The 54,609-nt window shown below is 66.7% G+C and carries 60 protein-coding genes and 1 tRNA gene (2 of these 61 running past the window's edge); 33 read left to right on the top strand and 28 right to left on the bottom strand.

Annotated elements, in window-relative coordinates:
- The 3 genes from AC13CR_RS05300 to AC13CR_RS05290 all read left to right on the top strand — a co-directional run.
- Positions 1–226, top strand: the 3' portion of a protein-coding gene (locus AC13CR_RS05300) for a CidA/LrgA family protein (RefSeq protein WP_292957683.1). Its footprint begins 149 nt before the window's first position; the window shows 226 of its 375 coding nt (coding positions 150–375); its start codon lies off the left edge, out of view; the stop codon is at positions 224–226.
- Positions 219–938 (top strand): LrgB family protein, encoded by a 720-nt coding sequence (locus AC13CR_RS05295; RefSeq protein ID WP_292957686.1) that lies wholly within the window; start codon positions 219–221, stop codon positions 936–938. The genes AC13CR_RS05300 and AC13CR_RS05295 overlap by 8 nt, the downstream gene beginning before the upstream one ends.
- Positions 939–1,195: 257 nt before the next feature.
- Complete coding sequence (locus AC13CR_RS05290) at positions 1,196–1,594, top strand: hypothetical protein (protein WP_292957689.1); 399 nt, start codon at positions 1,196–1,198, stop codon at positions 1,592–1,594.
- 143 nt (positions 1,595–1,737) lie between these two features.
- On the opposite strand, the gene mog is transcribed toward AC13CR_RS05290, so the two are convergent.
- From mog to AC13CR_RS05275, 3 genes are all read right to left on the bottom strand, one after another.
- Positions 1,738–2,301 (bottom strand): molybdopterin adenylyltransferase, encoded by a 564-nt coding sequence (mog, locus tag AC13CR_RS05285; protein ID WP_292957692.1) that lies wholly within the window; start codon positions 2,299–2,301, stop codon positions 1,738–1,740.
- Positions 2,302–2,368: 67 nt separating this feature from the next.
- Positions 2,369–2,878, bottom strand: a complete 510-nt coding sequence (locus tag AC13CR_RS05280) for a DinB family protein (RefSeq protein WP_292957695.1) — start codon at positions 2,876–2,878, stop codon at positions 2,369–2,371.
- 36 nt (positions 2,879–2,914) lie between these two features.
- A complete protein-coding gene (locus tag AC13CR_RS05275) occupies positions 2,915–4,141 on the bottom strand; it encodes an argininosuccinate synthase (protein ID WP_292957698.1) in 1,227 nt (408 codons plus the stop codon).
- A gap of 114 nt (positions 4,142–4,255) precedes the next feature.
- Here AC13CR_RS05275 and ilvA point away from each other — a divergent pair, with 114 nt between their 5' ends.
- On the top strand, positions 4,256–5,503 hold the full coding sequence (gene ilvA / locus AC13CR_RS05270; RefSeq protein WP_292957701.1) for a threonine ammonia-lyase IlvA: 1,248 nt from the start codon (positions 4,256–4,258) through the stop codon (positions 5,501–5,503).
- Positions 5,504–5,596: 93 nt separating this feature from the next.
- Positions 5,597–6,892: a PP2C family protein-serine/threonine phosphatase gene (locus AC13CR_RS05265; protein ID WP_292957704.1), complete on the top strand. Its 1,296-nt coding sequence runs from the start codon at positions 5,597–5,599 to the stop codon at positions 6,890–6,892.
- Between the two features lie 7 nt (positions 6,893–6,899).
- On the opposite strand, the gene AC13CR_RS05260 is transcribed toward AC13CR_RS05265, so the two are convergent.
- Positions 6,900–7,358, bottom strand: a complete 459-nt coding sequence (locus AC13CR_RS05260; protein WP_292957969.1) for an NUDIX hydrolase — start codon at positions 7,356–7,358, stop codon at positions 6,900–6,902.
- Between the two features lie 158 nt (positions 7,359–7,516).
- Between AC13CR_RS05260 and hslO the strand changes: the two genes are divergently transcribed.
- The 6 genes from hslO (at position 7,517) to AC13CR_RS05230 (ending at position 13,933) form a co-directional block, all read left to right on the top strand.
- A complete protein-coding gene (gene hslO, locus AC13CR_RS05255; RefSeq protein ID WP_446232369.1) occupies positions 7,517–8,551 on the top strand; it encodes an Hsp33 family molecular chaperone HslO in 1,035 nt (344 codons plus the stop codon).
- The gene (locus AC13CR_RS05250) at positions 8,548–9,138 is read left to right on the top strand and encodes an NUDIX hydrolase (protein WP_292957710.1); all 591 of its coding nucleotides are present in this window, start codon (positions 8,548–8,550) and stop codon (positions 9,136–9,138) included. Before hslO ends, AC13CR_RS05250 begins: the two co-directional genes overlap by 4 nt.
- Positions 9,135–10,295 carry a CCA tRNA nucleotidyltransferase gene (locus AC13CR_RS05245; protein WP_292957713.1) on the top strand — a complete coding sequence of 387 codons (1,161 nt, stop codon included), beginning with the start codon at positions 9,135–9,137 and terminating at the stop codon, positions 10,293–10,295. The genes AC13CR_RS05250 and AC13CR_RS05245 overlap by 4 nt, the downstream gene beginning before the upstream one ends.
- The gene (locus tag AC13CR_RS05240; protein WP_292978240.1) at positions 10,292–12,136 is read left to right on the top strand and encodes an ABC transporter ATP-binding protein; all 1,845 of its coding nucleotides are present in this window, start codon (positions 10,292–10,294) and stop codon (positions 12,134–12,136) included. Before AC13CR_RS05245 ends, AC13CR_RS05240 begins: the two co-directional genes overlap by 4 nt.
- Positions 12,133–13,356 carry a class I SAM-dependent RNA methyltransferase gene (locus AC13CR_RS05235; RefSeq protein ID WP_292957719.1) on the top strand — a complete coding sequence of 408 codons (1,224 nt, stop codon included), beginning with the start codon at positions 12,133–12,135 and terminating at the stop codon, positions 13,354–13,356. Before AC13CR_RS05240 ends, AC13CR_RS05235 begins: the two co-directional genes overlap by 4 nt.
- 61 nt (positions 13,357–13,417) lie before the next feature.
- The gene (locus AC13CR_RS05230; RefSeq protein WP_292957721.1) at positions 13,418–13,933 is read left to right on the top strand and encodes a L,D-transpeptidase family protein; all 516 of its coding nucleotides are present in this window, start codon (positions 13,418–13,420) and stop codon (positions 13,931–13,933) included.
- Between the two features lie 37 nt (positions 13,934–13,970).
- Here AC13CR_RS05230 and dalA read toward each other — a convergent pair whose 3' ends face one another.
- The 3 genes from dalA to AC13CR_RS05215 all read right to left on the bottom strand — a co-directional run bounded on the left by dalA (position 13,971) and on the right by AC13CR_RS05215 (position 16,623).
- On the bottom strand, positions 13,971–14,486 hold the full coding sequence (gene dalA, locus AC13CR_RS05225) for a divisome-associated lipoprotein DalA (protein WP_292957724.1): 516 nt from the start codon (positions 14,484–14,486) through the stop codon (positions 13,971–13,973).
- Between the two features lie 257 nt (positions 14,487–14,743).
- Positions 14,744–15,784: a ferrochelatase gene (gene hemH / locus AC13CR_RS05220; protein ID WP_482900769.1), complete on the bottom strand. Its 1,041-nt coding sequence runs from the start codon at positions 15,782–15,784 to the stop codon at positions 14,744–14,746.
- Positions 15,781–16,623 (bottom strand): methyltransferase domain-containing protein, encoded by an 843-nt coding sequence (locus AC13CR_RS05215; protein ID WP_292957730.1) that lies wholly within the window; start codon positions 16,621–16,623, stop codon positions 15,781–15,783. Before AC13CR_RS05215 ends, hemH begins: the two co-directional genes overlap by 4 nt.
- Position 16,624: 1 nt before the next feature.
- Here AC13CR_RS05215 and AC13CR_RS05210 point away from each other — a divergent pair, with 1 nt between their 5' ends.
- Genes AC13CR_RS05210 through AC13CR_RS05195 form a run of 4 tightly spaced genes read left to right on the top strand, consistent with a single transcriptional unit; the run spans position 16,625 to position 19,044 of the window.
- Positions 16,625–17,395 (top strand): ComF family protein, encoded by a 771-nt coding sequence (locus AC13CR_RS05210; RefSeq protein ID WP_292957733.1) that lies wholly within the window; start codon positions 16,625–16,627, stop codon positions 17,393–17,395.
- 33 nt (positions 17,396–17,428) lie between these two features.
- Positions 17,429–17,701 (top strand): glutaredoxin 3, encoded by a 273-nt coding sequence (gene grxC, locus AC13CR_RS05205; RefSeq protein ID WP_292957736.1) that lies wholly within the window; start codon positions 17,429–17,431, stop codon positions 17,699–17,701.
- Positions 17,698–18,555, top strand: a complete 858-nt coding sequence (locus AC13CR_RS05200) for a carbon-nitrogen hydrolase family protein (RefSeq protein ID WP_446233636.1) — start codon at positions 17,698–17,700, stop codon at positions 18,553–18,555. Before grxC ends, AC13CR_RS05200 begins: the two co-directional genes overlap by 4 nt.
- Before the next feature lie 3 nt (positions 18,556–18,558).
- Positions 18,559–19,044, top strand: coding sequence for a MarR family winged helix-turn-helix transcriptional regulator (locus AC13CR_RS05195; protein WP_292957742.1), 486 nt, complete (start codon positions 18,559–18,561; stop codon positions 19,042–19,044).
- Between the two features lie 3 nt (positions 19,045–19,047).
- Here AC13CR_RS05195 and queF read toward each other — a convergent pair whose 3' ends face one another.
- From queF to AC13CR_RS05170, 5 genes are all read right to left on the bottom strand, one after another.
- On the bottom strand, positions 19,048–19,509 hold the full coding sequence (queF, locus tag AC13CR_RS05190; RefSeq protein ID WP_292957745.1) for a preQ(1) synthase: 462 nt from the start codon (positions 19,507–19,509) through the stop codon (positions 19,048–19,050).
- 74 nt (positions 19,510–19,583) lie between these two features.
- Positions 19,584–20,222, bottom strand: coding sequence for a trimeric intracellular cation channel family protein (locus AC13CR_RS05185; protein WP_292957748.1), 639 nt, complete (start codon positions 20,220–20,222; stop codon positions 19,584–19,586).
- A complete protein-coding gene (gene rnhA, locus AC13CR_RS05180) occupies positions 20,219–20,668 on the bottom strand; it encodes a ribonuclease HI (protein WP_292957754.1) in 450 nt (149 codons plus the stop codon). The genes AC13CR_RS05185 and rnhA overlap by 4 nt, the downstream gene beginning before the upstream one ends.
- A 236-nt stretch (positions 20,669–20,904) precedes the next feature.
- On the bottom strand, positions 20,905–21,864 hold the full coding sequence (gene ispH, locus AC13CR_RS05175; protein WP_292957756.1) for a 4-hydroxy-3-methylbut-2-enyl diphosphate reductase: 960 nt from the start codon (positions 21,862–21,864) through the stop codon (positions 20,905–20,907).
- A 102-nt stretch (positions 21,865–21,966) separates the two neighbouring features.
- Entirely contained in the window at positions 21,967–23,427 is a 1,461-nt protein-coding gene (locus AC13CR_RS05170) for a cobyric acid synthase (RefSeq protein ID WP_292957759.1), read from the bottom strand.
- Between the two features lie 72 nt (positions 23,428–23,499).
- Between AC13CR_RS05170 and secG the strand changes: the two genes are divergently transcribed.
- The 3 genes from secG to AC13CR_RS05155 all read left to right on the top strand — a co-directional run bounded on the left by secG (position 23,500) and on the right by AC13CR_RS05155 (position 26,949).
- Entirely contained in the window at positions 23,500–24,072 is a 573-nt protein-coding gene (secG, locus tag AC13CR_RS05165) for a preprotein translocase subunit SecG (protein ID WP_292957763.1), read from the top strand.
- Positions 24,073–24,224: 152 nt separating this feature from the next.
- Positions 24,225–25,868, top strand: coding sequence for a CTP synthase (locus AC13CR_RS05160; RefSeq protein ID WP_292957765.1), 1,644 nt, complete (start codon positions 24,225–24,227; stop codon positions 25,866–25,868).
- A gap of 169 nt (positions 25,869–26,037) precedes the next feature.
- A complete protein-coding gene (locus tag AC13CR_RS05155; RefSeq protein WP_482900768.1) occupies positions 26,038–26,949 on the top strand; it encodes a phosphotransferase in 912 nt (303 codons plus the stop codon).
- 33 nt (positions 26,950–26,982) lie between these two features.
- Here the strand turns inward: AC13CR_RS05155 and AC13CR_RS05150 are convergent, their stop codons facing one another.
- Together AC13CR_RS05150 and AC13CR_RS05145 are read right to left on the bottom strand one after the other, a co-directional pair.
- Positions 26,983–28,206, bottom strand: a complete 1,224-nt coding sequence (locus AC13CR_RS05150) for an MFS transporter (protein WP_292957769.1) — start codon at positions 28,204–28,206, stop codon at positions 26,983–26,985.
- Positions 28,207–28,225: 19 nt separating this feature from the next.
- The gene (locus tag AC13CR_RS05145) at positions 28,226–28,774 is read right to left on the bottom strand and encodes a LabA-like NYN domain-containing protein (protein WP_292957772.1); all 549 of its coding nucleotides are present in this window, start codon (positions 28,772–28,774) and stop codon (positions 28,226–28,228) included.
- 107 nt (positions 28,775–28,881) lie between these two features.
- Here AC13CR_RS05145 and folK point away from each other — a divergent pair, with 107 nt between their 5' ends.
- From folK to AC13CR_RS05125, 4 genes are all read left to right on the top strand, one after another.
- The gene (gene folK / locus AC13CR_RS05140) at positions 28,882–29,475 is read left to right on the top strand and encodes a 2-amino-4-hydroxy-6-hydroxymethyldihydropteridine diphosphokinase (RefSeq protein WP_446233427.1); all 594 of its coding nucleotides are present in this window, start codon (positions 28,882–28,884) and stop codon (positions 29,473–29,475) included.
- Positions 29,476–29,542: 67 nt separating this feature from the next.
- Positions 29,543–29,896, top strand: coding sequence for a DNA-directed RNA polymerase subunit omega (rpoZ, locus tag AC13CR_RS05135; RefSeq protein WP_292957777.1), 354 nt, complete (start codon positions 29,543–29,545; stop codon positions 29,894–29,896).
- 30 nt (positions 29,897–29,926) lie between these two features.
- Positions 29,927–32,041 (top strand): RelA/SpoT family protein, encoded by a 2,115-nt coding sequence (locus tag AC13CR_RS05130; RefSeq protein ID WP_292957780.1) that lies wholly within the window; start codon positions 29,927–29,929, stop codon positions 32,039–32,041.
- Positions 32,042–32,105: 64 nt separating this feature from the next.
- Positions 32,106–32,837 carry a DUF2062 domain-containing protein gene (locus tag AC13CR_RS05125; RefSeq protein WP_292957783.1) on the top strand — a complete coding sequence of 244 codons (732 nt, stop codon included), beginning with the start codon at positions 32,106–32,108 and terminating at the stop codon, positions 32,835–32,837.
- 14 nt (positions 32,838–32,851) lie between these two features.
- Here AC13CR_RS05125 and AC13CR_RS05120 read toward each other — a convergent pair whose 3' ends face one another.
- From AC13CR_RS05120 to AC13CR_RS05090, 7 genes are all read right to left on the bottom strand, one after another.
- Positions 32,852–33,760, bottom strand: coding sequence for a 2-hydroxyacid dehydrogenase (locus tag AC13CR_RS05120; protein WP_482900767.1), 909 nt, complete (start codon positions 33,758–33,760; stop codon positions 32,852–32,854).
- Positions 33,761–33,764: 4 nt separating this feature from the next.
- On the bottom strand, positions 33,765–34,904 hold the full coding sequence (gene rodA / locus AC13CR_RS05115; RefSeq protein WP_292957789.1) for a rod shape-determining protein RodA: 1,140 nt from the start codon (positions 34,902–34,904) through the stop codon (positions 33,765–33,767).
- Between the two features lie 15 nt (positions 34,905–34,919).
- Positions 34,920–36,866, bottom strand: coding sequence for a penicillin-binding protein 2 (gene mrdA / locus AC13CR_RS05110; protein ID WP_292957792.1), 1,947 nt, complete (start codon positions 36,864–36,866; stop codon positions 34,920–34,922).
- A complete protein-coding gene (locus AC13CR_RS05105; RefSeq protein WP_292957795.1) occupies positions 36,863–37,402 on the bottom strand; it encodes a rod shape-determining protein MreD in 540 nt (179 codons plus the stop codon). Before AC13CR_RS05105 ends, mrdA begins: the two co-directional genes overlap by 4 nt.
- Positions 37,399–38,352 (bottom strand): rod shape-determining protein MreC, encoded by a 954-nt coding sequence (gene mreC, locus AC13CR_RS05100; RefSeq protein ID WP_293013282.1) that lies wholly within the window; start codon positions 38,350–38,352, stop codon positions 37,399–37,401. Before mreC ends, AC13CR_RS05105 begins: the two co-directional genes overlap by 4 nt.
- 35 nt (positions 38,353–38,387) lie before the next feature.
- Positions 38,388–39,422 (bottom strand): rod shape-determining protein, encoded by a 1,035-nt coding sequence (locus AC13CR_RS05095; protein ID WP_292957801.1) that lies wholly within the window; start codon positions 39,420–39,422, stop codon positions 38,388–38,390.
- Positions 39,423–39,785: 363 nt separating this feature from the next.
- Positions 39,786–41,342, bottom strand: a complete 1,557-nt coding sequence (locus AC13CR_RS05090) for a 2-isopropylmalate synthase (RefSeq protein ID WP_292957804.1) — start codon at positions 41,340–41,342, stop codon at positions 39,786–39,788.
- Positions 41,343–41,741: 399 nt separating this feature from the next.
- Between AC13CR_RS05090 and AC13CR_RS05085 the strand changes: the two genes are divergently transcribed.
- Together AC13CR_RS05085 and AC13CR_RS05080 are read left to right on the top strand one after the other, a co-directional pair.
- Positions 41,742–42,176 (top strand): universal stress protein, encoded by a 435-nt coding sequence (locus AC13CR_RS05085; RefSeq protein ID WP_292957807.1) that lies wholly within the window; start codon positions 41,742–41,744, stop codon positions 42,174–42,176.
- 23 nt (positions 42,177–42,199) lie between these two features.
- Complete coding sequence (locus AC13CR_RS05080; protein WP_292957810.1) at positions 42,200–43,747, top strand: alanine/glycine:cation symporter family protein; 1,548 nt, start codon at positions 42,200–42,202, stop codon at positions 43,745–43,747.
- A 90-nt stretch (positions 43,748–43,837) separates the two neighbouring features.
- On the opposite strand, the gene AC13CR_RS05075 is transcribed toward AC13CR_RS05080, so the two are convergent.
- A complete protein-coding gene (locus tag AC13CR_RS05075; protein WP_292957813.1) occupies positions 43,838–44,536 on the bottom strand; it encodes a CDP-alcohol phosphatidyltransferase family protein in 699 nt (232 codons plus the stop codon).
- A gap of 75 nt (positions 44,537–44,611) precedes the next feature.
- A complete protein-coding gene (locus AC13CR_RS05070) occupies positions 44,612–45,343 on the bottom strand; it encodes an SseB family protein (RefSeq protein ID WP_446233612.1) in 732 nt (243 codons plus the stop codon).
- 96 nt (positions 45,344–45,439) lie between these two features.
- On the opposite strand from AC13CR_RS05070, the gene AC13CR_RS05065 reads away from it, so the two are divergent.
- The gene (locus tag AC13CR_RS05065) at positions 45,440–46,432 is read left to right on the top strand and encodes a serine hydrolase domain-containing protein (RefSeq protein WP_292957819.1); all 993 of its coding nucleotides are present in this window, start codon (positions 45,440–45,442) and stop codon (positions 46,430–46,432) included.
- Between the two features lie 22 nt (positions 46,433–46,454).
- On the opposite strand, the gene AC13CR_RS05060 is transcribed toward AC13CR_RS05065, so the two are convergent.
- Entirely contained in the window at positions 46,455–46,898 is a 444-nt protein-coding gene (locus AC13CR_RS05060; protein ID WP_292957822.1) for an outer membrane protein assembly factor BamE, read from the bottom strand.
- A gap of 143 nt (positions 46,899–47,041) precedes the next feature.
- Between AC13CR_RS05060 and AC13CR_RS05055 the strand changes: the two genes are divergently transcribed.
- The 4 genes from AC13CR_RS05055 (at position 47,042) to AC13CR_RS05040 (ending at position 50,145) form a co-directional block, all read left to right on the top strand.
- Positions 47,042–47,590, top strand: coding sequence for a YceD family protein (locus AC13CR_RS05055; RefSeq protein ID WP_292957825.1), 549 nt, complete (start codon positions 47,042–47,044; stop codon positions 47,588–47,590).
- Between the two features lie 248 nt (positions 47,591–47,838).
- Positions 47,839–48,045: a 50S ribosomal protein L32 gene (gene rpmF, locus AC13CR_RS05050; RefSeq protein WP_090742511.1), complete on the top strand. Its 207-nt coding sequence runs from the start codon at positions 47,839–47,841 to the stop codon at positions 48,043–48,045.
- A gap of 22 nt (positions 48,046–48,067) precedes the next feature.
- Positions 48,068–49,174: a phosphate acyltransferase PlsX gene (plsX, locus tag AC13CR_RS05045; RefSeq protein ID WP_292957834.1), complete on the top strand. Its 1,107-nt coding sequence runs from the start codon at positions 48,068–48,070 to the stop codon at positions 49,172–49,174.
- Complete coding sequence (locus AC13CR_RS05040) at positions 49,171–50,145, top strand: beta-ketoacyl-ACP synthase III (protein WP_292957837.1); 975 nt, start codon at positions 49,171–49,173, stop codon at positions 50,143–50,145. Before plsX ends, AC13CR_RS05040 begins: the two co-directional genes overlap by 4 nt.
- 12 nt (positions 50,146–50,157) lie before the next feature.
- Here AC13CR_RS05040 and AC13CR_RS05035 read toward each other — a convergent pair whose 3' ends face one another.
- A complete protein-coding gene (locus tag AC13CR_RS05035) occupies positions 50,158–50,433 on the bottom strand; it encodes a DksA/TraR family C4-type zinc finger protein (RefSeq protein ID WP_292957840.1) in 276 nt (91 codons plus the stop codon).
- 182 nt (positions 50,434–50,615) lie between these two features.
- Between AC13CR_RS05035 and ihfA the strand changes: the two genes are divergently transcribed.
- The 4 genes from ihfA (at position 50,616) to AC13CR_RS05015 (ending at position 52,833) form a co-directional block, all read left to right on the top strand.
- Positions 50,616–50,918, top strand: a complete 303-nt coding sequence (gene ihfA / locus AC13CR_RS05030) for an integration host factor subunit alpha (RefSeq protein ID WP_292957843.1) — start codon at positions 50,616–50,618, stop codon at positions 50,916–50,918.
- Positions 50,919–50,924: 6 nt separating this feature from the next.
- Positions 50,925–51,548 (top strand): MerR family transcriptional regulator, encoded by a 624-nt coding sequence (locus tag AC13CR_RS05025; protein WP_482900766.1) that lies wholly within the window; start codon positions 50,925–50,927, stop codon positions 51,546–51,548.
- A gap of 70 nt (positions 51,549–51,618) precedes the next feature.
- Positions 51,619–51,696, top strand: a tRNA-Pro gene (locus tag AC13CR_RS05020).
- A gap of 69 nt (positions 51,697–51,765) precedes the next feature.
- Positions 51,766–52,833: a 2'-deoxycytidine 5'-triphosphate deaminase gene (locus AC13CR_RS05015; protein ID WP_482900765.1), complete on the top strand. Its 1,068-nt coding sequence runs from the start codon at positions 51,766–51,768 to the stop codon at positions 52,831–52,833.
- A gap of 17 nt (positions 52,834–52,850) precedes the next feature.
- On the opposite strand, the gene AC13CR_RS05010 is transcribed toward AC13CR_RS05015, so the two are convergent.
- The 3 genes in view from AC13CR_RS05010 to scpB are tightly spaced (at most 39 nt apart) and all read right to left on the bottom strand, a layout consistent with a single transcriptional unit that may run on beyond the window.
- Complete coding sequence (locus AC13CR_RS05010; protein WP_482900764.1) at positions 52,851–53,954, bottom strand: THUMP domain-containing class I SAM-dependent RNA methyltransferase; 1,104 nt, start codon at positions 53,952–53,954, stop codon at positions 52,851–52,853.
- A gap of 39 nt (positions 53,955–53,993) precedes the next feature.
- A complete protein-coding gene (locus tag AC13CR_RS05005; protein ID WP_482900763.1) occupies positions 53,994–54,188 on the bottom strand; it encodes a hypothetical protein in 195 nt (64 codons plus the stop codon).
- Positions 54,189–54,197: 9 nt separating this feature from the next.
- Positions 54,198–54,609, bottom strand: partial view of an SMC-Scp complex subunit ScpB gene (gene scpB / locus AC13CR_RS05000; RefSeq protein WP_446233010.1) — the 3' portion only. Its footprint extends 272 nt past the window's final position; the window shows 412 of its 684 coding nt (coding positions 273–684); its start codon lies off the right edge, out of view — the gene reads right to left on this strand; its stop codon occupies positions 54,198–54,200.

Below are 54,609 nucleotides of genomic sequence, written 5' to 3'. Positions count from 1 at the left end.
CCGGCCCGCCACGCAGGGGTTGCTGCAACATCTGTCGCTGTTCTTCGTTCCGGCAGGCGTCGGGATCGTGGCGCATCTGCAATTGCTGCGCCAGGACGGGCTGGGGCTGGCGCTGGCGCTGGCCGGCTCGACCATTCTGGCGATCGCGGCGGGGGCGCTGGCGTTTTCCTGGACGGCGCGGCTGACAGGCTCGATCGACCCTGCGGCGCTGAAAAGCGATGACTGATCCGCTGCTGATCTGGTCCTACCTGTCGGAAGGCCCGCTGCTGTGGCTGACCGCGACCCTGGCCGCCTATCTGATCGGAGATGCTGTCTTTCGTGCAAGCCGCCGGAAAAGCTGGGCGAATCCGGTTCTGGTGGCAATCATCCTGCTGGCGCTGCTGCTATGGGGGACCGGGACGGATTACGCCACCTATTTCGAAGGCGCGCAATTCGTCCATTTCATGCTGGGGCCGGCGACCGTAGCCTTGGGCCTGCCGCTCTATGACAATCTGCCGCGTGTGCGCAAGGCCGCCTGGCCGATGCTGGCGGGACTGCTGGCGGGGTCCTCGGTCGCGATCGTCTCGGCGTTGGCGATTGCCAAGGGCTTCGGAATCGGGGGACCTGTCCTGGCCTCTCTGGCGCCGAAATCAACCACGGCGCCGGTCGCCATCGGCATCGCCGAACGGATCGGCGGCCAGCCCACGCTGACCGCCGCGCTGGTCCTGATGACCGGCATCTTCGGCGCGATCATCGTCACGCCGTTGCTGAATGCGCTGCGGATCAGGGACTGGCGTGCAAGGGGCTTTTCGGTCGGCGTGGCGGCGCACGGCATCGGCACCGCCCGCGCCTTCCAGGTGAACGAGACGGCGGGTGCCTTTTCCGGTATCGGCATGGGATTGAACGCGGTTCTGACCGCGATCATCGCGCCGCTGGCGCTGCGGCTGTTCGGCGGCTGAGAACTGCCGCATCCGCCGGCCTCTCCGCCGCTGCGAAGGCGCTGCGGCGGAGAGGCCGGCGATGGTCATCAGAAGATTGCGCGCGCTCATATACTCGGCAGCGCAGTTCCTTTATAGAGGTATCAGTCGGGCGGTTCTGCCGCGGCGTCACGGCGCCCGGCCGATCGGCGGCCTCCAGGACCGTGACCATGCGCGCCGGATCATTGACCGGGCGCGAACCGCGGCCCGCAGGCCGCCGGAACAGGACAAGCCTGTCGATGCCGGAGGAAAGCCGGCCGCGGGGCCACGCAGCAGATCGGCGACAGGGCAGCAATCCGATCCGCAGGGACGGACCCGCCGAATCGCGGTCCGCCCAGCCCCAAACGACCGAACCGCCTCTGCCGCCCGATATGAAACGCCACATTGTGAGGAAGATCCGAGTGACACGCAAAGACAAGCCGAGCCCGCTGTTCGGCCAATTTTTCAAGCCGACCGAAACCCTTCAGGACCGCACCACGGCGGCGGCAAAGCTGATCATCGACGAGGACCGCACGCGCCGGGACGAACTGTCCGCCAAGCTGAAGGAAGCACGGTTGAAGCGCGACGAAAAGCGCGCCGCCGAGGCCGCGGCGGCAGCCGCGCCCAAGAAGCGCGCGTCCCGGAAGAAGTCGGGCTGATACCATCCTGCGATGCCCGGCCCGGCAACCCGCGCCGCTCCGCCCGCAAGGCGGTCGCCGGAACCTTTCGCCCTGGCACGAACAGCATCGCATCCTCCCGCCCCCGATTATAGACGATTGTGGCCGAGGTTGCCGGCGGGGCCTCAGGCGGGGTCTGACGCGGCGCTTTTCGCTTGCGGCCTGAACGCATCGATCTTTGCCGGGTCGGTCTCGATCCGTCCCGCGCCCAGCAGGTCAAGGCAATAGGGCACGGCCGCAAAGACCGCATTGAGGCAGGTGGCGATGGCCGACGGCTTGCCGGGAAGCGTGATGATCAGCGTGGCATCGCGGCTGACCGCCGTCTGGCGCGACAGGATCGCGGTCGGAACCTCGCGCAGGCTGGCGCGGCGCATTTCCTCGCCGAAGCCCGGATATTCGCGTTCGGCCACGTCCATCACCGCCTCGGGCGTCTGGTCGCGCGGCGCGGGGCCGGTGCCGCCGGTGACGAGGATCAGGTCCGCCCCGCCTTCGGCCAGTTCGCGCAGCCTGGACGCCACGCCCTCGCGCCCGTCGGGAACGATGTGCCGGGCGATCTCCACCGGCGAGATGATGACATCGCGCAGCCAGTCTTCCGCGCCAGGGCCGCCCTTGTCGGGATATTCACCGGCTGCTGCACGGTCGCTGACGGTCAGGATGGCGATGCGGGCGGTCCGCCGCTGGTCGGTCATGGCAAGGTCCTTTCGGTTGCGGCATGGTGGTTCCCGGAACAGATCGCCGGAAATCCGGGGAAGCGCGTCACGGATCCTCGGCGGGCATGAAGGCGATATCCGTGGCACCGGGCTTTTCTCCGGCGGCGGTCAGCATGGCGTGGATTTGTCCGCGGTGATGGGTCTGGTGGTTGAAAAGCTGCATCACCACAAGCGGTTTGGGCCGGGACATGTTCCGGCCGGCCGCGCCGGAGAACCAGGAAAGTTCGCCGGCGAACCAGTCGGGATCGACCGACGCGGCCCAGGACAGGATCAACTGGTCGGAGGCGGCGCGCGCCTTGCGAAAATCGTCCCAATCGCCCTCGAACGCGGTCGACTCGGCCAGACCGCCCGCGGGCGCGGCCAGATCGGTGAAGCGGCTCATCCAGATGCGGTCGGCCCAGTAGACATGGAAAAACGTCTTCTCGATCGACCCGAAGAAGGCCCCGCGGTCACGCTGCCGCGCGGCTGGTCCGATCCGCGTCGCCGCGCTGACCAGATTGTCGTTCTGCCACAGATTGTATCGCGCCATCGCATGCACATATTCGGCATTGGGCATTCCAGATCTCCTTTCCCAACCGACCGCGGGCCGTCGTCACTTCACCCGCGCGTTGCGATTCGCCACCAGTTTCAGCCGCAGGGCGTTCAGGCGGATGAAGCCCGCCGCGTCCTTCTGGTCATAGGCGCCGGCGTCGTCCTCGAAGGTGACATGGGCTTCGCTGTAAAGCGAGTGATCCGACCAGCGGCCGACGCAATGCACACTGCCCTTGTACAGCTTCAGCCGGACGGTGCCGGTGACGTGCTGCTGCGACTTGTCGATGGCCGCCTGCAACATCTCGCGTTCGGGGCTGAACCAGAAGCCGTTATAGATCAGTTCGGCATAGCGCGGCATCAGGCTGTCCTTCAGATGGCCCGCCCCCGAATCCAGCGTGATCTGTTCGATGCCGCGATGCGCCTCCAGCAGGATGGTGCCGCCGGGGGTCTCGTAGATGCCGCGCGACTTCATGCCGACAAAGCGGTTTTCCACGAAATCCAGCCGGCCGATGCCGTGCCGGCGGCCATATTCGTTGAGATCGGTCAGGATCGTGGCGGGCGACAGCGCCGTGCCGTTGATCGCCACGGCGTCGCCCCGTTCAAAGGTCACTTCGATATATTCGGGCTGGTCGGGCGCGTCCTCGGGGCTGACGGTGCGCTGGTAGACGTGATCCCCGGCCTCCTGGGCCGGATCTTCCAGCGCCTTGCCCTCGCTGCTGGTATGCAGCAGGTTCGCGTCCACGCTGAACGGCGCCTCTCCGCGCTTGTCCCTGGCGATGGGAATCTGGTTCTGTTCGGCGAATTCGATCAGCTTCGTGCGGCTGGTCAGTTCCCATTCCCGCCACGGCGCGATCACCCGGATCGCCGGATCCAGGGCATAGGCCGACAATTCGAACCGCACCTGATCATTGCCCTTGCCGGTCGCGCCGTGGGCCACGGCATCGGCGCCATGCTGATCGGCCAGTTCGACCAGCCGCTTGGAAATCAGCGGCCGCGCGATCGAGGTGCCCAGCAGATACAGCCCCTCATAGACCGCATTGGCGCGGAACATCGGAAAGACGAAATCGCGCACGAATTCCTCGCGCAGGTCCTCGATATGGATGTTTTCCGGCGCGATGCCCAGCATCTCGGCCTTTCGGCGCGCGGGCTCCAGTTCCTCGCCCTGGCCCAGATCGGCGGTGAAGGTGATGACCTCGCAGCCATATTCGGTCTGCAACCATTTCAGGATGATCGAGGTATCGAGGCCCCCGGAATAGGCGAGGACGACTTTCTTCGGCGCGTCGGACATGGCGGACCCCTTTCGAATTGCCGAGGCGGGAATACGGTCAATCGGCGCTGCTCACAAGGGCCGCAGGGGTCATTGCCCTTGCCAAGTCCGCGCTTTCGCGGCATGGGCGGCTGCATGGAAAACTTTGTCGCCTCCGTCAGGGCTGCCGAGACCGCGCTTCGCGACCTGTTCGAGCCCACGCCCCTGCAACGCAACGACCATCTGTCGGCCAAGTTCGGCGCCGACATCTGGCTGAAGCGCGAGGATCTGACACCGGTGCGCAGCTACAAGCTGCGGGGCGCCTTCAATGCCATGCGCAAGCTGGTCAGCGACAAGCCGGGCAGCAGCGCCCATTTCGTCTGCGCCAGCGCCGGCAATCACGCCCAGGGGGTGGCCTTTGCCTGCCGTCACTTCGGCGCCAGAGGCACCATCTTCATGCCGGTCACCACGCCGCAGCAGAAGATCCAGAAAACGCGGATCTTCGGCGGCGACGCGATCGAGATCGTCCTGAACGGCGATTATTTCGACCAGACGCTGGCCGCCGCGCAGGCGTTTTCGTCCCGCAACGGCGCCGCCTTCCTGTCGCCCTTCGACGCGCCCGACGTGATCGAGGGTCAGGCGACGGTCGGGCTGGAAATGCTGGAACAACTGGGCCGCGCGCCCGATCTGGTCGTGTTGCCCGTGGGCGGCGGTGGGCTGTCATCGGGCGTGACGCGCTATTTCGGGACCGAGGCGCCCGAGACGTGCTTTGCCTTTGCAGAACCGTCCGGCGGCGCCAGCCTGCAGGCCGCACTGCAAACCGGCGCACCCGTCGCCCTTCCCGCCGTGGACAGCTTCGTCGATGGCGCCGCGGTCGCCCGGATCGGCGCCCTGCCCTTCGAGATCCTGCGCCGCTTCAGCCCCGCCGATGTCCGCCTGGCCCCCGAGGATCGCATCTGCCGCACCATGCTGGAGATGCTGAACACCGAAGGCGTCGTGCTGGAACCGGCGGGCGCATTGGCCGTCGATGTGCTGCAGGATCTGGACGACATCGCGGGCAAGACGATCGTCTGCGTCTGTTCGGGCGGAAATTTCGACTTCGAGCGGTTGCCCGAGGTCAAGGAACGCGCCCAGCGCTATAGCGGCGTGAAAAAATATTTCGTTCTGCGGATGCCGCAGCGCCCCGGCGCGCTGCGCGACTTTCTGGAAATGCTGGGCCCGGACGATGACATCGCGCGATTCGAATACCTGAAGAAATCGGCGCGCAATTTCGGCTCGGTCCTGATCGGGATCGAGACGAACGAACCCGCGAACCTGACCGCGCTGAAGGCCCGGCTGGACCGGACCGGCTTTGTCTATCGCGACATCACCAATGACGAGATTCTGGCCGAACTGCTGGTATAGACGTCGCAGGCCCTGCATGATCTGCAGCATTTGACGGATTACGCCGGGCGATCTTTACCAATCATTCACGGCGGCGCGCCTAGAAGCTTGGATATGAAAGCCGAGACTCGAAAGCAGCGCAGCGTCAAGACCGCGGAATCGACCGCGGCCGGCAAGGCGCGTCTGGTCCTGCTGGTCATCGGCGATCCGGATCTGCGCCGGATGCTGGCCAGCCAGTTGCGCGATGCCGGCTATGCGGCGGTCGAGAAGACCCCGGGCGACGACATTCTGGGATGGAGCGTCGAGAACCGGCCTGACGTCGTGATCTATGACTGGATCGAGGAGGGGGGCGGAGCGCTGGACTTCTGCCGCAGCTTCCGCGCCGATCCGCGTTGCGCGCACAGCTATCTGGTGATGCTGATCCATGGCGATCCGCGCGATCAGGTCCCGCGCGGATTGCAGGCCGGGGCCAATGATTTCGTGGCCATGCCCGCGCAGGGCGCGAATGTCCTGGCCCGGCTTGCGGTCAGCGAACGGGTGCTGCGGATCGAGGCCGAGTTGCGCGCCAGCAACGATCGCCTGCAAGAGGCGCTGACATCGCTGGAACAGGCGCAGGAGGCAATCGACCGCGATCTGCGCGAGGCGCGCAAGCTGCAACAGGGTCTGGTGCGCGAACGCGGCGGCCGCTTTGGCCCGTTCGAGATGTCGTTGCTGCTGCGACCGGCCGGCCATATCGGCGGCGATCTTGTCGGCTTCTTTCCCATCGGCGAAGACCGCGTCGGAATCTATGCCCTGGACGTGTCGGGTCACGGGGTCACGGCGGCGCTGTTGACAGCGCAGCTTTCGGTGCATCTGTCGGGCTCGTCAGACCAGAATGTGGCGCTGCGGGCGGCGCAGTCGGGCAGCGATTCGGTAAGGCCCGCGGCGCTGGCGCATTTCTTCAACAACATGATGCTGGAGGAGATGTGCACCGACACCTATTTCACCATGATCTATGCCGATCTGAACCACGTCACCGGTCAGCTTCGGATTGTTCAGGCGGGCCATCCGCATCCGGTCCTGCAAAAGGGCGACGGATCGGTCCGGCTGCTGGGCCGGGGCGGGATGCCGGTCGGCGTCTTCGAGGAACCGGTCTTCGACGAGGTGGACGTGATGCTGGATCCCGGCGATCGGCTGCTGATCACCTCGGACGGGATTACCGAGGCGTCGAACCCGGCCGGACGCCTGCTGGGCGATGACGGGCTGGAGGCGATCATGCGCACCAACGCCTTTCTGGGCGGCCATTCCTTCCTCGAGGCCATGGCCTGGTCGGTCTCGCAATATGCGGGCGGCGAAAGGCCCGACGACATGTCGGCGGTGCTGATCGAATATCTGGGACCGGCAAAGCCGTTGAACCTGCCCGCGCGCTGATCCGGCCCTAGCCGTGCGCTTTCAGCCAGCGCGACAGGATTGCGCGCGCGCCGGGATCGGCCAGCAGGTCGGCCGCAACGGCGGGGCGGACCCAATGCGCGCTGTGGCCGGGTTCGGATGGCGGACCCAGGCGCCGGATCGGACGGGCCAGCCAGATTTCGCATAGTTTCTCGGCATGAAGATCATGGTCGGGCATATAGGCGAAACGGCGATAGGCAGACAGGAAACGCGGACCCGCGATGGTCCAGCCGGTCTCTTCGCCGACTTCGCGGTGCAGCGCCCTGACCGGGCTTTCGCCCGGATCGATACCGCCACCCGGCAACTGGAATTCCGGCACCGGCGCCTGCTGATGGGTCAGCAACAGCCACCCGTCCCGGATCAGGATCGCATAGGCCCCGGGCCGCCTGCGCCAGCCGTGGCCGATGCGCGATGCGGGACGGGGCGGCGGGCCGTAGCGCGGGATCATCAAATGCCTCATCTGCTGCGGCTTCTCTCTAGCGCGGCGGGGCGCGCGGCGAAAGCCGATGCGCCCTGGCTCTTGGGATCGGCGGCGAATGGATTATATTGGGCGGCGAAACCGCCTGCGCCGCGCCGCGGGCCAGACTGAATTTTCAGGGACCCGCCATGAGCATGATCAACCAGATCGCCTGGGACGATACAGTCCTGCCCTTCCAGCTTGACCGCTCCTCGATCCGGGGCCGGGTGGCACGGCTGGACGGCGTGCTGGATCACATCCTGTCGCGCCACGACTATCCCGCCCCGGTCAGTGCCCTGGTGGCGGAACTGGCCCTGCTGACCGCGCTGATCGGCCCCACCATCAAGTTGCGCTGGAAGCTGAGCCTGCAGGTCCGAGGCAATGGCGCCGTGCGCACCATCGCCGCCGATTTTTATGCGCCCGCCTCGCAGGACGAACCCGCGCGCATCCGCGCCTGGGCCAGTTTCGATGCCGACAGGCTGGACGCGAGCGAGCCGTTTGCCCAGATCGGCGAGGGTTATTTCGCCATCCTCATCGACCAGGGCCAGGGCACGCATCCCTATCAGGGCATCACGCCGCTGGCCGGGGGATCGCTGTCAGCCTGCGCGCAGACCTATTTTGCCCAGTCCGAACAATTGCCGTCGCGGTTCGCGCTGGCCAGCGGCCATTCGCAACTGACCGGCGAGCCGGCGCATTGGCGCGCCGGCGGCGTGATGTTGCAGACCCTGCCCGCACAGCCGATGGATGCCGGAAAGGGCGGCAGTGGCGAAGGCGGGCTGATCGAGGCCGCCGACATCCTGCAGGGCGGCGAATCCGAGGATTGGAACCGTGCCAACCTGCTGCTGGACACGGTCGAGACGCTGGAACTGATCGGTCCCCGCGTCGGTCCGACCGACCTGCTTCTGCGCCTGTTTCACGAGGAAGCTCCGCGCGTCTTCGATGCGCAGAGGGTGGAATTCGGCTGCTCCTGCACCGCGGGCCGGGTGCGCGACACCCTGTCGATCTATTCGGCCAAGGACATCGCGCACATGACCACCGACGAGGGGATCGTCACCGCCGATTGCCAGTTCTGCGGCGCGCATTACGAATTCGATCCGAATTCGCTGGGTTTCGAGGCGACGTTGGATGCCGAGGGCAATCCCGTCGACCCCGATGACGATGCTCAGAACAGGGCGGCCGAGTGACCGGCGGCTGGTCCGAGGACCGGCTGCGGCGGGCCCTGTCGATTCCGGCGGGGCCCAGTTCGGACTATGACCTGAACGCCGATCCGGCCCCCGAGACCGCGTTGCGGCCGGCCGGCGTTCTGGCTGCCTTCCACGAGGATGACGGGCGTATCCTGATGACCAAGCGCGCATCGGGGTTGCGCCATCATCCGGGCCAGATCGCGCTGCCGGGCGGCAAGGTCGATCCCGGCGATACCGACGAGACCGCGGCCGCGCTGCGCGAGGCCCGCGAGGAAGTCGGCCTTGATCCCGCGCAGATCGATCTGATCGGCACGCTTCCGCCGCACCGGACCGTGACCGGATTTGCCATGACTGCGGTGCTGGCCGTGATCCGCGGCCCCTTCACACCCATTGCGGAGCCCGGCGAAGTCGAAGAGGTCTTTTCGCTGCCCTTCGCCCATATCGCCGACCCCGCCCATTACCGCATCGAGGGACGGCGCTGGCGCGGCGGCTGGCGATACTATTACGTGGCGCCCTATGGACCCTATTACCTGTGGGGCGCGACGGCGCGGGTGCTGCTGCAACTGGCGCGCAGGATGGCGGCGTGACCCGCCTGCCCGCCGACATCCTGCGCGATCCGGCGCTGATCGCGGTGCTTGACGCCATCGAGGCCGGCGGCCATCGCGCCCTGCTGGTCGGCGGGGCGGTGCGCAACGCGCTGCTGGCCTGTCCGGTCGAGGATATCGACATCGCCACGGATGCCCGTCCCGACGACGTGATGCGGCTGGTGCGGGCAGCCGGGTTGAAGGCCGTGCCGACCGGGATCGACCATGGCACGATCACAGTGGTCTCGGACACGCGCGGCTTCGAGGTGACGACCTTTCGCCACGATCTCGAAACCGACGGCCGCCACGCGGTCGTGGCCTTCTCGGACGATCTGGCCGAGGATGCGCGGCGGCGTGATTTCACCATCAACGCGCTTTATGCCGGCCGCGACGGGAAGGTCGTCGACCCGGTGGGCGGCCTGCCCGATCTGGCGGCGCGGCGGCTGCGCTTCGTGGGCCAGGCACAGGCCCGGATTCGCGAGGATTACCTGCGCATCCTGCGGTTTTTCCGCTTCCTGGCCTGGTATGGGCGTGACGCGAACCCCGAGGCCGTCGCCGCCTGCAGCGCGCTGAAGGATGGTCTGGCGCGGATCGCGCGCGAACGGATCGGGGCCGAGATGAAAAAGCTGCTGGCCGCGTCCGATCCCGCGCCCGCGATGGCGCTGATGGCCGAAACCGGCGTTCTGGCGCGGATCCTGCCCGCCGCGACCGTCGATGACCTGCCTGCGCTGATCGCCGCCGAAGGCCCGCGCCCGCCCTCGTGGCGGCGCCGTCTGGCCTGCCTGGCTGATCGCAACAGCGCCGATCTGCTGCGCCTGTCGCGCGACGAGGCCAGGGCACAGCAGGTTTTGCGCGGGGCGCTGGATGCCGGGTGGTCGCTGAACGAGGCGGGCTACCGGCTGGGCTTCGAGGCTGCCACCGATTGCGCGCTGATCCGGGCCGCTCGGGGGCAGGAGCTGCCGCAGGACTGGGAGACGCGACTGGCCGAAGCCGCGTCGGCGCGGTTCCCGATTTCTGCCGACGACCTGATGCCGCGGCTTCGCGGACCGGCGCTTGGACGCGGAATGCGCGCCGCCGAGGCGGCCTGGATCGCGGCCGATTTCGTCATGCCCGCGCCCGCGCTGATCGACATCGCCCTGCTGGCCGGAGAGCGGTCATGAGCCTGCACCGCCGCCTGGGCCGCCTGATCGATGCCTTTCGGCCCGCCGCCGGGCCGCCGCCCGACCGGCTGCTGGCCTTTTTCGGCTGGTGCCTGTCGGGTGCATGGCGGGGACTGTCACTGGCGGCCCTCGCATCGGCGCTTGGCGGGCTGGCGGACGTTGTGGCGGCGATCCTTCTGGGCCGCGTCGTCGATGCGGTGACGCAGGGCGTCCCCGAAAGGTTGTGGGTTGACAACGGATTGCTGATCGCGGCCTTCGTGGGGTTCTTCCTGCTGCTGCGGCCGGTGATCTTCGGCATCTCGACCGCGACCTCAAGCGTGATCGTGGGTCCCAACGTGCTGCCGCTGGTCCTGTCGCGGCTGCATCGCTGGACGATGGGCCATTCGGTCACCTTCTTTGACAACGATTTCGCCGGGCGGCTGGCCCAGAAACAGATGCAGACCGCCCGCGCCGTCACCGATGTCGCGACCGAGATGGTCAACGTGGTGGCCTTCGCGCTGGCCTCGGTTCTGGGTTCGGCGGCGTTTCTTGTCAGCGTCGATGGCTGGGGCGCTGCGGCGCTGATCGTCTGGCTGGCGGCCTATTTCGGGCTGATCCGTTTTTTCCTGCCCCGCATCCGGGCGCGGTCGGGCGCGCGCGCATCGGCTCGTGCCATGGTGACCGGGCAGGTCGTCGACACGATCACCAACATCAAGACCGTCAAGCTGTTCGCCCATGCCGAACACGAGGATCGCGCGGCGCTTGGCGCGATGGCCGGGTTCCGTGAACGCGCACTGGATTTCGGCATCGTCAGCAGCAGCTTCCGGCTGTCGCTGATGGTGATCGCGGGGGTCTTGCCGGTGATCCTGGTCGGCGGTTCGATCCTTCTGTGGCGGCAGGGCCTGGCCACGCCCGGCGATATCGCGGCAGCCGGTGCGATCGCCATGCGGCTGAGCCAGATGACCGGTTGGGTCAGCATGGCGCTGATGGGCATCTGGGGCAGCGTCGGCGAGGTCGAGGACGGGATGCGCACCCTGTCGCCGCCCCACGACCTGAAGGACGCCCCGAACGCGATCGCGCTGGACCGCGTGCAGGGCCGCGTGGATTTCGACGCGGTGGGCTTTGCCTATGGCCGCGATCTGGGCGGCTTGCAGGACGTCGATCTGCATATCCGGCCGGGCGAGAAGATCGGCATCGTCGGCGCCTCGGGCGCGGGGAAATCGACGCTGGTGGCGCTGCTGCTGCGGCTCTACGATGTCGAACGCGGGGCGATCCGGATCGACCGGCACGACCTGCGCGGCGTGACCCAGGAAAGCCTGCGCCGGCAGGTGGCGATGGTCACGCAGGAAACGGCGATGTTCAACCGGTCCGCGCGCGACAACATCCTCTATGGCCGCCCCGGCGCCACGCAGGCCGATATCGAGACGGCGGCCCGCGCGGCCGAAGCGCATGATTTCATCCTGACGCTGGAAGATCACGCCGGCCGCAAGGGATATGACGCGCATCTGGGCGAACGCGGCGTCAAGCTGTCGGGCGGGCAGCGCCAGCGAATCGCGCTGGCCCGCGCCTTTCTGAAGGACGCGCCGATCCTGGTGCTGGACGAGGCGACCAGCGCCCTGGACAGCGAGGTCGAGGCGCAGGTGCAACAGGCATTGTCGCGCGCCATGCGCGGCAAGACCGTCCTTGCCATCGCGCATCGGCTGTCCACCATCGCCCAGCTAGACCGGATCGTGGTCATGGATGCGGGCCGGATCGTGGAACAGGGCAGCCATGACGATCTGCTCGCCCTTGGCGGGCTCTACGCGCGATACTGGAACCGGCAATCGGGCGGCTTTCTGGGCACCCGGGAGGCGGCCGAGTGAGCCTGTGGACCATCGGGCGGCTGGGACGGCGCGGCGACGGGGTGGCGGTCGGCGACCGGGGCCGGGCGCTGGCGCCGCTGACCCTGCCGGGCGAGGTGATCGAGGGCGAGGCCACGGATGGCCGCATCAGCGCGCCCCGGATCGTGACGCCCTCGGCCGATCGGGTGCGCCCTGCCTGCGCCCATTATCGCACCTGCGGCGGCTGTTCGCTGATGCATGCCAGCCAGGGCTTCACGGCCGGCTGGAAACGGCAGGTGGTCGAAACGGCGCTGGCGGCGCGCGGATTGCCGGCGCCGATCCAGGGCATCCATGTGTCGCCGCCGCGTTCGCGCAGGCGCGCGGTGCTGTCGGGTCGGCGCAGCAAGAAGGGCGCGCTGGTGGGATTTCATGCGCGCGCCTCGGACGTGATCGTCGATCTGGCCGATTGCCATGTGCTGCGGCCCCGGATCACCGCCGCGCTGCCGCTGTTGCGGCGGATCGTGGCCGCGGGCGCCTCGCGCATGGGCGAGGTGACGATCAACGTGATTGATGGGCCTGCCGGTCTGGATGTCGCGGTCGCGGGCGGCAAACCGATGCAGGCCGAGCTTTTCGCCGCCCTCGCCGCGCTGGCAGCCGAGGGCGACCTGGCGCGGCTGGATTGGGACGGGCAGACGATCACGCGCCGGTCGCCGGCCGTGCCGATGGGCCGGGCCAAGGTGGTGCCGCCGCCCGCCGCCTTTCTGCAAGCGACCGAAGAGGGCGAAGCCGCCCTGGCGGCCGCGGTGCACGATTTTACGCGCGGCGCGCGCCATGTCGCGGACCTGTTCGCCGGCTGCGGGACATTCTCGCTGCGTCTGGCCGAAAGCGCGCAGGTTCATGCGGTCGAGGGGCTGGGCGCCCCGCTGGCCGCGCTGGACGCGGCATGGCGCGCCACGCCCGGCCTGCAGCGCGTCACGACCGAGATTCGCGATTTGGCGCGCAATCCCCTTCTGGCCGATGAAGTGTCACGCTTTGACGCAATCGTGATCGATCCGCCCCGCGCCGGGGCTGCGGCGCAGGCACGCGAAATCGCGGCTTCGCGGGTCGGGCGACTGGCCCTTGTTGCCTGCGATCCGGTCAATTTTGCCCGCGATGCGCGGATTCTGGCCGATGGCGGTTTCAGTTTGACCCGGCTTCTGATCGTCGATCAGTTCCGCTGGTCGCCCCATATCGAAACCGCGGCCGAATTCGTCAGGCGCTAGGCAAGGACCCGGTCTTCATGCTATGTCAGGGCCATAAAAACGATAAAATGCAGAGGCAGTGATGTATCGAGCAAACCGGCGCGTGATGGCGCTGTCGCTGCTGGCCTTTCTGGGGGCCTGCGGCAGCAAGAACACGAAATTCAAGACCTATAGCGGCCCTCCGGTGACTCAGGTCGTCATAAACAAGGGGCAGCGGCGGTTGTATCTTTTGAACAACCAGACCGTGCTGAAATCCTATGACATCGGGCTGGGCAACGAGCCTGTCGGCGACAAGCAGTTCGAGGGCGACGGCAAGACGCCCGAGGGGACATATTTCATCGACCGTTTCAATCCGCGCAGCCGGTATTATCTGTCCGTCGGCATGTCCTATCCCAATGCCGAGGATACCGCCTATGCGGAAAAGATGGGTCGCAAGCCGGGTGGCGACATCTTCATCCACGGATGGGGGCCCGAAGGCAGGGTCCTGGCGCCCAAGAAGCGCGACTGGACTGCCGGCTGCATCGCCGTGAAGGACAACGAGATCGAGGATATCTATGCGATGCTGCGTCCCGGCACGCCGATCGTTATCAATCCCTGACCGATAGCCGCCTGACCTGCCTGCTGTCGCGGCGCCCTCAGGTGCCGCTGATCAGCGTCCACCAGATCTTGCCCGAGGGTTCCTGATACCAGGCGAATCCCAGGCTGGTCGCGGTCGGATCCATGATCACGTCGCGCGTGTCGCGCGTCTGCATCCAGGCGTTCAGCGTCTGGATGTCGTTTTCATAGCTTTCGGAAATGTTCTCGCCCACCAGCTGGCCGGAATAGCCCTGCCGCCTGACCCGCTCCAGCGGCGACGAGCCGTCCGAGCCCCAGTGCCAGGCGCGGTTCTGCGCCGCCATGTCGCGCGAATGGGCCAGCGCCGCCGCGGTCAGTTGCGGGTTCATCCGCATCGCGGGCGCGGCGATATTGCCGCGCAGGGTGTTTATCTGCTGCAAGACGCGGGCCGGAATTGCCTGCGCCTCGCGGGCGTCGATCATCGAGGCTGCGGGCACAGGCTGACCGTCCGGTCCCGGTTGCGACGGGCTGGTGATCGGCGCGCAGGCCGAAAGCGCAACCAGTGCGCCCAAGGCCAGCAGCGTGAATTTGGTCATCGTCGCCATCCTTCCTGACGGTTTCGTGCGCAGGTGTAGCGAAGGCGGCGAAGCGCCACAAACGCAAGTTTGCGTGAAACCGGGGCGCTGTGGCTTCGATGCCGATTGACGGCGGTCCGTTCGGCGCGAATCGTCCGACCGGCGCGGCCCGTCCCGCATCCCTGCGGGGGCCGGGCCAGGCCGCAAGCCAGGCCACAAGCCAGGATGGCCGCCGCGCCGGCTCTGCCCGGCTCTGGCCCGGGGCGCCGCGCGACGGCCTAGACCCAGCCCCCGATATTGTCGCGGATCACGCCCATCATCACCTCGATATGGGCCGGATCGTCGTTCAGGCAGGGGATATAGGCAAAGTCCTTGCCGCCCGCATGTTCGAAACTTTCGCGGATCTCGCCATTGATCTCTTCCAGCGTCTCGATGCAATCCGAGGCGAAGGCGGGCGAGATGACGGCAATGTCGCTGACCCCGGACCGCGCCAGTTCGGCGACATGTTCGACGGTATAGGGACGCAACCATTCCTCGGGACCGAAGACGGACTGGAAACTGGTATCGATGATCCCATCCTCCCAGCCGAGGGCCTGTTGCAGCAGGCGCGAGGTCTTCTGGCACTGGCAATGATAGGGATCGCCTTCCAGAAGATAGCGTTTCGGCATCCCGTGATAGGACGCGACCAGCCTGCCCGGCTTGCGGTCGCCCAGCGTATGGCGGACCGAGTCGGCCAGCGCCTGAACATAGTCGGGCCGGTCGAAATAGGGATCGCAGGTGCGCACCGAGGGCTGCCATTTCTGCGCCATCAACGCGCGGAAAAGCTGGTCATTCGCAGTGGCCGAGGTCGCGCCCGCATAATGCGGATAGAGCGGCAGGAACACGATCCGGCGGCAGCCCGCCTTGACCATCCGGTCCAGCACCTCCTGCGTCGAGGGATTGCCATAGCGCATGCAGAAATCGACCATCACCCGATCGCCCCATTCCTCGGCGGCGCGCGCGGCCAGGGCCGCCGTCTGATCGCGGGTGATTGTCATCAGCGGGCTTTCGTTCCGCTCCTCGTTCCAGATCAGCTTGTAATTCTTCCCCGAGGTGAAGGGCCGTCTGGTCAGGATGATGCCCTGCAACAACGGCTGCCATTTCCACGCCGGATAGTCGATCACCCGCCTGTCCGACAGGAATTCGTTCAGATAGCGGCGCATGGACCAGTAATCATGGCCGTCGGGCGTGCCCAGATTGGCGATCAGGATGCCGGTTCTGGGTTGCTGGATCGGGGGGTGGTCGGCGGGGGCATTCGCTGGCGCGGCGGCTTGCGTCATGTCTTGGTCCTGATCTCGTTCAGCGCATCGGCAAGGCGGGTCGTGGCCGAGCCGGGTCGCAGCGGTCTTGGTTGCGTCTCGGACGGGGCCCACCCGGTCAGAAAGACCAGATCGAAGGTGGTCGCGACACGGGACGGATCGTCGCGGTCGGGGTGATGTTCGGCCATGATCGCGGCGGCGCGGGCAAAGATTGTGGCCCGCGTCGGACGGCGCAGGCGCGCCGCCATGGCATTACCCTCGCCCATGGCGCGCAAATCATGGGCAAGATGGATCAGATCGCGGTAGGAGGCGCGCTGACTGACCAGATCGGCGACCGGCAGCGCCAGCCCGGCCCGCGACAGCAACGCCCCCATGTCGCGGATCTCGCCCATCGGCAGGATGCGGGGCGACAGGCCGCCAGTGACTTCGGCCTCGGCCTGGGCCAGTGCGGCGCGAACCTCGTGCAGGGTCTGGCCGCCGAGACAGGCGGCGATGAACAGACCGTCGGGCGCCAGCGCGCGGCGGCATTGCACCATCTGGCCGACCGGATCCTCGGCCCAGTGCAGCGCCATGGCGTGGATCACCAGATCATGCGCGCCCTGGGCCAGATCCAGGACCGGATCATCGGCCACGACCTGCGCCCCGGGGATCAGTTCGCGCCACAGAGGGCCAAATCCGGTCACGACGACGGGTTGCGTAAACCTTCTGTTAATCTCGGCCAGCCTATCCTCGATTTCGGCGGCCGCGAGGCGGTGCAGCACGTCGACATGGCCGGACCGGACCGCGCGATCACGCTGGCGCAGCAAGGCTACGCGATCGGTCAGGCCCTGGGGGGCCGGCGCGGGATCGGAGAGGGTCATCATGGGGCTGGAACATAGGGTGCTTCGCGCGGCGATGAAAGGCGCGCTGCGCCTGCTTTATCCACCGCAATGCCTGGATTGCGGCCAGCCGGTCGCGGCGGGCGGGGATGGCGGCATCCAGCTTTGTCCCGATTGCTGGCGCGAGGCGCGTTTCATCACCGGAACCGCCTGCTGCCGCTGCGGCGCGCCGCTGCCCGATGACGGCACCAGCCTGCCCGATGGTGCGCTGACCTGCGACGATTGCCTGACCCTTGCGCGGCCCTGGCGGCACGGCCGGGCGGCGCTGGTCTATGCCGGAACCGGGCGGCGGCTGGTGCTGGCGCTGAAACATGGCGACCGCCCCGACCTGGCCCCGGCACTGGCCGGCTGGCTGTCGCGGGCGGCCGCGCCGCTGATCCGGCCCGGCATGGTCGTCGCGCCCGTGCCGCTGCATCTGCGCCGGCTGATGAAACGGCGATACAACCAGGCGGGTCTGATGTCGGCCCCGCTGGCCCGCTCGCGCGGGCTGGACCATCTGCCCGACCTGCTGCTGCGCAATCGCCATACCGAAGGCCAGGATCACCGCGGCGTCAGCGACCGCTTCGCCAATATCGCCGGCGCGATCACCGTCAATCGCCGCCGCGCCGCGCGGATCGAGGGCAGGGCCGTGCTGCTGGTCGATGACGTGATGACCTCGGGCGCGACGCTGGCCGCGGCGGCCGAGGCGCTGCTGGCGGCGGGCTCGGGGCCGGTCTCGGTCGCGGTTCTGGCGCGCGCGGTCAAGGATGACTAGATTGGGGGTGAACCCTCGAAACCAAGGACCTCCATGAGCCAGCCCCGGATCACGATCTACACCACCGCCACCTGTCCCTTCTGCATCCGCGCCAAGGATCTGCTGACCCGGAAAGGCGCCGATTTCGACGAGATCGACGTGGGTGTCCGGCCCGATCAGCGCGCCGCCATGATCCAGCGGGCCAATGGCCGCCGCACGGTGCCGCAAATCTTCATCGGCGACACCCATGTCGGCGGCTGCGACGACCTGTTCGCGCTGGACCGCGCCGGCAAGCTGGAGGCGTTGCTGGCCGGCCGCGCCGCATGAACCAGGCCCGCGTCCTCAGCGCCGGTCTGGTGCAGCTGAATGTCGGCGACGACCCGGCCGGGAACGTGTCGCCGACATTGTTGCTGATCCGCCAGGCCGCGTCGCAGGGCGCCGAGATCGTGCTGACCCCCGAGGTCACGAACATGCTGTCGCCCGATCGCGCGCGACAGCAGGCCATGCTGCAGCGCGAGGACGACGATCCGACCCTCGCCGCACTGCGCGAGGCGGCGGGGGCTGCACGGATCTGGCTGCTGATCGGATCGCTGGCGCTGAAGACCGGCGATGCGGATGGCCGCTTCGCCAATCGCAGCTTCCTGATCGACCCGACGGGCCGGATCGCGGCGCGCTATGACAAGCTGCACATGTTCGACGTGACCATCTCCCGGACCGAACACTTCCGTGAAAGCGCCGCCTACCGGCCGGGCGACCGCGCGGTTCTGGCCGATCTGAACGGGATCGGTCTGGGCCTGACGATCTGCTACGATCTTCGCTTTCCCCATCTCTATCGCGATCTGGCAAAGGCGGGCGCGCGAATCCTGACCGTGCCCTCGGCCTTCAGCCCGACCACGGGGGCGGCGCATTGGGAAACCCTGCTGCGCGCCCGCGCCATCGAGACCGGCTGTTTCGTGCTGGCCCCGGCGCAATGCGGCACCCATCCCGCGCCCCACAGCCCCGACCGCCAGCCGCGCCGCAGCCACGGGCATTCGCTGGCCGTGGATCCCTGGGGCAAGGTCATTGCGGATGCGGGATCCGAACCCGGTGTCACCATCGTCCGGCTTGACCTTGGAGCGGTTGACAGGGCACGGTCCCGCATCCCCTCGCTTGACCATGACCGTCCCTATTCCGGGCCCTGACAGATGTTTCCCTCCGCACCGGACCGCGCCAGCACGCCCGAGAAGCCGCAGACGACCGACCGTCTGGCGGCCAGCCTGTTCGCCGAGGTGCTGATTGCCGAGCAATTGTCGCGCAATCTGATCAGCAAGGCGCTGCCGCGCGGGATGCAGATCTCGCATTTCTCGGTCTTGAACCTTCTGGCTCACGTGAACGAGGAACGAAGCCCCGCGCAACTGGCCGAGGCGTTCCACGTCACGAGAGGCGCGATGACCAACACGCTGTCGCGGCTGGAATGGGCCGGGCATGTCCATATCCGCCCCGACTGGGACGATGCGCGGCGCAAGTTCGTGTCCATCAGCAAGGCCGGACGGGACGCGCGCGATTCGGCGATCGCGGCCTTCATGCCGCTGATCGCCGGCGTCGTCCGCGACATCGGCGCCGACAAGGTCCGTGGCGCCCTGCCCGTCCTGCGGGAATTGCGTATCCGGCTGGAGGGCGGGCCGGACTAGGGTTCAGCCCCGGCCGCGATAGGGCGCGACGCCCTGATCGGGCAGCCACAGGCCCGCCGGCGCGGCGCCGGTCTGCCAGAACACGTCGATCGGCATTCCGCCGCGCGGATACCAGTAGCCGCCGATCCGCAGCCATCGCGGGGTCAGGCACCGCACCAGCCGCCTGCCGATCCCGACCGTGCAATCCTCGTGAAAGGCGCCATGATTGCGGAAACTGCCCAGAAACAGCTTCAGCGACTTCGATTCGATCAGCCAGTCGCCCGGGGCATAATCGATCACCAGATGTGCGAAATCGGGCTGGTTCGTGATCGGGCAGAGACTGGTGAATTCCGGCTGGGTGAAGCGGACCAGATAGGTCTCGTCCTGATGCGGATTCGGCACCCGCTCCAGCACGGCCGCGTCGGGGCTGGCCGGCAGGTCGGTCTTCGCGCCAAGCTGGGTCAGCGTGTCGGTGTGATGGGGCATGGCGGCTCCTGCCTTGACCGGATGGGCTGCGACCGGGAACGCAGGCGATAGCAGCGCGCCGCGCTTGCGTCAAATCAGTCCGGGTCGCGCGGCGGACGCGGGCGATACACCGGCAATTGCCATCCCCGCAGCAGACTGCCCGCGCGCAGAATCCAGACCGCCACGGCGCCCGCGATCAGCGCGGCGGGCGGGGCGACACCCAGCCAGACAAGGCCGGCCGCGACCAGGGCGCCGCCAAAGGCCGCCGTCAGGTAGAGTTCGCCCTGTTTCAGGACCAGCGGCACCTCGTTGCCGACCACATCGCGCATCAATCCGCCGAAGGTACCGGTGACAACGCCCATGATGACGGTGATGGCGGGGCCAAAGCCCGCCTGGATCGCCACGGCCGCGCCGGCGGCGACCGCCACCGACAGCGCGACGCTGTCCAGCCAGATCAGCAGGCGATAGCGGCTTTCGATCAGATGCGCGGTCCAGAACACCACCAGCGCGGCCCCGGCCGCAAGCATCACATAGGCGGGCTGGGCGACCCAGAACACCGTCGCGCGGCCCAGCAGCAGATCGCGCAGGGTGCCACCGCCGACCGCCGTCAGTGCCGCCATGAAGACGAAGCCCACCGGGTCAAGCTGGGCCCGGCTGGCCACCAGGGCCCCTGTCAGCGCGAAGATCAGCACCGATCCGTAATCCAGCGCCGCGACCAGCGTGCCGGGGCTCATTTGAAGGGCGCCATGCCGGCGCGGGCCAGTTCGTCGGCGCGTTCGTTTTCGGCATGGCCCGCATGGCCCTTGATCCAGCGCCACTCGACCTGATGGCGCGCCTGCGCCTGATCCAGCCGCTGCCACAATTCGACGTTCTTGACGGGCTTGCGGTCAGCCGTGCGCCAGCCGTTGCGCTTCCAGCCATGGATCCACTGGCTGACGCCGTTCTTGACATAGGCGCTGTCGGTGACGATCACGATGCGGCTGGGCCGGGTCAATGCCTCCAGCGCCGAGATCGCGGCCATCAGTTCCATGCGGTTATTGGTGGTGGCGGCCTCGCCACCCTGCAATTCGCGCTCTTTCAGCACCGCCTCGCCATCCATGGCGCGCATCAGCACACCCCACCCGCCAGGGCCGGGGTTGCCGCTGCACGCGCCATCGGTCCAGGCAAAGAGGTCTGTCATGCGGTCAGGCCGACATGGCCGGGCCGGGGTTCAGGCCGACGCAACCCTGGTCCGATGGCCGAAAGATCGCGCCGTTTCACCGAATCGCGCGGTCCGGCACCAGGGTTGCCGGCCGGTATCCCCGCCTGACAACCCGCCTGCGGCAGGATCAATTGTGACGTGGGTGTGTTGCCCGACGAGGGAATCGCATAAAATCGCATCCCTGACCTTTCACTTCGTCCCCGGTCCTGCGCTTTTCAGGCCACATTGTCGCGCAGGATGCGCGGCACCTTGAACTCGACCCGTTCCTGCGCCGTCTCGACCATCTCGACGGTAACGTCGAAGCGGTCGCGGAAGGCGTCGATCACCTCGTTGACCAGCACTTCGGGGGCGCTGGCACCGGCGGTGACGCCGACCGCGCGGATGCCCTCGATCGCGCGCCAGTCGATCTGGTCGGCACGCATGACGAGCTGTGAATAGGCGCAACCCGCCGCGCGACCGACCTCGACCAGACGCTTGGAATTGCTGGAATTCGGCGCACCGATCACCAGCAGCGCGTCGATTCTGGGCGCCACCGCCTTGACCGCCGCCTGCCGGTTGGTCGTGGCATAGCAGATGTCTTCCCGGGCCGGGCCCTCGATGTTCGGAAAGCGGGCTTGCAACGCGGCGACGATGCCGGCGGTGTCATCGACCGACAATGTGGTCTGGGTGATGAAGGCCAGCGCCTGCGGATCGCGAGGTTCGATCCGGGCGACATCTTCGGCAGTTTCGACCAGGATGACCTCGCCCTCGGGCAATTGCCCCATGGTCCCGAGAACTTCCGGGTGGCCGGCGTGCCCGATCATGATCAATTGCAGACCCGTCGCGTGATGACGCTGGGCCTCGACATGGACCTTGCTGACCAGCGGGCAGGTGGCGTCCACGAAAACCATCTCGCGGCGGCGTGCCTCGGACGGGACCGATTTCGGCACGCCATGGGCCGAGAAGATCACCGGCCGGTCGTCGGGGCATTCGTCCAGTTCCTCGACGAAGACCGCGCCCTTGTCCCGAAGGGCATCGACGACATACTTGTTGTGGACGATCTCGTGGCGGACATAGACCGGGGCGCCCCATTTCTGCAGTGCCATCTCGACGATCTTGATGGCGCGATCGACGCCGGCGCAGAATCCGCGCGGCGCGGCGAGATAGAGGGTCAAGGGCGGCTTTGGCTGTTCCATGCGGCTGACCTAGCGCGGCGAAGCCTTTTCGTCCAGCGCCGCGACGGTCACAAGACCTCAATCCGCGCGAAACCCGGGGACGTCACGCACGGCCTTCGCGTCTCATGGGTATTTGGACAACGAAGAAGCGGATACCCCGCCCAGAGCCAGAAGCGCGGGCATGTCGAGATGCGTTTCGAGATGATCGGCAAGCTGATCGAGCGTCTGCTCGATGCCAATTTCATAGCCCGGCTGCGAGGCTGTGCCGAGCCGGGCGAGGTAGGCCGCCCGGAAGCCGTCATCCGAAAACATCCCATGCAGATAGGTTCCGGCGATCCGGCCATCCGGGCTGATCGCGCCATCGGGCGCCGGGACATGGGCGAAGGGGCGGGCGCAGTCGGCCCCGTGGCTGCGGCCCATATGGATCTCGTAGCCGCTGACCCTTTGGCCCAGGGCAGTGCCGGCGACGCGGACAAGGCGTTTCTCGGCGGCCATCAGGGTCTCGATGTCCAGCAGACCCAGGCCCGCAACTTCGCCCACGGCGCCATCGCGACCCAGCGGGTCGCGGATGATCCGGCCCAGCATCTGATAGCCGCCGCAGATACCCAGCACATGGCCGCCGCGCCGGACATGCGCGGCGAGATCCAGATCCCAGCCCTGCGCGCGCAGGAAAGCCAGATCGCCCAGCGTGGATTTGGTGCCGGGAATCACCACCAGATCGGTATCGCCGGGGATCGGGCGGCCCGGACCCAGCATGGTCAGCCGGACGCCGTGTTCGGCGGCCAGCGGATCGAGATCGTCGAAATTCGCGATCCGCGACAGGGTGAGGCAGACGACATGCAAACCGCTGCCTGTCGAGGCGCGCAGATCGACGGCATCCTCGGCCGGCAGGCGGTGGGCCGCGGGAAACCAGGGCACCACACCGAAGCCGGGCCAGCCGCTGCGCGTCTCGATCATCCGGTATCCATCCTCGAACAGCGCCGGATCGCCGCGGAACTTGTTGATGATGAATCCCCGGATCATCGCGGCATCGCCCGCGTCCAGCACCGCCCGCGTGCCGACGATCTGGGCGATCACGCCGCCCCGGTCGATATCGCCCGCCAGCACCACCGGCACGCCCGCCGCGCGCGCAAAGCCCATATTGGCGATGTCGCGGGGGCGCAGGTTGATCTCGGCCGGGCTGCCCGCGCCTTCGACGATCACCAGATCATGGGCCGAGACGAGGCGGGCGAAGCTGTCCAGCACCCCTTGCATCAGCCGGTCCTTCAACCGCGCATAATCCCGCGCCTCGGCCCGCGCGATGGCGCGGCCATGCAGCACGACCTGGGCGCCGGTATCGGTCTCGGGCTTCAGCAGGACCGGATTCATGTCGGTGACCGGATCCAGCCCGCAGGCGCGCGCCTGCAGGGCCTGCGCCCGGCCGATCTCGCCCCCGTCCAGCGTCACGGCGGCGTTGTTCGACATGTTCTGCGGCTTGAATGGCGCGACCGACAAGCCGCGCCGCCGCGCCGCGCGGCACAGCCCCGCGACCAGCATCGACTTGCCCACGTTCGAGCCCGTGCCCTGGATCATCAATGCCGGCATCCGGACACCCTGCTTGCCTTCACCATCATGGGTGACTAGATAGGCGCGTCCGAAAGTGAAAGGTCGAATTCCGTGCAAAACGTCTTGTTGACCATCCACCTGATCTTGGCGGTGCTGCTGACCGGTGTCGTGTTGTTGCAGCGATCCGAAGGCGGCGGGCTGGGCATGGGCGGCGGCGGAGGAGGCACCGGCGTGATGACCGGCCGGCAGGCCGCGAACGCGTTGACCCGCCTGACCTGGATCTTCGGAATCGCGATCTTCGTGACCTCGATCGGCCTGACGATCATCGCCGCGCAGCAGGGATCCGGTGGATCGATCATGGATCAGCTTGGCGCGACGAACGAACAGCCCGCCCCGGACCAGAATCTTCCCGATCTGCCGGCCTACACGCCCCCGCCGGTGACCGGAGGCGATCCGCTGACGCCGCCCGCGCCCGATGCGCCCGCAACCCAGGCGCCCGCCACCCAGGCGCCCGCCGCGTCCACCCAGGCGCCCGCGGCCGAGCCGGTAACGCCGCCCGCAGCCCAGGCGCCGGCCCCCGAAACCGGCGCAGGCCAGGCTGTCGCGCCAGAGGCGCCCACGACAGAGGCGGTGCCCGCCGGCGATGCCCCGGCCGACCCGGCCGGGACAAAACCGTCGAATTAAGGTCACACAACAACTAGGGGCAGAGAAAATCTGCCCCACATCAACTTGCGGTCCGTTGCGGCCACGGGGCGAATCGACTATATCTCAAGTCCCGTGGTGCCGGCAGTTCGGCGGCCCGCAGAACAACGATTCCGGCACATCACGGGGGCCTCATGGCGCGTTACATCTTCATCACCGGCGGCGTGGTTTCGTCCCTTGGCAAGGGCCTCGCGTCGGCGGCGTTGGGCGCGCTGTTGCAGGCGCGCGGCTTTACCGTCCGCCTGCGCAAGCTGGACCCATACCTGAACGTCGATCCGGGGACGATGAGCCCGTTCGAGCACGGCGAGGTCTTCGTCACCGATGACGGCGCCGAGACCGATCTGGATCTGGGCCATTACGAACGCTTTACCGGGGTCGCGGCGCGCCGGACCGACAGCGTGTCCTCCGGCCGCATCTATTCCAACGTGCTGGAAAAGGAACGGCGCGGCGAATATCTGGGCAAGACCATTCAGGTCATTCCGCATGTCACCAACGAGATCAAGGACTTCCTGGCCATCGGCGAGGACGAGGTCGATTTCATGCTGTGCGAGATCGGCGGCACGGTCGGCGATATCGAGGGCCTGCCCTTTTTCGAGGCAATCCGCCAGTTCACCCATGAACGCCCGCGCGGTCAATGCATTCTGATGCATCTGACGCTGCTGCCCTATCTGGCAGCCTCGGGCGAGCTGAAGACCAAGCCGACACAGCACAGCGTCAAGGAATTGCAGTCGATCGGTCTTGCGCCGGACGTGCTGGTCTGCCGGTCCGAACACCCGATCCCGGAAAAGGAACGCGCCAAGATCGCGCTGTTCTGCAATGTGCGTCCCGATGCCGTGATCCCGGCCTATGACCTGAAAACCATCTACGAAGCGCCCTTGGCCTATCACCGGGCGGGTCTGGACCGCGCCGTGCTGGACGCGTTCCGGATCAGCCCCGCGCCCCGCCCCGACCTGTCGAAATGGGAAGACGTGATGGACCGGCTGGACAATGCCGAGGGCCGCGTCAACATCGCCGTCGTGGGCAAATACACGCAGCTCGAAGACGCCTACAAGTCCATCGCCGAGGCGCTGACCCATGGCGGCATGGCCAACCGCGTCCGCGTCAGGGCCGATTGGGTGGACAGCGAAAAGCTGGAGGGCGAAGGCGCGCATCTGCTGGACGGCTATCACGGGATCATCGTGCCGGGCGGCTTCGGCGAGCGGGGCACCGAGGGCATGATCGCGGCGGCGAAATACGCCCGCGAGAAGGACGTGCCCTATCTGGGCATCTGTCTGGGGATGCAGATGGCTGTGATCGAGGCCGCGCGCAATCTGGCCGACATGCCGGACGCGGGTTCCGAGGAATTCGACCACGAGGCGGGCAAAACGCGCTTCACGCCGGTGGTCTATCACCTGAAGGAATGGGTTCAGGGGAACTATACCGTGCAGCGCAAGGTCGGCGACGACAAGGGCGGCACGATGCGGCTGGGCGCCTATACCGCAATCCTGGCCGAGGGATCGAAGATCAGCCAGATCTATGGCGGCGCGCGCGAGATGGAGGACCGGCACCGCCACCGCTATGAGGTGGACGCGACCTTCCGCGAGGCGCTGGAGGCGGCGGGCCTGTCCTTCTCGGGCATGTCACCGGACGGCAAGCTTCCCGAGGTGATCGAGTATCCCGACCACCCCTGGTTCATCGGCGTTCAGTCGCATCCGGAACTGAAATCCAAGCCCTTTGCTCCGGCGCCTCTGTTTGCGGGCTTCGTTCGCGCGGCGATGGAAGAAGGGCGGCTGGTCTAGGAAGAATTTCCTGCCATCGCCTGCATTTTTCTGAACGGACAACTTGATATCGTCGGTTCGATCTGGCGTCATGGCAAGCCAAGGCCGCACCGGCGGGACCGGAGGCGGCCCTGACCTGCCATGATTGCGTTGAAAAATCCCATTTCATATAAGCCGGGCCTGAATTTTCATGAAGGACAAGACAAGCCACGAACGGTTGATCGCCCAGAACCTGAGAGACAAGTTTTTCAGGGGCTGGCGGGTTTTCCGCGTCTCTTTCAAGATCAAGTCAGGCCGGTCCGAGGCGGTGTTTCGCGCCGAAGGCCCGGACGGGCGCAAGCTGGCCATCAAGCACTGTGCCCATCCGCGGAAGGCGATCGAGGAATTCATCGCGCTGCAATCGCTTTCGGCGGCGCGGGGCGATTGCATCAGGCCGGTCTTTCTGGACGAACAGGCCTCGGTCTTCGCGATGGAATGGATCGAGGCCCCGACGCTGAAACAGATGATGCAGCGGCCCCGACGTCTGGATCTGATCCGACAGGCGGGACGCTGGCTGAAAGGGCTGCATTCCGCGACCAGGTGCTGGACCCCGCGCCGCGACCGCCAGATCGAGGGCGACCTTCTGATCGGCCCACAGGGCGGCGAATTCAGGAAAATCGATGCGATACTGCGAAACCGGCGGACACGGCTTGGCTTGCGCCTTCATCGCCATTCGCTTCTTCATACCGACTTCCACATGGGCAATCTTTTCGTCGATGGCGAACGGATCATCGCATTCGATCCGATGACGTCTCGTCGCGGCCTGCCCGTCCACGACGTCGCCGATTTTCTGGTCCTGTGCGAGGTCTATCGCCTGCACGCGGCCATGCGGGGCGATGGTTGGCCCGATTGCGGAGGGCAGGATCGGCGAGCGTTTCTTGATGGATACGGCGCGCTGAAACCGCGCCGCAAACGGCTGCTGGGCTTTGCCCTTGATGTCAAGATCGCCCGGATGTGGCACCACCACGCCAAGGCCGACACACGCGCGCCGCTGGCAGATGCCGAGTTTCTCCATCTGAGCAAGCGGATGCGCCAGCGGGGCCTGCTGCATCCCGTGGACTGAGCCGCGTTGGGGTGGCGGCAGGCGACGCGGCCCTCAGCGCCTGCCCCCCGCCAGCCGCCGTGCCGCCGGCAGCCCGCGCAGCCGCAGCATCGCCCAGGCGCCCGCCAAAGGCCCCGGCACCAGCGCCAAGAAGGTCCACTGCCAGCCTCCCAGCAGACCGGCGATGTGGGGCATCAGCCAGATCGCCAGCACCGTCAGCGCGAAGCCGATGCTGACCTGAAGCGTCAGCGCCGTGCCGACAAGACGCGGATCGGCCAGCTCGGTCACGGCGGCGGAGAACTGGGCGCTGTCGCCGATGATCGCGATACCCCAGATCACCGCGACCAGCGCCAGCAGCCATGCCGGGCCGGTGAAGGCAAAACCGATCAGCACCGCGCAGGCGCCCGAAACCGCCATCATTCCCGCCGTGGTCAGGCAGCGTCCGATACGGTCGGACAGAACACCGCCCAGGACGCAGCCGACGACGCCAGAGGCCACGACGATGAAAGCGAACATCGACGGCGATCCGAACGGCGCCACACCGCCCTGCCCCGCCGCCATGGCGAAGGCCAGAAACCAGGCCCACATCGCGTAAAGTTCCCACATATGGCCGAAATAGCCCAGATTGGCCAGCAGGACGGGTCGATCGCGCAACACGGCCAGCGACTGACGGGGGTCGAAGGTGGCGCGGCCGAAGGCATGGGGCCCCTCGCGGACCAGAAGGCCGAAGATCAGGGCCGATACGATCGTGGCAAGCGTCGAGGCCAGCACGACCATGCGCCAGTCGAAGCCGCCGCCGAGGGCGCGAAGCAGATGCGGCATCGACGAACCCAGCGTCAGGCCCGCGATCAGGAACCCCATCGCCAGGCCGCGTCCGCGGATGAACCAGGTGGCCATCAGTTTCATCGCCGGGGGATAGAGACCGGCCAGCGCCACGCCCGTCACGAAACGCGCCGCCACCGCACCGGGCAAGCCCGGCTCCAGCAGCAGCGCGGCATTGGCAATTGCGGCCAGCAACGCCGCACCGGCGATCAGCCGCGTCAGCGGCATGATGTCGGGCAGGTTCACCAGCGACGCGGCCAGGGCGCCCAGAACGAAGCCGATCTGGACCGCGTTGGTCAGCCAGACCGCCTGACCCTGCGACAGATTCCACGCCACGATCAGATCCGGCACGACGGCCGTGGCCGAGAACCAGCAGGTCATCGCCCCGACGACGCCGGCGCAGATCAGCGCCAGTGCCCTCCAGCGCCCGGCGACGGGATCGGACGCATCGCTCATGGGGGCGGTCGGCGTCGCATCAGGTTTCGGCCTGACCCTCGCGCGGGGGCCGGCCGATGATGTCGCGCAGTGCATCGAGTTCGATGAAATTGTCGGCCTGACGGCGCAGCTCGTCCGCGATCATCGGCGGCTGCGAGCGGATGGTCGAGACGACCGAAACCCGCACGCCCTGACGCTGCAACGCCTCGATCAGGGGGCGGAAATCGCCGTCGCCGGAAAACAGGACGGCGTGGTCCAGCCGGGGCGCAAGCTCCATCGCATCCACCGCCAGTTCGATATCCATGTTGCCCTTGACCTTTCGCCGACCCATCGGATCGATATATTCCTTGGCCGGCTTCGTGACCACGCAATAGCCGTTATAGTGCAACCAATCGACGAGGGGACGGATCGGGGAATATTCCTCGCTTTCCATCAGGGCGGTATAGTAATAGGCCCGCATCAGCTTGCCCCGACGGTCGAACTCTTGCCGCAGCAGCTTGTAATCTATATCGAAACCAAGCGCCTTCGCGGCGGCGTAGAGATTGGCTCCATCAATGAAGATGGCCAGCCGGTCGTCCTTGTAAAACATTCTGTGTTGCCTTCAATGGATCTTTCTTGCTCCCGGCGGTCGCGGATCAGAGTGAGGGGCCTGATTGTTCCAGACCGGCCGGAACGTCTTAGGACAGAAGGACTGACATGATTAACCTGTCTTTCGGTATCGGTGCAGTCGGCGCCAATCTGCCCTCGGCTGCGGGCAGTGCCGGTCAGACACTGCGCGCGGCTGCGGGCATTCTGCATAGTGAACAACACATTTCAATAACGGCGATCAGCCGCTTCTGGCGGACACCCGCCGTTCCCGCCGGATCGGGCCCGGATTATTGCAACGCTGCCTTCTGCTTCAGCACGATCCTGCCGGCCGAGGCGGTTCTGGCCCGGTTTCATGCCATCGAGGCCCGGTTCGGACGGGACCGCGGAACCGGGCGCTGGTCGGCGCGGGTGCTGGATCTTGATCTTCTCGCGCTGGCCGACCGGATCGCGCCGGACCCCGAAACCCTGGCGCACTGGATCGGCCTGCCGCCCGACCGGCAGGGGTGCGAGGCGCCCGACCGCCTGATCCTGCCGCATCCGCGGATTCAGGACCGCGGTTTCGTGCTTGCGCCGCTGGCCGAGATCGCGCCGGGATGGCGCCATCCGCTGACCGGGCGCAGCGTGGCGGCCATGCTGGCCGGCCTGGGACCCGGCGGGCTGGCCGGAATGCAGCCGCTTTCCCCCGAAAGCCTTGACATTTGACCCCTCGGCCATCAGTTATCCGGTTTCGCTCTGGATACCCGATTCGCAGTTTAGCACAGGTGATGACATGGCCCGCGTAACCGTCGAAGATTGCGTCGACAAGGTTCCCAACCGGTTCGATCTGGTGATGCTCGCCTCGCATCGCGCGCGAGAAATCGCCGCAGGCAGCCCACCCACGGTGGACCGCGACAACGACAAGAACCCGGTCGTCGCCCTGCGCGAGATCGCTGACGAGACCCAGCCGGTCGACGACCTGCGCGAGCGGATGATCGAATCGACCCAGACCCAGATCGAGGTGGATGAGCCCGAAGAGGATGCGATGGCGCTGTTGCTGGGCACGGAAGTGGACCGCCCCAAGCCCGCCGACGAGGAATCCGAGGAACGGATGCTGCGCATGATGCTGGAAGCCAACCAGCGCTAGGGCAGAGGCGAACGAGGTCTTCGGCAGGACATGATCGACGTCGAAGACCTGATCGCGCTGGTCCGCAACTACAACCCGCGCAGCAATGCAGACCTGATCCGCGAAGCCTATGAATACGGGATGCGGATGCACGAGGGTCAGTTCCGCCATTCCGGCGAGCCCTATTTCACCCATCCCATCGCCGTCGCCGCCATCCTGACCGAGATGCGGCTGGACGACGCGACCATCGTGACCGCCCTGCTGCACGACACGGTCGAGGACACGCGATCGACCAAGGAAGAGATCGTCACCATCTTCGGCCCCGAGATCGCCGATCTGGTCGATGGCGTGACCAAGCTGACCAATCTGCAACTCAGCAACACCCAGTCCCGGCAGGCCGAGAATTTCCGCAAGCTGTTCATGGCCATGTCGCGCGATCTGCGCGTGATCCTGGTCAAGCTGGCCGACCGGCTGCACAACATGCGCACGATCCGGTCCATGCGGCCCGACAAGCAGGTGCAGAAGGCACGCGAAACGATGGACATCTATGCGCCGCTGGCCGGGCGCATGGGGATGCAGTGGATGCGCGAGGAACTGGAGGATCTGGCCTTCAAGGTCATCAATCCCGAGGCGCGCAACTCGATCATCCGCCGCTTTGTCAGCCTGCAGCGGGAGTCGGGCGACATCATCGGCCAGATCACCGCCGATATCCGCACCGAGATGGACAAGGCCGGGATCGACGCCGACGTGTTCGGACGCGCCAAGCGGCCCTTTTCGGTCTGGCGCAAGATGCAGGAAAAGCAGCTTGCCTTCTCGCGCCTGTCGGACATCTACGGCTTTCGCATCATCACCCGGTCCGAGATGGATTGCTATCGCGCACTTGGGGTGATCCATCATCGCTGGCGGGCCGTGCCGGGGCGTTTCAAGGACTATATCAGCCAGCCGAAATCGAACGGCTACAGATCCATCCACACCACCGTGTCGGGCCGAGACGGCAAGCGGGTCGAGGTGCAGATCCGCACCCGCCAGATGCACGAGGTGGCCGAGGCGGGCGTGGCCGCGCATTGGGCCTATCGCGACGGCGTGCGCGCGAAGAACCCCTTCGCGGTCGATCCGGCGGCCTGGATCGACAGCCTGACCGACCGTTTCGGCGGCGAGGATCACGATGAATTCCTCGAACATGTCAAGCTGGAGATGTATCAGGATCAGGTCTTCTGCTTCACGCCCAAGGGTGACGTGATCCAGTTGCCGAAAGGCGCGACGCCGATCGATTTTGCCTATGCGATCCACACCCGCGTGGGCAATTCCTGTGTCGGCGCCAAGGTGGACGGGATTCGGGTGCCGCTGTGGACCCGGCTGAAGAACGGCCAGTCGGTCGAGATCATCGCGGCCTCGGGACAGCGCCCGCAGGCGACATGGCTGGATATCGTCGTGACCGGCCGGGCCAAGGCGGCAATCCGTCGGTCCCTGCGCGAAGAGGACCGCGACCGCTTCATCCGGCTGGGCCGCGAACTGGTCCGCGTCAGTTTCGAACATGTCGGGCGCAAGGCCACGGACAAGACGCTGCGCACCGCCGCACGGCAGATGGGCATGGCCGATGCGGAGGAATTGCTGGCGCGGATCGGCAGCGCCGAGAATTCCGCCAAGGAGGTTCTGGCGGTTCTCTATCCCGAACTCGCGGGCCATCAGGACGAAATCGACGGCGCCCGCCCCTTCGCCGGGCTGGAGGCCGATGCCAACTTCACCCGCGCGCCCTGCTGCAACCCGCTGCCGGGCGAACGGATCGTGGGCATCACCTATCGCGGCACGGGCGTGGTCATCCATGCCATCGACTGCCCCGTCCTTGCCGAATTCGAGGACAGCCCCGACCGCTGGATCGACCTGCACTGGCGCGAGGGGCGCCATCCTGCGGCCTATTCGACGCTGCTGGATCTGACGATCCGCCACGATGCGGGCGTGCTGGGCCGGATTTGCAGCCTCATCGGGTCGCAGGGGGCCAATATCTCGAACCTCGAATTCATCGACCGCAAGCCGGATTTCTATCGCATCGAGATCGAGGTGGAATTGCGCGATCGCGAACATCTGCACAATCTGCTGACGGTGCTGGAGACCGAAAGCGACGTGGCCCAGGTCGCACGCATCCGCGATCCGGCGCTGAAACCCTAGGCAAGCGGGGCCGATCCGGGTAGGTCTTGCCCGGCAGGACAGGATTGGGATGGGGTAGGCCGGGGTGTTCAAGCGCCGCAAGCCACGCAGCTATGGGCAGATCGCCAGCGACATGATCTATCCGCGCGGCGGCTGGCGGCGCGCGGGTGCCTATGTCTGGTTCCGCCTGCGCCGTCTGCCCGACCAGCCGCACCGGATCGGGCGCGGCGTGGCGTCGGGGGTCTTCGTTTCCTTCACTCCGCTTTTCGGTTTTCATTTCCTGTCGGCGGCGGGCTGTGCCTGGCTGATCGGCGGCAATGTGCTGGCCGCGCTGCTGGCGACCTTTGTCGGCAATCCGATCACCTTTCCCTTCATCGCCGTCGTGGCCGTCAGCCTGGGACGCCGATTGCTGGGGATGGGCGGCGAGTTGTCTCCGCAACTGATCTTCGGCGAATTCGCCCGCGCAAGCGGCGAGATGTGGCACAATATCCGGTCGCTTTTCGGGCCTGAACGCGCGCATTGGGGCAATCTGGTCGATTTCTTCCAGCAGGTCTATCTGCCCTATCTCGTGGGCGGCCTGATTCTGGGTCTGATCGCGGCCATCGCGACCCACTACCTCAGCGTCCCCGTGATTCGCGCCTATCACTGGCGGCGCGCCAAGAAGATGGCCGAGCGGATCGCGCGGGTGCGCAAGCAGGGCGAAATCGTCACCACCGCCCCGGATCTGGCACCCAGCCGCGATTCCGCGGCGCCTGCCGGACACGCCGCCCGCCCCGATCACCCGCCGGAGGATGGCGATCCGCCCCGGAGCATCTGACGGCGGAAACCGCCTCAGTATCCCCGGTCGCGGTCCACGAGGTTCAATATGGGTCGCCCGGACATGGCGCGGCGCAGGTTTTCGGCGACCACCGGGGCCGCGGTTTCGGGCCGCGTCTCGGCGGCGATATGGGGCGTGACGGTCACGCCGGGATGGGACCAGAACGGGTGGCCGCCGGGCAGCGGCTCGGTGCGGAAGACATCCAGCACCGCATGTCCCAGATCGCCTCGATCCAGCGCGGCGACCAGCGCGGCGTCCACGATGGCCGTGCCCCGGCCGGGATTGATGATCCAGGCCCCGCGCGGCAGCATGGCCAGGTGATCATCATCCAGCAGATCCCGCGTCCGCGCGGTGTCGGGCAGCAGGTTGATCAGGATTTCGGCCCGGCCCAGGGCCGCAGCCAGATGGTCCGCGTCAAAGACCTCGACGCCTTCGACCGGGCGGCCCGAGGCGCTGAAGCCCGCCAGCCGAAAGCCGATCGCGCCCAGCATCGCGGCGGTGGCGCGGCCCAGCTCTCCGAGGCCCAGGATGGTCACGCCCCGCTGGGGCGCCAGCGGTGCGACGACATCGTTGCGCCAGGTGCCGTCCTGTGCATAGCGGTCCATCCCCAGATGCGCCCGCATCGCCCAGCCGGTGCAGAATTCCGCCATGCCCCGCGCCAGGCCCGGATCGACCATCCGCGCCAGCGGCTGGGTCAGGGTCGGGTTGGTGACGATCCGCTCGACCCCGGCCCACAGGCTCTGGACCAGCCGTGCATTTCCATAGGGCGACAGATCCTCGATCTCGCCGCCCGGCGCGTAGATGATGGCGTCGAAGCTGGCCGGTTCGCCGCCCCTGTCCAGATCCATTTCGGGACAGGCTTCGCGCAGGGCCGGGGCCCAGGCCTGCCACGCCTCGGGACGGGCGGCAAAGAGAACGCGCATCTGGCTACCTCGATCGGTGAACATGGGCGGATTGCACCAGGCCGAAGCCCAGCATCAGGATCATCAGCGAGGTGCCACCATAGCTGATCAGCGGCAGGGGGGAACCCTTGGCCGGGATCAGACCCATCACCGTCGCCATGTTGATGGCGAAATACAGAAAGAACGTGCCCGAGATGCCGATGGTGATCAGGCTGGCAAAGCGGTCGCGGTTGGTCAGCGCCGAATGCAGGCAGAAGCCCACGATCAGCGTATACAGCACCAGCAGCGAGACCGCGCCGATGAAGCCGAATTCCTCGGCCAGCACGGTGAAGATGAAGTCGGTATGCTTTTCCGGCAAGAAGTTCAGCCGCGACTGCGTGCCCTGCATGAAGCCGCGGCCCGACCAGCCGCCCGAACCAAGCGCGATCTGACTCTGTATGATGTTGTAGCCCGCGCCCAGCGGATCGGCGGCGGGGTCGAGGAAGGTGTCGATCCGGCGGAACTGATAATCCTTCAAAAGCTGCCAGTCGGTGCCCCGGCTTTCCAGCACCGTGGCGACGAGGCCGACGGCCATGCCGATCACCGCGCCGAAATACCACAGCGACACGCCGGCGGCGAACATCACGATTCCGCCGCCCGCGACCAGCATGATCGACGTGCCGAGGTCGGGCTGGATGATGACCAGCCCGGTCGGCGCCAGGATCAGCACCACCGGCAGCAGCACCCAGAGCGGGCGCGAGACCCGGTTCAGCGGCAGCCAGTCGTAATAGGCGGCCAGCAGCAGGACCAGGGCGATCTTCATCAGTTCCGAGGGTTGCACGCGAATCGGTCCGAAATCGATCCAGCGCCGCGCGCCCATGCCGACCTCGCCAGCGACCTCGACGCCGACAAGCAGCAGGAAGCAGCCGATATAGGCCGCGACCGAGATCCCGCGCCAGAACCACATCGGAACGAAGCCCAGGCCGATCATGATCACCATGCCGGCCGCGAAACGATACATCTGCGGCTTGGCCCAGCGATCGACATCGCCGCCCGCGACGGAAACCAGCATCAGAAAGCCGATCCCGGCAACGGCGGTGATCAGCAGGATCAGCGGCCAGTTCAGATACAGCAGCTTGCGCCACCCGGTCGGGGTCTGAAGCACCTGATAATCGAGATAGGACATTCCGGACCGTTCCCGTCAGGCGCGCGAGCGCGTGGCGCGCGGCGGATCGGGCACGTAGAGATTCATCGCGGCATGGCGTTCCTGCATCGCGGCGCGTTCGCTGTCAGGAATGGCATCCAGCGGCGGCAGACCGCCGGCCAGCGCGAACAGCAGGATGTCGCGACCGATCGGCGCGGCCACGGTCGAACCGCCGCCGCCATGTTCCACGACCACGGAAACCGCATAGCGCGGCGCCTGATAGGGGGCGTAGCAGATGAACAGCGCGTGATCGCGGCGGCTCCAGGGCAGATCCTCGTTCGACACGACCCCACGCGCGCGTTCGGCAGCGGTGATGTTGCGCACCTGGCTGGTGCCGGTCTTACCGGCCATGCGCCAGTCCTCGCGGATGATGCGCGATCGTCGCGCGGTTCCGCGCGCGCCGTTCATCACCGCCTCCATTCCGCCTTGTGCCAGCCGCATCAGGCCCGGATCGACGCCCAGATCGGGAAATTCGGCCAGCGGCCGGGGGATGCCGTCAACGCTGCGGATCAGGCGCGGCACCACAACCTTGCCGCTGGCCACGCGCGCCGTCATCAACGCCAGTTGCAGCGGCGAAGCCAGCACATAGCCCTGCCCGATCGAAGAGTTCAGGCTGTCGCCGATCTGCCAATCCTGTCCATAACGCGCAGCCTTCCAGGCCCGGTCGGGCGCGATGCCTTCTGCCACCGCGGACATCGGCAGATCATGCTCTACCCCGATTCCCAGTCGCCGCGCCATCGCGGCGATCCGGTCGATGCCGACCCGCTGGGCCAGTTCGTAATAGAACACGTCGCAGCTTTGCTCCATGCTCTGGATCGGGTTCATGCTGCCGTGTCCGCTGCGCTTCCAGCAATGAAAGCGGCGGCCGCCGACCTCGATGTAACCGGGACAGTAGAAGCGGGTATTTTCGTTGATCAGCCCCGATTCGAGCCCGGCCAGCAGCGGCGCCGGCTTGAAGGTCGAGCCCGGCGGATAGAGCCCCTGAACCGTCTTGTCGGCCAGCGGCCGAAGTTCGTGCTGCATCAGCCCGCGATAATCGGCCGAGGATATGCCGCGGACGAACTTGTTCGGATCGAAACTGGGCGAGGAACAGATCGCGACGATATCGCCGGTCTGCACATCCATGACCACGGCCGCGGCGCTTTCCTGGCCCAGCCGCTGCGCCGCGTAATTCTGCAGCCGCGCATCCAGTGTGGTCTGGATCGTCGCGCCCTGCTGACCCTCTTGCCGGCTCAGTTCGCGCATCTCGCGGCCGGTGCTGTTGACCTCGACCCGCCGCGCCCCGGCCTTGCCGCGCAGATCGGCCTCCATCTTGGCTTCCATGCCGACCTTGCCAAGCTGGAAGTCGGGCAGCATCAGCACCGGATCGGGATCCTCGATCTTCGAGAGATCGTAATCCGACACAGGTCCGACATAGCCCAGCACATGCGCCAGGTCGCCGGCGCGCGGATAAATCCGCGAAAGGCCCGATTCCGGCGTCACACCAGCCAGCGCGGGCGCATTCACGGCGATCGAACTGAATTGTTCCCATGTCAGGCGGTCGGCCAGCACCACGGGGGTGACGGCGCTGCGTCTGGAAAATTCTTCCAGAAGCTCGGCCATGCGATCGTCGCCGATCGGGATCAGTTGCGACAGACGCCGCAGGACCGGCTCGACATCGCCGCCGGCCTCTTCGCGGGTCAGGGTGACGCGATAGTTCTGTTCGTTTCCGGCGATGACCAGCCCGTTGCGGTCATGGATCAGACCGCGCGCGGGCGGCAAAAGGCGGATCTTGATCGAATTGCCATCCGCCAGCATTCGATATTCGTCGGCCTGCTCGACCTGCATCGAGCGCAGCTTCAGCGCCAGCGTCGTGACCACGCCAAGCTGGACGGTGCCCAACAGCAGACCGCGCCGCCCGATCAGGCGGGCGCTGTCGACGATCTGACGTTCGGTCTTCTTCATCTCGCGAATCTCGTCCGTTCGGCCGCGCCCGGGCTGACCCGCCGCAACCCGACCAGCCAGCGCGCCGCAAACACCGTGACCGGGTAGGCGGCGATGCTGGCCAGATATTGCAGGATCGCCTGGCCCAGGGCCGGGACCGGCAGGAAGAACACCACCTGAATGACCCGGTAGCCCAGCATCATCGCCCCGATCAGGATCGCGACGCGCAGCCATTCAACCATGAAAGACTGATCGCGCCAACGGGGCTCACGCAGGCGTGCGGCCTCGCTGCCCAGAAGCACGATCAGCGGCCACAGGCCCAGCGGACGATAGAGAAAAACATCTTCCAGCAGGAAGGCGGCGACGATCACGAGGGCGGGCAACTGGTCCGGGCGGCGCAGCACCCAGGCGAAGGTCAGGCCCAGGGCCACGTCCGGACCCGGCCAGCCCGTCAGCCCGGTCGAAAGCGGCAGCAGGCGCACGAAAAGCAGCACGGCAAAGCACAGCCCGAACAGGACCGTGCCACCGACGACCTGCCGCCCCGGACCCCGGCTCATTCGCCGGCGCCTTCCGGCAGGCCCGCGGAGAGGGGATCGGCCGCCTGCGCCGCCTCGACCGGCGACGAGGGCCGTTGCGGGCCGATCATTGCGCCGGAATTGTCGGGGCGTATGATCGCGTCGCTATCGGCCACCGTCTCGGCCGGGTGGGAACGCAGGACCCGCAGGAATTCCAGCCGACCGTAATCCGCCGCCAGCAGCAGCCGCATCCGCCCGTCGCTGCCCTGGGCCACCTGCCCGACCAGCAGGCCGGGCGGAAACACCCCGCCATCGCCCGAGGTCACGACCCGGTCGCCGGGGCGCACGTTGTCGACCGCCTCGATGAAGTCCAGAAACGGCAGCGGCGTGTTGTCGCCCGTCAGCAGCGCGCGTTCGCCCGAGGGCTGGACCGTGACAGGCAGCCGCGACGAGGGATCGTTCAGCAGCACGACACGGCTGGTCCTCTGCCCCACCCCGGCGATCCGGCCCACAAGGCCAAGACCGTCCATCACCGCCCAGCCCTCGACGATGCCGTCCTGGGCGCCAACATTCAGCAGCACCGATTGCCGGAAGGCCGAGCCGCTGTCGACCAGAACCACGCCGGTCACGCTGGTCAGCGCCGGGTCCAGTCGGACGTTGTTCTGCGCCAGCAGCTTGGAATTTTCCTGTTCCAGCTGGACGGCGGCCTCTTTCCAGGCCTGCATCTGCTGCAACTCGCGGCGCAGTTCCTGATTCTGCTCGTAGATGCGGGCATAGGACTGGAAGCCCGCGATCATCTGGCTGACCTTGGTCACGGGCGCGAAGGCCCATTCGAAACCGGGCACGAAACGGTCGATCAGCGCGACCCGCATCCGTTCGGCCCGGGGGCTGTCGATGCGCCAGAAAAGGAACAGACCGATCAGGACAATCGTCATCAGCGCGATCAGGACGCGCCGGATCGGGGTGACGAAATCGGGTCCCTTTCGTGCCATTCGGAAACGCGCCTTCGCGATACCGCCGCGCTGCGTCAGCTTTCGTAGTCGATGACGTGGCGCAACTGCTTTTCGAATTCCAGCGCCTTGCCGGTGCCAAGCGCGACGCAACTCATCGGCTGATCGGCCAGGGTGATCGAAAGGCCGGTCTGTTCGCGCAGGGCCAGATCCAGATCGCCCAGCATGGCGCCGCCACCGGTCAGGATCACGCCGCGATCGACGATATCGGCGGCCAGGTCGGGCGGCGTCGCCTCCAGCGCGACCATCACCGCCTCGCAGATCGCCTGCATCGGTTCGGTCAGCGCCTCGGCGACCATGGCCTGGCTGATCTCGATTTCCTTGGGGATACCGTTCAGCAGATCGCGTCCGCGCACCATGATCGTGGCGCCGCGTCCGTCATCGGGCATCCGCGCGGTGCCGATGCTGGTCTTCACGCGCTCGGCCGTGCTGTCGCCGATCAACATGTTCTGGTTGCGGCGCAGATAGTTGATGATCGCCTCGTCCATGCGGTCGCCGCCGATGCGGACAGAACGCGCATAGACCACATCGCCCAGCGACAGCACCGCGACCTCGGTCGTGCCGCCGCCAATATCGACGACCATGCTGCCGGTGGGCTCGGTGATCGGCATCCCCGCACCGATGGCCGCCGCGATGGGTTCCGCGATCAGGCCCGCACGGCGGGCGCCGGCGGACAGGACCGACTGACGGATGGCGCGTTTTTCGACCGGGGTGGCGCCATGGGGCACGCAGACGATGATCTTGGGCTTCGAGAAGGTGGTGCGCTTGAACACCTTCTTGATGAAATGCTTGATCATCTGCTCGGCGCTGTCGAAATCGGCGATGACACCTTCGCGCATCGGCCGGATCGCCTCGATGCTGCCCGGTGTGCGGCCCAGCATCAGTTTCGCGTCCTCGCCCACCGCCAGAACCTGCCGCTTGCCGTCCTTGACGTGATAGGCCACGACCGAGGGCTCGTTCAGGATGATGCCCTTGCCCTTGACATAGATCAGCGTGTTCGCCGTGCCGAGGTCGATTGCGATATCGGTCGAAAACAAACCGCCGAATGCCATGCCCGTAGTCCCCTGTTCGCACCGGGTTGATCCCGGCCTGCCCGAATTTCACGCCCCGCACAACCGGCGGGAATCGCCCCCGGTGCGGGCCTCGCCCGGTATAGAAGCCCTCAGGCCCAAGCGAAAGCCCTGTCTAGCGCCGCCCGGCACAACCGCGCTGTGCCGGGCGGCGGGGTGCGGCGACCGTGCCACAACGCGCGGCGGCGGACCGCCCCTTCGGATCCTTGCATCATCCGTGGCGCCGATGGCAGGCGGTTTCCGGGACGTGACAGGGCGTCCCCGCTTTCGCATCATCGGGCCAATCGCATCCGCGCGGGGAATGCCCCGCAGGCTTGCGGGCGGGCTTCCATCCGCGCCAGGGGATCAATGCGAATACATGCTGATCTGCTTGTCGTCCCGGCCCGTGCGGGCGCGGCGCACGATCAGGTGGTTCAGCGCGCCGACATAGGCCTTGACCGAGGCCAGGATCGTGTCGGTATCGGCCGCCTGCCCGTTCACGATGCGGCCGTCTTCCTCCATCCGGACGCTGACCGTGGCCTGCGCATCGGTGCCTTCGGTGACGGCATGGACCTGATACAATTGCAGCCGCGCGTCATGCGGGAAGATCTGCTTGACCGCGTTGAAACAGGCATCGACCGGGCCGTCGCCCACCGCATGGACGGTCCGTTCCTCGCCATCCACGATCATGGTCAGATCGGCGCTCTGTCCGTCGCTTCCGCAGACGACGCGCAGATGCTTGACCTGCAGATGATCGTCCTCGGTATTTGCGGCGGCGTCCTGGACAAGCGCGACGATATCCTCGTCATAGACCTCTTTCTTGCGATCGGCGAGCGCCTTGAACCGCACGAAGATGTCCTTCAACTGGTTGTCGCCGACCTCGTAGCCCAGATCCTTCAGCTTGGCCCGCAGCGCCGCGCGGCCCGAATGCTTGCCCATCGCGATGTTGGTTTCGTTCAGGCCGATATCGGCCGGGCGCATGATTTCGAAGGTCTCGACATTCTTCAGCACGCCGTCCTGATGGATGCCGCTTTCATGCAGGAAGGCGTTCTTGCCGACGATGGCCTTGTTGAACTGGACCGGAAAGCCGGAAACCTGCGCCACCCGACGCGACAGGCCGATGATCTTGGTGGTGTCGATTCCGGTGTCGAAAGGCATGATGTCGTGACGCACGCGCAGCGCCATCACCACCTCTTCCAGCGCGGTGTTGCCGGCGCGTTCGCCCAGCCCGTTGATGGTGCATTCGATCTGGCGGGCGCCGGCCTCGACCGCTGCAAGGCTGTTGGCCGTCGCCATGCCCAGGTCGTTGTGGCAATGGGTGGCGAAGATGATGTCATCCGCGCCGGGCACCCGTTCGATCAGCATCCGGATCAGATCGGCGGATTCGCGCGGTGCGGTATAGCCCACCGTATCGGGGATATTGATGGTCGTGGCGCCGCACCGGATCGCGATCTCGACCACGCGGCACAGGTAATCATGTTCGGTCCGCGTGGCGTCCATCGGCGACCATTGCACGTTGTCGCACAGGTTGCGGGCATGGGTGACGGTCTGTTCGATCCGCTCGGCCATCTGGTCCATGTCCAGGTTGGGAATCGCGCGGTGCAGCGGCGAGGTGCCGATGAAGGTGTGGATGCGCGGGCGGCGGGCATGTTTCACCGCCTCCCAGCAGCGGTCGATATCGGGGATCTGGGCGCGGGCCAGACCGCAGATCACGCTGGTCTGCGCCTGTCGCGCAATCTCGCTGACGGCGGCGAAATCGCCTTCGCTGGCGATCGGAAAGCCGGCCTCGATGATGTCCACGCCCATCTCGTCCAGCATCTGGGCGATTTCCAGCTTTTCGGCGTGGGACATGGTCGCGCCGGGCGATTGTTCGCCGTCGCGCAGGGTGGTGTCGAAGATGAAGACGCGGTTCTCGTCGCTCATGGGTCTGTCTTTCTTGCGCTGTCCGGTATCGGGAATATCCGGGCGCCGACCTGACTGAGCGGCGGCCCGGAAGACCCGCTCAGCGCAGCGTAAGAAGCAGCAGACCGCGGAGATTGACGGCCAGACGCGCGCCAAAGGGCGCGGTCGCGGCGGTCGGGATATGCAGCATCCGGGTCATGGCCGCGACTATGCCGCCCGCGGGCCGGCTTGAAAAGCGAAAAATCGCCGTCCAGGACCGTGCAGCACGGCGCGGCCGGTAGCGCCAATCCGCCGGCGTGAAAGGTCATTCACGGTTTCGTCATCTTTTTGCTGGCCGCTGCCCCGGTCATTTGCCTATCATTTGATGATCGACGCAGAAGCGAGCACCGAAAAACCACGAAGCAACGGAAAGGGGGATTCATGTCACGCAAGATCGTCGTCGGTTATGACGGCAGCGAGGCGTCACGCCGCGCGCTGGACTTTGCGATAAGTCGGGCCGGCGCGCAGGGGGACAGCATCATCATCGCGCATGTCCTGGAATGGTCGCCCTACAGTTTCCTCACGCCCAACGAGATCGAAGAACGTCACCAGCGGCGCAAGGAAGAATTGCAGCGCGCCGAAGAGATGCTGATCCAGCCGATGGTCAGGCTGGTCGAGGCCGAAGGGATTCCGGTCTCGACCGCGATGCGCTATGGCCACATCGCCGAGACATTGTGCAAGATCGCGCAGGACGAAAACGCGGCGCTGATCTTCATCGGACGCATGGGCCATTCGGGCTTCACCTCGCGCATCTTCGGATCCGTTGCGGGCACGCTGGCGCAGGCATCGCCGGTGCCGGTGACGATCGTGCCATGAGCCACGGGACAAGGAGATTTGACATGACCCATTTCGCAAAACGACTGGGCGTCCCGGCGGCGCTTGCAACCCTGGCCGCGACAGGACCCGCGGCGGCCCAGGGGCTGGACGAGGCCGTCAACAGCGTCTTCGCCAGTTCGACCGGCTGGTTCGTCAGCTTCATCTTTTCCAGCTTTCCGGGCACCTCCTTCCCCTGGATCGTCGGCTGGCTGGTGGTCGCGGCGACGATCTTCACCATCTATTTCGGCTTCATCCAGTTCCGCGCCTTCGGCCATTCCATCGCGCTGGTCCGGGGCGATTATTCCGACCCCAACGACGCGGGCGAGGTCAGCCACTTCCAGGCGCTGGCCACGGCGCTGTCGGGCACGGTCGGGCTGGGCAATATCGCCGGCGTCGCGGTCGCCATCGGCATCGGCGGTCCGGGCGCGACCTTCTGGATGATTCTGGCGGGTCTTCTGGGCATGGCATCGAAATTCACCGAATGCACGCTGGGCGTGAAATACCGCAACGAATACGAAGACGGCCACGTTTCGGGCGGGCCGATGTATTACATGACCAAGGGCTTTTCCGAACGCGGCGTCGGCGGCGGCAAGGTGCTGGCGGTCCTGTTCTCGATCTTCTGCATCCTCGGAGCCTTCGGCGGCGGCAACATGTTCCAGTCCAACCAGGCCCATGCCCAGCTTGCCAATGTCTTCGGCGACTATCCGGGCTGGATCACCGGACTGGTCTTCGCGCTGATCGTGTTCATGGTCATCGTCGGCGGCATCAAGGCGATCGCGCAGGTGACCGAACGTGTCGTTCCCTTCATGGGCATCCTCTATGTCGGCACGGCGCTGATCATCATCTTGCTGAACTACGACCAGATCGGAAACGCCTTCGGCCAGATCTTCCGCGGGGCCTTTACCTGGGACGGCGCCGTCGGCGGGGCCACCGGGGCGCTGATCCAGGGTTTCCGCCGCGCCGCCTTTTCCAACGAGGCCGGCGTCGGCTCGGCCGCGATCGCCCATTCGGCCGTGCGCACCAACGAGCCGATCACCGAAGGCTTCGTGTCGCTGCTGGAGCCCTTCATCGACACCGTCGTGATCTGCACCATGACGGCGCTGGTCATCATCATCACCGGCCAGCTGGTCACCGATCCCCAGACCGGCATGTTCGTGCTGAACGAGTCGGGCGACGCGATCCAGACGCTCAGCGGCAATAGCGGCGTGGCACTGACCTCGGCGGCCTTCAGCGAAAGCTTCGGCTGGTTCCGCTATATCCTTGCGCTGGCGGTGGTGCTGTTCGCCTTTTCGACAATGATCTCGTGGAGCTATTACGGCCTGAAGGCCTGGACCTTCCTGTTCGGCGAGGGCCGGACCAAGGAACTGGTCTTCAAGGTGATCTTCTGCATCTTCACCTGGATCGGCGCGGCGGCGAGCCTGGGGCCGGTCATCGACTTCTCGGATGCGATGATCTTCTCGATGGCGGTCGTCAACATCATCGCGCTCTATGTGCTGATGCCGGTCGTGAAGACCGAGATGAACAGCTATCTCTCGCGGCTCCGGTCGGGCGAGATCAGGAAGTTCGCCTGAGACGGGACCGGCGGGGGGCCAGCCCCCCGCACCCCCCGAGGTATTGGGAAAGAGTGCGAGGGGGGCGGACGACTTGTCCGCCCCCTGCGTTCAGGGCCGGATGCGGCGATCCAGAAGCTGCTGGGCCGCGCCCGCCAGGATCAGCCACAGCGTCGTCACCACCAATCCCCAGATCGCCCAGCTCGAGGGGTGGAAATCGACCCATGCCGCGCGGACGGCAAAGATCACCCAGGCGATGGCCACGGGCAGCGAGATCGCGCGCCAGCGTTCGGTGCGCACCGGGTGGATGAACTTGATGTTGCTGAACATCGCGACGGTCAGCGCCACGATGATGGCCAGGATCACCGTCCAGTGCGGCTTGACCGCGAACAGGACCAGAACAACCATGTTCCAGCATCCCGGAAAGCCCGCGAAGGAATAATCCCTGGTCTTCATCCGCGTATCCGCGAAATAGATCACGCTGCCATAGGTGATGACGATGATCGCGAACCAGCCGGTCCAGCCGCTGAGAAGCCCGGATTTGAACAACGCGAAGGCCGGAATGAAGACATAGGTCAGATAATCGATGATCAGATCCATCAGCACGCCGTCATAGGTCGGCCAGTTGACCCTGACATCGTATCTGCGCGCCAGCGGGCCATCGACGCCATCGACGGCGAAGGCGGCGACCAGCCACAGAAACATCATCGACCATTCCGCGTTGACCGCCGCCAGCATCGCCAGCATCGACAGCACCGCGCCTGTCGCGGTCAGAAGATGGACAAGAAGGGCCTTGTATCGCGGCTGCATCCATCCCTTCTGTCAGTTTGGCGACGACGGTGCAACAATCCTGCGTCACGGCGCGGGGCGAAACCGACGCGACGATCAGCGCAGGATCGGCGGCCCTTTCGGGCCTTTCGGCAGGTCGGGGAGGATGTCCGGCGGCAGGTCGAATCGCAGCGCGCCGGTCGGAGGAACGGTCTCGGAAAAGCTGATATCGACACCGCCGGGCTGCGGCGGCAGGAAGGCCAGCGTTTCGGCCAGGGCCTTGGCGATGGCGGGCTGGTGGTCCGGCGACGCCCCCGAAATCAGCAGCAGATGTCCGGCCCGGCCCGCGATACCCGCAAGGGCTGCGCCGGATACCAGGCCGCGCAGATCGGACAGCCGCGCCGCCAGGGGTTCGGCCAGCGCCGCGACGGCGGCCGGGTCGGGCGCGACAGGCCGCAGCCGCGCCTCGGCGGTTTCGGGCGCAGAGGTCAGCGCGCCCGCCAGCCAATCCAGCGTCGCGGCGTCCAGAAGCATCTCGGAGGGTGCGCCGGGATTGACCAGCAGGCCCGTGCCCTCGGTGCGCAGGATCGCCGCCAGCACCCGCCCGGGCAACGCGGCATAGGCGACCGGGCCGCCCAGGAACCCCGCCAGCCGGTCCTCGCCGTCGCAGGCCAGGGCGACGGGGCCGTCTTCCAGCGCGAAGATCCGGAATTCCAGCGTCTCGCCCCTGGGTTCGGAGACCAGCGCGACGGCCAGTTCGGTATCGGCCAGCCGCGACAGCATCCGCGCCCGAAGCGGTGCCTCGGCATCGTGGAACGGACTGGTGGCAAGATCGTCAAGCGCGGACATGGCCCCCCCCTTTCATCGCGTTCCGCCCTACAGGCGCGACCCCGCCTGACGCAAGCGTGACTTCGCCTGCCGCCGCCGCGCCCGCATAATGGGGCCATGCACAGACGCATCCTGCTGGCTGCCGCCGCCGCCGTCCTTGCCGCGCCGAACCTTGCGCGGGCCTCGCTGTCGCCGATCCTCTCCGAGGCGTCGCGGCTGGAGCCTCTGCGCGCCGTCGCGATCTGGCGCGACGGCGCCGAGATCGCGGCCCGCGGCTATGGCGGCTTTACCCCGGACCGGCCGACCAACATCAAGTCCGCCTCGAAATCCGTGATTTCGGCCCTGGCGGGCATCGCCATCGACAAGGGGCTGCTGGACGGTCCCGACCAGCCGATCGCCCCGATCCTGAAGGCCGATCTGCCGCGCGACCCCGATCCGCGCCTGGCGCAGGTGACATTGGGTGATCTGCTGTCGATGCAGGCGGGACTGGAACGGCAATCGGGACCGAATTACGGCCGCTGGGTCAACACTGCGAACTGGGTCCGCGCCGCATTGGCCGCGCCTTTCACCCAGGATCCGGGCGGGCCGATGCAGTATTCCACCGCATCCAGCCATCTCGTCTCGGCCATCCTGACGCGGGTGTCACAGCGATCCACGATGGCGCTGGCGCGGGACTGGCTGGGCGATGTTCCGGGCTTTCGCATCGCCGGCTGGCAGCGCGACCCGCAGGGCATCTATCTGGGCGGCAACCAGATGGCGATGAGCACCCGGTCGCTGCTGGCCTTCGGCGCGCTTTATGCCACGGGCGGACGCGCCGGCGGGCAGAGGATCCTGTCGCGGGACTGGATCGCGCAAAGCTGGCAGGTCCGCACAGCCTCGATCTTCGGCGGCCAGGGATACGGCTATGGCTGGTTCATCGACCGCATGGCCGGTCGCGACCTGCGCTATGGCTGGGGCTATGGCGGGCAGATGATCTATGTCTTTCCCGCCACGCGCGACCGCCCGGCCAGCGCCATCGCGATGACGTCCGACCCCGACCTTCCCTCGGCGCGGACAGGATATCGTGACCAACTGCATCGGCTGGCGGCCCGCCTGATCGAGACCACCTGAACGGCCCGGCCCGCGCGCCGCGTCACTCGATGAAGTCGCCGGCCTGGAAATTGCCCAGGTTGCCGAGAAGCTGGCGGATGAATGAAACCTCGGTAACGCTGCCCTCCGTCACGCGGCGCGACAGCACCACGACGCGGCCACGTTCCTGCCCGAAACGTTCGATATTGGACACGACCCCGCTGGGCGCGAAGGAAATCGCCACGACTTCTCGATCTACCTCTTGCGGGGGCAGCGCGCCAAAATTGCGCCAGCGCGAGCCGACATAATACCACCCCGCACCGGTCAGCAGACCCTGCGCCGAGGGCCGGCCGATCAGCCCCTCCAGTTGATCCATGCTGGTCTGGCCGACGACCACCTTCGCCAGATCGGAATCGGGCGGCACATAGCCGTGATTGCGATAGACGGGCGCACAGGCGGCCAGCACGGCCACGAAAGCCAGGATCAGAAGGTTCCTGAAGGCAGCCATGCGGGTTTCCTTTGTGCGGGCGGTTGACGCGGCCCGCCCGGCTTAGCAAACTCCGGCGCGGCGCTCAAGAAGTCCATCCGCGACGAGGGCTTGTGCCGCAGGTCACCGCCGCATGTCGCAAGCCAACTGCCCGAGGCACGATCATGACAGCCCCAGCACAGCCCTCCGCGTCGCAGCCGCAACGCCTGCGCGTCGCCCATCTGGATCCGCGCGGCCCGACCGATTTCGCGCTGCGTCCCGCGGCCGAGGCGCGCGCGGCCATCGCGGCCGAACTGAACATCCTCGCCCTGCCCCGCCTGGCTTTCGAGGGCCGGATCAGGGCCGAGGGCGGCCAAGCCTGGGCGTTGTCGGGCCGGCTGACGGCACAGGTCGTGCAGTCCTGCGTGGTGACGCTGAAGCCGGTGAAGACCCGGATCGAGGAAGATGTGCGCCGCCTCTATTCCCCGCATCTGCGCGACCCCGAGGGCGACGAGGTCGAGATGCCGGACGAAACGCTGGAACCGCTGGGCCAGTTCATCGACCTTTCGGCCGTGATGATCGAGGAACTGGCGCTGTCCTTGCCGGATTATCCCCGCGCGCAAGGCGCCGAACTGACGCCGGATGCCCGCGATGATGACGGCCGGCCCGAGACGCGACGGCCCTTCGAGGGGCTGGACCGGCTGATGCGGGGGGACGGCGACGTCCAGGGATAGGGGCCCGGAACCTGCGCCGCCGCGCCGTTGCAATGCAGCCACAGAATCGCGGCCGATCATGCGGATTCGTCCTGCCGGACCAGAATGGGCTGGCGCGGCGCCACCGCCGCGGCGCATTTATGGGCAAGCCGACCCAAGCGAGGGCTTGCAGGCGCGGGTTCTATCGCGTATCTGCGCGGTTCATTTACGAATACAAAACTCATGGTGCCACGGCTTTCGGCCCGCACCCAGACAACCGAGGTCGAGACATGGCTGTCCCTCAGAATCGCGTCACCCGCTCCAAGCGCAACATGCGTCGTGCCCATGACGCGCTGGTCGCCGGCAACCCCAACGAATGTTCGAATTGCGGCGAATTGAAGCGTCCGCATCACGTCTGCCCGTCCTGCGGCCATTACGCCGATCGCGAGGTGATCGCCCAGGCGAACGAGATCGACCTGGACGACGACGCGGCCTGATCGGGTCGGGCCCTCCCGCCATATGACCGACGATCCAGCGACCATTCAGGAACAGCGCGCCCCCGAGAACCGGGGCAGCGTGGTGATTTCGGTTGACGCGATGGGTGGCGATCGCGGCCCCCTCGCCGTGGTGGCCGGCATGGCCGAAAGCGCCGAAAAGAACCCCGAGATCCGCTTTATCGTGCATGGCGACCAGGATCAGCTTCGCCGTCTGATCAACCGCCGCAAGCAATTGTCCGACCGCTGCGACATCCGCCATGCCGCGGGTGTCGTGACGATGGAAGACAAGCCCAGCCAGATCCTGCGCAAGGGCGACGGCACCTCGATGTGGTCGGCGATCGAATCGGTTCGCAAGGGCGAGGCCGGGGCCGCCGTCAGTTGCGGCAATACCGGCGCGCTGATGGCGCTGTCGATGCTGCGCCTGCGCAAGCTGCCGGGCGTGAACCGTCCCGCCATCGCCTGTCTGTGGCCCTCGAAGAACCCTCAGGGCTTCAACATCATGCTGGATGTGGGCGCGGATATCCGCGCCGACGCGCCTGACCTGTTGCAATATGCGATGATGGGCGCCTCCTACGCCCGCAACGGCCTGGACGTCGAACGCCCGCGCGTCGGCCTGCTGAATGTCGGCACCGAGGAACACAAGGGGCGCGCCGAACTGAAACAGGCCCACGACCTGATCGCTGACGCCGCCGGAACCGGCGGTTTCGACTATGTCGGCTTCGTCGAGGGCGGCGATCTGCCGTCGTCGCGCGTCGATGTGATCGTGACCGACGGCTTTACCGGCAATATCGCCCTGAAGACGGGCGAGGGCACGGCCAAGCTGGTGGGCGAGTTCCTGCGCGCGGCCTTCGCCAATTCGATCATGTCGAAATTCGCGGCCGTGCTGGCCATGACCTCTTTGAAGCGCCTGCAAAAGCGGATCGACCCGCGTCGGGTGAATGGCGGCATCTTCCTGGGCTTGAATGGCACCGTGGTCAAATCTCACGGCTCGGCCGATGCGACCGGCGTTTCGGCGGCGATCAAGCTGGCCTTCACCCTGGCGAAGTCGGGCTTTCAGGACCGGCTTGCCGCGCGCGTGGCCCAGGTTGCCTCGGCCACGACCGCCGGCGAATCGGAGACCTCGACGTGACCCGAAGATCCGTCATTCGCGGAACCGGCCTCTATCTGCCTGAAACGGTGATCGAGAACAGCTGGTTCGAGGACAAGCTGGATACCAGCGACGAATGGATCCGTTCGCGCAGCGGGATCGAGCGGCGCCACTTCGCCGCCGAAGGTCAGGCGACCAGCGATCTGGCTCTGAACGCTGCCCGCGACGCGCTGTCGAAAGCCGGGCTGGAACCCGACCAGATCGACGGCATCATCCTGGCGACGTCGACCCCCGATCTAACCTTTCCGGCGGTGGCGACGATGGTGCAGTCCGGTCTGGGCATGACCCACGGCTTCGCCTATGACGTGCAGGCCGTCTGCGCGGGCTTCGTCTTCGCGCTGGCCAATGCCGATGCGATGATCCGGGGCGGCATGGCCGACCGGGTCCTGGTCATCGGGGCCGAGACCTTTTCGCGCATCATGGACTGGACCGACCGCTCGACCTGCGTGCTGTTCGGCGACGGTGCCGGCGCCGTGGTGCTGGAGGCGCAGGAGGGCGCGGGCGGCAATGCCGATCGCGGCGTGCTGTCCGCCGATCTGAACAGCGACGGACAGTATCGCGACCTGCTCTATGTCGATGGCGGCGTCTCGACCACCGGCACGGCGGGGCATCTGCGGATGCAGGGCAATCTGGTGTTCCGCCACGCGGTCGAGAAACTGGCCAGGACCGCGCACACGGCCCTGGACAAGGCCGGGCTGACCGCCGCAGACGTGACTTGGCTGGTGCCGCATCAGGCCAATATGCGCATCATCACCGCCACCGCACAGAAGATGCAGTTGCCGATGCAGAAGGTCGTGCTGACGGTGGCCGATCACGGCAATACATCGGCGGCCTCGATCCCGCTGGCGCTGGCCGTGGCCGCAGCGGACGGACGCCTGAAACGCGGCGATGTGATCGTGACCGAAGCCATCGGCGGCGGGCTGAGCTGGGGCAGCGTCGTGCTGCGCTGGTAACGCCGGGCGCGGCTATTTCATCTGTGAATCCTTGCTGCCGCGCCGGTTGATCCCGCCTTCCGGGCGAATTCGGCGGTCGCGTCCGGATTGGCATGTGACGCAAAGCTGCACCCCCGGCACCGCCCGGCGGCGGGCCTCGGGGATCGGGTCGTCGCATTCGGCGCAGAATTCGGCCGATGGCGCCTCGGCGGCGCGGGCCGCGCGCGCCCTGGCGCGGGCCACGGCCTCGGCCGTGCTGACCTCGATCTGATCATTCACCGCATCGTCGCGGGCCCATCCTCCGGCCATGGTATCCTCCTTTTCGTCGCTTCAAGATAGGCGTCGTTCGGGCCGGTTTCAAAGCCCGCGTGCTGCGCGGCGGTCCGCGCAAACGCGCCGATCCGGTGCGGATGGCGGAACGATTTGGCGCCGGCCCTCGTTGACACGGAGATCATTCCGCTTCATCCTGTTGTGACAAAAGAGGAAAAGTCATGGGCGACAAGACTCTGACCCGGATGGATCTGGCCGAGGCGGTGTTCCGCGATGTCGGCTTGTCGCGTCACGAATCCGCCCAGCTTGTCGAAAGCGTTCTCGATCACGTTTCGGACGCGCTGGTCAGTGGCGAGCAGGTCAAGATCTCGTCCTTTGGCACATTCAGCGTCCGCGACAAGAACGAACGGATCGGCCGCAACCCTAAAACCGGCGAAGAGGTGCCGATCACGCCGCGCCGGGTGCTGTCCTTCCGACCATCGCACCTGATGAAGGAGCGGGTCGCTGCCGGCAACAAGCGATAATTGCTGATGCAGAAAAGCGCCGAGGCATTCCGTTCGATCGGAGAGGTCGCCAAGCTGATCGGCGTCGCCCCGCATGTCCTGCGCTATTGGGAAACGCAGTTCCCGCAGTTGAAGCCGATGAAGCGGCCTGATGGTCGGCGCTATTATCGCCCCGACGATATCCGGCTGGTAGCCGGGCTGTGCGAGGTTCTGCGCGACGACGGCATGACCATCAGGGGCGCGAAGAAGCTGATCGCAAAGGATCGTGGCGCGGCGATTCGCGGTCGCGGCGCCGAGCGCCTGGGCGAGCAGGTGGCCGCGCCCGGCGCCGCTGAGGCGACGCCGCGCAAGGAAGCCGCCATCGCGAAGCATCTGATCGAGATGCCCGACGAACCCGCGCCGCAGGACGATCCGATGCCCGACCATCCGCCCCGCGCGCGGCAGCGCCGCCGCCGGCAGTCGGGCCATGATGCGCTGCCGCTGTTTCCCGACCTGTCCGCCGACGCGCAGGCCACCGGCTGGCTGGCGCAGCTTGCCCGACTGTCGGTTCGCCTGCGCGCGGCCAGCCATCGCGACGCGCGGTGGCAGCAGGCCGCGCCCCGCGCCGCCGCACTGCGCGGCATCATCATCGCGCATTACGAAAACACCTGACCGGCAGGATGAAGATTCCCGTCCCGTGGCCCTTGTGCAGGCCCGCCGCTTCGCTCTATATGGCCGGCGTCGGGCCGTGGCGCAGCCTGGTTAGCGCGTCCGTCTGGGGGGCGGAAGGCCGCGAGTTCGAATCTCGCCGGCCCGACCATTTCGAAAACGCCCATCCCTCCACGGGGTGGGCGTTTTCGTATCCGCCTGATCTGCAAGGAAGGATGGCATGAACGGAGTCCTGCCCGACAGCGAGATCCGGCACCTGATCGATAAGGGCGCCATCACCGCCGATCCCGCGATCCTGCCCGAACAGGTCCAGCCCGCCAGCCTGGACTTGCGGCTGGGCACGACGGCCTGTCGACTGCGCGCCAGCTTTCTGGCCGGAAAGGGCCATCGCATCAGCGACCGTCTGGCCGATTTCGGAATGCACCGGATGGATCTGTCCGGCGGTGCCGTTCTGGAACGGGGATGCGTCTATCTGGTGCCGCTGATGGAACGGCTGACCCTGTCCGATGGGCTGAGCGCCGTCGCCAATGCCAAATCCTCGACCGGGCGGCTGGATCTGCTGACCCGGCTTGTGACCGATGACGGCACCGAGTTCGATCGCCTGCCCGAAGCCTATGACGGTCCCCTTTATGCCGAAATCTGCCCGCGCAGCTTTTCGGTTCTGGTGCGCCCCGGAATGCGCCTGAACCAGCTTCGCCTGCGGCGCGGTCAGGCGGTGCTGACGGACGCCGAATTGCGCGATCTGGACGCCCGCGAGCCGCTGGTCGGCGGCAAGGCGCTGATCGACCAGGGGCTTGGCTTTTCCGTGGACCTGCGTCCCTCGGGCGGCGATCTGGTCGGCTATCGCGCGCGACCCCATAGTGGTGTCATCGACCTGGACCGGATCGGGGCCTATGACGCGCGCGATTTCTGGGATGAGTTGCGGACCGGCGACGGCCGCCTGATCCTCGACCCCGGTGCGTTCTATATCCTCGTCAGTCGCGAATCGGTCGCGATCCCCGCCGATTGCGCCGCCGAGATGGCCCCCTATCTGGCCATGGCGGGTGAATTCCGCGTTCATTACGCCGGCTTCTTCGATCCCGGCTTCGGCATCGGGGCGGCCGGCGCCGGCGCGCGCGGCGTGCTGGAGGTGCGCTGTCACGAGGCACCCTTTGCGCTGGAACATGGTCAGGTCGTCGGGCGCCTGGTCTATGAACGCATGGCCGCCCGCCCCGACCGCCTCTACGGCGCGGGCATCCGGTCGAATTATCAGGGTCAGGGCCTGAAACTTGCCAAGCAGTTCCGCTGACCGCGAATGCCGTCCGGTCACCCTCGCGGTGTCTGCCACAGCCGGACCTTCAGCCCGCCATGCGCGATGATGGGACCGGCCTCCAGCGGCAGCCCGGTCGCCCGTGCCAGCCCGGCCTCGCTGGTCACGATCCCGACCCGCCAGCCCGCAAGCCGGTCGCGAAACACCTCGCCCATGGCGGCGTGCAACCCGTATAGCGGCCCGTTGTTTCCGACCCGGGCGCCATAGGGCGGATTGACGATGACGATGCCGGGCGGTCCCTTGGGCGGCGTCAGGTCGCCAACCGGCAGGCAGGCAAAGTCGGTCCATTCCGACACGCCAGCCCGGGCGGCGTTCTGAACGCTCATCCGAATGGCACCGGCGTCGCGATCGCTTCCGTGAAAGCGGTTTTCGGGGGTTGTCGGCGCCGGGGATGCGCGCATTGCCCGCCAGGCTGCGGGATCAAAACTGGAAAGGTTTTCAAAGGCAAAGCCGCGACTGCGACCGGCGGCGAGACCGGCCGCCATCTCGGCCGCCTCGATGACGAAGGTGCCCGACCCGCACATCGGGTCGACCACGGTCTGGCTGCCATCGAACCCCATCTCGCGCAGGAACATCGCCGCCATCGTCTCGCGCATGGGGGCCTTGGCGACAGCTTGCTTGTGGCCGCGCTTGTGCAGCGATTCGCCGGTCGTATCGAGGCTGATCGTGACCAGATCGTCGTCGATCCGGACCTTCACGACGATTCCGGCATCGGCCGCGATCGGGGCGCCCAGTTCCTCGGCGATGGCGCGTTCGACCCGCTGTGCCGCCGCGCCCGCGTGATAGATGCGGCTGGCGCGGCAGACGGCATCGACCCTGACGGACAGATCGCGGCGCAGCACCGAAGCCCAGGGAAATTTCCGCGCCCGCTTGTCCAGCTGCGCCAGATGCAGCGCCCGAAAGCTGCCGATCCGCGCCAGAACCCGCGTCGCCCCGCGCAGCCAAAGATTGGCCCGCCAGACGTCCGCCCAGCCGCCGCGAATCGTCACGCCGCCGGGCTGGATCTCTGGCACCCAGCCAAGCGCGCGCGCCTCGGCGGCCAAGGGCTGTTCCAGCCCCGGCGTCGCCACCAGGAAAATGTCGAAAGGATCGTCGCGCATGCGCCGAGCCCTAGCGGCTGGCGACGGAAAAGGCGAGGCTCAGCGGCCGATCCGCCGCGCCAATTTCGCCGCCTGCCGGGCACGCTTGGCGGCCTGACGGTTGGTTCTGGCCTGCTGTGGCTTCGGCGAGGCCCCCGGCTTGCCCCGCGACATGCGGTTGATGCCCTTGTTGATGCCCCAGTTCATCATGCGGCGCATGAACAGACGGGTGAACATGTTGATGAAGCCGTTCATCCTGTGACCTCACTCATCTTCGAACAGATCGTCGGCGGGAATGCCGCGGTCGATATTGTCATCCTCGGTGGCCGGCGCAAGAGGGGTGGCGATCCCCTCGCGCGGCGGCCGCGAATCCAGCAGCCCTGCCGCGCGCAACTCGGACAATCCGGGAAGATCGCGGGCCGATTCCAGGCCGAAATGGTCCAGAAATGTCTCGGTCACGACAAAGGTCGCCGGCCTGCCCGGTGTCATGCGGCGGCGGCCGACACGGACCCATTCCATCTCGATCAGCTGGTCCAGCGTGCCGCGGCTGACCGCGACGCCGCGAATTTCCTCGATCTCGGCGCGGGTGACCGGCTGGTGATAGGCGATGATCGCCAATGTCTCGACGGCAGCGCGGGACAATCGGCGCTGCTCGACCGTTTCGGTCTGCATCAGG

The sequence above is a fragment of the Paracoccus sp. L-17 genome (assembly GCF_056857655.1).
This window is presented reverse-complemented; position numbering and strand designations above follow the sequence as displayed.

Coding starts and splice junctions, on each gene's coding strand:
- AC13CR_RS05295 (WP_292957686.1), top strand. CDS start 219: ATGACTGATCCGCTGCTGATCTGGTCCTACCTGTCGGAAGGCCCGCTG.
- AC13CR_RS05290 (WP_292957689.1), top strand. CDS start 1,196: ATGCCGGAGGAAAGCCGGCCGCGGGGCCACGCAGCAGATCGGCGACAG.
- mog (WP_292957692.1), bottom strand. CDS start 2,301: ATGACCGACCAGCGGCGGACCGCCCGCATCGCCATCCTGACCGTCAGC.
- AC13CR_RS05280 (WP_292957695.1), bottom strand. CDS start 2,878: ATGCCCAATGCCGAATATGTGCATGCGATGGCGCGATACAATCTGTGG.
- AC13CR_RS05275 (WP_292957698.1), bottom strand. CDS start 4,141: ATGTCCGACGCGCCGAAGAAAGTCGTCCTCGCCTATTCCGGGGGCCTC.
- ilvA (WP_292957701.1), top strand. CDS start 4,256: ATGGAAAACTTTGTCGCCTCCGTCAGGGCTGCCGAGACCGCGCTTCGC.
- AC13CR_RS05265 (WP_292957704.1), top strand. CDS start 5,597: ATGAAAGCCGAGACTCGAAAGCAGCGCAGCGTCAAGACCGCGGAATCG.
- AC13CR_RS05260 (WP_292957969.1), bottom strand. CDS start 7,358: ATGATCCCGCGCTACGGCCCGCCGCCCCGTCCCGCATCGCGCATCGGC.
- hslO (WP_446232369.1), top strand. CDS start 7,517: ATGAGCATGATCAACCAGATCGCCTGGGACGATACAGTCCTGCCCTTC.
- AC13CR_RS05240 (WP_292978240.1), top strand. CDS start 10,292: ATGAGCCTGCACCGCCGCCTGGGCCGCCTGATCGATGCCTTTCGGCCC.
- AC13CR_RS05230 (WP_292957721.1), top strand. CDS start 13,418: ATGTATCGAGCAAACCGGCGCGTGATGGCGCTGTCGCTGCTGGCCTTT.
- dalA (WP_292957724.1), bottom strand. CDS start 14,486: ATGACCAAATTCACGCTGCTGGCCTTGGGCGCACTGGTTGCGCTTTCG.
- hemH (WP_482900769.1), bottom strand. CDS start 15,784: ATGACGCAAGCCGCCGCGCCAGCGAATGCCCCCGCCGACCACCCCCCG.
- AC13CR_RS05215 (WP_292957730.1), bottom strand. CDS start 16,623: ATGACCCTCTCCGATCCCGCGCCGGCCCCCCAGGGCCTGACCGATCGC.
- AC13CR_RS05210 (WP_292957733.1), top strand. CDS start 16,625: ATGGGGCTGGAACATAGGGTGCTTCGCGCGGCGATGAAAGGCGCGCTG.
- grxC (WP_292957736.1), top strand. CDS start 17,429: ATGAGCCAGCCCCGGATCACGATCTACACCACCGCCACCTGTCCCTTC.
- AC13CR_RS05200 (WP_446233636.1), top strand. CDS start 17,698: ATGAACCAGGCCCGCGTCCTCAGCGCCGGTCTGGTGCAGCTGAATGTC.
- AC13CR_RS05195 (WP_292957742.1), top strand. CDS start 18,559: ATGTTTCCCTCCGCACCGGACCGCGCCAGCACGCCCGAGAAGCCGCAG.
- queF (WP_292957745.1), bottom strand. CDS start 19,509: ATGCCCCATCACACCGACACGCTGACCCAGCTTGGCGCGAAGACCGAC.
- AC13CR_RS05185 (WP_292957748.1), bottom strand. CDS start 20,222: ATGAGCCCCGGCACGCTGGTCGCGGCGCTGGATTACGGATCGGTGCTG.
- rnhA (WP_292957754.1), bottom strand. CDS start 20,668: ATGACAGACCTCTTTGCCTGGACCGATGGCGCGTGCAGCGGCAACCCC.
- ispH (WP_292957756.1), bottom strand. CDS start 21,864: ATGGAACAGCCAAAGCCGCCCTTGACCCTCTATCTCGCCGCGCCGCGC.
- AC13CR_RS05170 (WP_292957759.1), bottom strand. CDS start 23,427: ATGCCGGCATTGATGATCCAGGGCACGGGCTCGAACGTGGGCAAGTCG.
- AC13CR_RS05160 (WP_292957765.1), top strand. CDS start 24,225: ATGGCGCGTTACATCTTCATCACCGGCGGCGTGGTTTCGTCCCTTGGC.
- AC13CR_RS05155 (WP_482900768.1), top strand. CDS start 26,038: ATGAAGGACAAGACAAGCCACGAACGGTTGATCGCCCAGAACCTGAGA.
- AC13CR_RS05150 (WP_292957769.1), bottom strand. CDS start 28,206: ATGAGCGATGCGTCCGATCCCGTCGCCGGGCGCTGGAGGGCACTGGCG.
- AC13CR_RS05145 (WP_292957772.1), bottom strand. CDS start 28,774: ATGTTTTACAAGGACGACCGGCTGGCCATCTTCATTGATGGAGCCAAT.
- folK (WP_446233427.1), top strand. CDS start 28,882: ATGATTAACCTGTCTTTCGGTATCGGTGCAGTCGGCGCCAATCTGCCC.
- rpoZ (WP_292957777.1), top strand. CDS start 29,543: ATGGCCCGCGTAACCGTCGAAGATTGCGTCGACAAGGTTCCCAACCGG.
- AC13CR_RS05130 (WP_292957780.1), top strand. CDS start 29,927: ATGATCGACGTCGAAGACCTGATCGCGCTGGTCCGCAACTACAACCCG.
- AC13CR_RS05120 (WP_482900767.1), bottom strand. CDS start 33,760: ATGCGCGTTCTCTTTGCCGCCCGTCCCGAGGCGTGGCAGGCCTGGGCC.
- rodA (WP_292957789.1), bottom strand. CDS start 34,904: ATGTCCTATCTCGATTATCAGGTGCTTCAGACCCCGACCGGGTGGCGC.
- mrdA (WP_292957792.1), bottom strand. CDS start 36,866: ATGAAGAAGACCGAACGTCAGATCGTCGACAGCGCCCGCCTGATCGGG.
- AC13CR_RS05105 (WP_292957795.1), bottom strand. CDS start 37,402: ATGAGCCGGGGTCCGGGGCGGCAGGTCGTCGGTGGCACGGTCCTGTTC.
- mreC (WP_293013282.1), bottom strand. CDS start 38,352: ATGGCACGAAAGGGACCCGATTTCGTCACCCCGATCCGGCGCGTCCTG.
- AC13CR_RS05095 (WP_292957801.1), bottom strand. CDS start 39,422: ATGGCATTCGGCGGTTTGTTTTCGACCGATATCGCAATCGACCTCGGC.
- AC13CR_RS05090 (WP_292957804.1), bottom strand. CDS start 41,342: ATGAGCGACGAGAACCGCGTCTTCATCTTCGACACCACCCTGCGCGAC.
- AC13CR_RS05085 (WP_292957807.1), top strand. CDS start 41,742: ATGTCACGCAAGATCGTCGTCGGTTATGACGGCAGCGAGGCGTCACGC.
- AC13CR_RS05080 (WP_292957810.1), top strand. CDS start 42,200: ATGACCCATTTCGCAAAACGACTGGGCGTCCCGGCGGCGCTTGCAACC.
- AC13CR_RS05075 (WP_292957813.1), bottom strand. CDS start 44,536: ATGCAGCCGCGATACAAGGCCCTTCTTGTCCATCTTCTGACCGCGACA.
- AC13CR_RS05070 (WP_446233612.1), bottom strand. CDS start 45,343: ATGTCCGCGCTTGACGATCTTGCCACCAGTCCGTTCCACGATGCCGAG.
- AC13CR_RS05065 (WP_292957819.1), top strand. CDS start 45,440: ATGCACAGACGCATCCTGCTGGCTGCCGCCGCCGCCGTCCTTGCCGCG.
- AC13CR_RS05060 (WP_292957822.1), bottom strand. CDS start 46,898: ATGGCTGCCTTCAGGAACCTTCTGATCCTGGCTTTCGTGGCCGTGCTG.
- AC13CR_RS05055 (WP_292957825.1), top strand. CDS start 47,042: ATGACAGCCCCAGCACAGCCCTCCGCGTCGCAGCCGCAACGCCTGCGC.
- rpmF (WP_090742511.1), top strand. CDS start 47,839: ATGGCTGTCCCTCAGAATCGCGTCACCCGCTCCAAGCGCAACATGCGT.
- plsX (WP_292957834.1), top strand. CDS start 48,068: ATGACCGACGATCCAGCGACCATTCAGGAACAGCGCGCCCCCGAGAAC.
- AC13CR_RS05035 (WP_292957840.1), bottom strand. CDS start 50,433: ATGGCCGGAGGATGGGCCCGCGACGATGCGGTGAATGATCAGATCGAG.
- ihfA (WP_292957843.1), top strand. CDS start 50,616: ATGGGCGACAAGACTCTGACCCGGATGGATCTGGCCGAGGCGGTGTTC.
- AC13CR_RS05025 (WP_482900766.1), top strand. CDS start 50,925: ATGCAGAAAAGCGCCGAGGCATTCCGTTCGATCGGAGAGGTCGCCAAG.
- AC13CR_RS05015 (WP_482900765.1), top strand. CDS start 51,766: ATGAACGGAGTCCTGCCCGACAGCGAGATCCGGCACCTGATCGATAAG.
- AC13CR_RS05010 (WP_482900764.1), bottom strand. CDS start 53,954: ATGCGCGACGATCCTTTCGACATTTTCCTGGTGGCGACGCCGGGGCTG.
- AC13CR_RS05005 (WP_482900763.1), bottom strand. CDS start 54,188: ATGAACGGCTTCATCAACATGTTCACCCGTCTGTTCATGCGCCGCATG.